Below are 57,671 nucleotides of genomic sequence, written 5' to 3' on the forward strand. Positions count from 1 at the left end.
AAAGAACGCTAATTTCAGTTAAAAATTAAAAATATGGATCAGAACAGTAAAAAAGTGTTGTCGACTGAACAAGGGGAGGAATTACTTAAAACATTAAAAACACGTTTTGAGCAACACAAAAACCGCCATAAAAATATAGAATGGGCTAAAGTACTGGCAAAATTGAGTACTCATCCTGAAAAATTATGGTCCCTGAATGAAATGGAAATCAGTGGTGGTGAACCAGATGTAGTTGGCTATGATCAAAAAACCGAAGAATACATATTCTATGATTGCGCTCCGGAAAGTCCTAAAGGCAGAAGGAGTACCTGTTACGACTATGAGGCGCTGGAATCAAGGAAAGAACATAAACCTGCAAATAATGCAATAGATATGGCCAATGCCATGGGAATTGAAATTTTAACAGAAGAACAGTATCGGGAATTACAGCAACTTGGCGCTTTTGATTTGAAAACCTCCAGCTGGCTACAAACTCCTGCAGAAATCCGGGCGCATGGCGGTGCCATATTTGGAGATCGCCGCTACGACCATGTTTTTATGTACCACAATGGGGCACAATCATATTATGCCGCAAGAGCTTTCCGTGGTTCCTTAAGAGTTTAACAAGAACAAAGCGCATCATGAACCCAGAAGTAGATTTTTATTTTCATCAGGAAAAAAGATGGTCGGAAGAGCTGTTACAATTGAGAAGGATTGTGCTCGACTGCGGATTAACCAAGGAACTGAAATGGGGTAGCCCCTGCTATTGTCTTCAGGAAAAGAACATTGTACTGATCCATGTATTTAAAGAATACTGTGCGCTTTTGTTTTTCAAAGGCGCTTTATTAAATGATCCTCATGGCATTTTGATCCGGCAAAGCAAGAATGTACAGGCCGCCCGACAGATTCGCTTCAAAAATGCACTGGAAATCATAGAACAGCAGGCAATATTGAACACTTATATCTACGAAGCAATTGAAGTCGAAAAAGCTGGATTAAAAGTCGATTTAAAAAAAACGACAGAATTCCCGCTTGTGGATGAGTTTAAACGCAAACTCAACGAAATCCCAGCCTTAAAAATGGCTTTCGAAGCATTGACTCCAGGAAGACAACGCGGCTACCTCCTTTTTTTCGCTGCCCCTAAGCAAAGTACCACACGGGAGTCGAGGGTAGCAAAATGTATACCCGACATTCTGCAGGGTAAAGGATTAAAAGACTAAGGTCAAAATCCCACAAAAAAGAAGAAATCTCTTAAAAGAAACTACCCGATTTTCTTAGACCAAAAGTTGATCCGGATCAAAATCATACTTTAAACAGTTTAAAGTATGATTTTGTATTTTCCTTCTAAAAACCGCCTGTACTTGTTTCTTTCGCACATTTTGTTAAATTTGATTACACCAAAATATAGAATTTATGTATGAACTTACGGTAAGCCCAGGTCAGGTAAAAGAGACTTTAAGCAAACATATTTTAGCAGATGGTTATGACCTCACTTATGATATGCATAAAAGCCATGGATCTTATATTTATGATTCAAAATACAATCGGAATTTACTGGATTTCTTCACTTGTTTTGCTTCCGTTCCTTTAGGCTACAACCATCCTAAAATGCTCAATGATAAAGTATTTCTGGAAAACCTGCTGTTGGCTGCCATGGCCAATCCTTCCAACTCTGACGTTTATACACAACAATATGCACAATTTGTAGCTACATTTTCTAAGATTGGAATCCCCTCTTATCTTCCCCATGCTTTTTTCATTGCCGGTGGTGCTTTAGCTGTCGAGAATGCGATAAAAGTGGCGATGGACTGGAAAGTTCAAAAAAACTTTGCCAAGGGATATAAGGAGGAAAAAGGGTTTAAGGTCCTGCATTTTGAAAAAGCCTTTCATGGCAGGACAGGATATACACTCAGTTTAACCAATACCTTGCCTGACAAGACCAAATGGTTTGCAAAATTCGACTGGCCAAGGGTTTCCGTACCGACTGTCCGCTTTCCTTTACAGGGGGAGAATTTAAAGCAGGCAATCGCTACTGAAGCAGCCTCTATTGCTCAGATTAAACAGGCTTTTGCAGAAAACAAAGATGAGATCTGTGCAATTATTGTAGAGCCGATTCAATCGGAAGGTGGCGATAATCATTTACGGGAAGAGTTTTTAATTCAATTGAAAACCCTTGCTGATGAAAATGATGCCTTTTTGATTTATGATGAGGTCCAGACAGGTGTAGGCATGACTGGTAAATTCTGGTGTCATCAACATTATAGTGAGAAAGCACGTCCGGATATTCTTGCCTTTGGTAAAAAGATGCAGATATGTGGAATTCTGGTGGGTAATAAAGTAGATCAAATAGAAAACAACGTATTTCGTGTCCCTTCCAGAATCAATTCTACCTGGGGTGGAAATCTGGTAGACATGGTTCGCTCCACTCAGATACTACGGATCATTGAGGAAGATCAGCTTTGCGACAATGCCTCATCTCTAGGTCAATATTTGAAAGAAAACCTGGAACAATTTGCCCAAAAATATGATCAGATGAGTAATGTCAGAGGAAAAGGCTTACTTTGTGCTTTTGATTTCCCAACCAAGGAAATGCGCAATGCTTTCGTCCAGAAAGGAATGGAAAACAATGTGATGTTTTTAGGTTGTGGCAATCAGACCATCCGTTTCAGGCCAGCGCTATGTATAGAAAAAAAGCATATCGATGAAGGAATGGAGGTCATGAGTAAGATTTTACCAACTTTATAATGCGTAATAAAAAAGTTAATATTTTTCTGAGTGTATTGGTTCTGGTCTTAGTGGCCTGGATGATGAAAGGGACCTTTAGTCAGCCGGGAATAGAGCACCTGAAAGGGGAATTTATCGAGGTTGCCCATTACCGAAACGACAACAATACCGGCCCGATTCAACATGTGTTTGCGGTAACGGTAAAAGATACACTCTGGTCTGAGATGGAAACTTATGGAAAGTTCAAGCCTCATCACAAAGGAGGAAATACTAAGGTTTACTTTTTTAAGAAAGGAAGCGTAGTTCCAACTCAGTTAAGTCCGGGAAAGGTTAATTTTGATCCTTCTTATAATGAAAACTGTATTGCCCTTTACGAAAAGAGCGCAATGGGCAATACAAGTTTAACCAGATATCCTTTTAAATAGCAGTATTTTACAGCCAGTATCAATTACAATGCTTTTAGACAAATGCCGAAAAACCAGTGATGGCCCGGCCTACAATTAAAGTATTGATTTCTTTAGTGCCTTCATATGAATAAATGGCTTCGGCATCCGCTACGAAACGTGCCACATCATATTCCAGCAAAATCCCATTACCACCCATTACCTCTCTTGCCCTACTCACCACATCTCTGGTCCGCATAGAACAGAATACTTTCGCTAATGAAGCATGTTCATCGGTCAGGAGATTTTGATCCTGTAATTGCGACAGTCGAAAGCATAGCGTTTGCATAGCCGTCAGGTTAGACAACATCTCCACCAGATGATTTTGAATCAATTGAAAAGAAGCGATTGGCTTACCGAATTGCTTACGGGTACGTGTATAATGAAGAGCACTTTCATATGCGCCTCTGGCACATCCTACGGCCTGCCAGGCCACTCCTGCCCTTGTCATCTTTAATACCTTAGCGGTATCTTTAAAAGAATTTGCATTTTGCAAACGGTCTTCTTCCTCTACTTCACAATTGCTTAAGGTGATCAATCCATTTTGTACGATCCGTAGCGCCATTTTATCCATCATTTTCTCTACAGAAAAGCCCTTTGTTCCTTTTCTAACCAGGAAACCTTTGACTTCCTGATCGTCCAGATCCCTGGCCCAGATGATGGTGACATCAGAAAAAGGAGCATTACCGATCCATTTCTTTTGCCCGTTTAAAATCCATTTATTCCCCTGACGCTTTGCGGTGGTGGTTAAGCCTCCCGCTACCCCGGATCCTACTTCGGGCTCAGTCAATCCAAAAGCCCCGATCGTTTTCATTTGCTGCATGTCCGGCAACCATTGTTCTTTCTGTGCTTCAGAACCTAACAGATAAATGGAACCCATTGCCAGGCCGCTTTGTACGCCAAAAAAAGTCGACATAGAGGTATCTATCCTGGCCATTTCCATCGCCAGGATGCCTTCCATTAAATTTGATTTGTTAGGACAGCCATAACCCTTATAAGTTAAGCCACAGATATTGAGCTCGGCAATTCCAGGAATCAGTTCGAAAGGAAATTCCGCTTTCAACCAGTATTTATTGACCACTGGTTTTACTTCTCTCTCCAGGAACTCCCTTACCTTAAGTTGTAATGCACGATCTTCTTCCTTTAACGCTTCATCACCAAGATGGTAAAAATCGCCTTCTATTGGCGGTAGTTCCCGGTGTTTATGAGGTGTTCCCATCATTTTCATCAATCCCTGTAATTGCGTTTCGTCCAGATTTGATACCGAATCTACAATTTTAGTCAGATCGACTTTTTTAGAGAGTGCTTCCAGTTTCTGAAAATCTACACTTTTGAAAAGCGTGTAGGCATTTTTAAGGGAGGAAAAGATATTTGCCATATGCTACTGTTTCTATTAAAAACAGCGAAAAAGCAATTTTGTTAGATGTCCTTCCCCGGCAGGCGAAGGACATTGTATAAAACTATCTTAAATCGAAGAGGTTGTCTACGCCCAATAATTTGCGACAGGTAAAACCTTCTCCATAGGTAGCGCCAATAGATTTACCAAATTCCCGGGCACGGCCGATGACGCTATCGAAGAACTCTGGTGAAGAAATATAAGTTTCCTGCTCTTCGTGATCCGGATTAAAAAACTGCGTTTTAAACGCTTTAATAGAATCTATCTTGGTTTGAATGTAAGGTGTAATGTCTATAATGATATCAGGCTCGATATACCTATCCTGAATGTACTGCAGTATTAAGCGTGGCCTCCATGCTTCCTGTGCAATCCCCTCAATTTCTGTATGAATTTTAGGCAAACCTGATAAAAAACAGGCATCATTACTCAGATCGCCAGCACGTCCATGATCGGGATGTCTGTCGTGAAGCGCATTGGTTAATATAATTTCCGGCTGATATTTACGAATCATTCTGATGATGGCCAGGCGATGTTCTTCATCATTGCTGAAAAATCCATCTCTGAACCTGAGGTTTTCACGGGCATGAATCCCTAAGATCTTTGCAGAATCTGCAGCCTCTTCATCTCTGATTTCTGCAGAACCTCTAGTCCCCAGTTCTCCCCTGGTAAAATCAATTATCCCTACTTTTTTTCCTAAGGCAATGTGTTTTGCAATAGTCCCCGAACAACCTAATTCTGCATCATCCGGATGAACTGCCAGCACTAATATATCTAACTTCATAATGTTTAAAATTGCTGGATCTGATTAACCCAGTCGCTGTATCTTCTTCTTTACTTTGGTGGACATTGGTTTGGTAAAAGGAAAGAAATAATCCACCACTTCTCCCTTTTTATTGATCAAATATTTATGAAAGTTCCATCTTGGTGTAGATGACAAATGCCCATTCAATTTTTTATCTCCCAGAAATTTATATAAAGGATGGGCATGTTCGCCCCGGACCATCATTTTCTCAAATACAGGAAATTCTACCCCATAATTCAGTTCACAAAATTCCTGAATTCCTGCGCCTTCTAAAGGTTCCTGTCGGCCAAAATCATTGGAAGGAAAAGCCAGTACTTCAAAATCCTGCGCTTTCAGCTCCTCCCTTAACTCCTGTAATTCCTTGAGCTGAGGTGCAAAACCACAGGCAGAAGCAATATTTACAATTAATAAGTTTTTGTTTTTATAATCAGAAAGGTTCTTTTCTGTTCCATTGAGCAATTTTACCTTAAACTGGTGTATACTTTTTAGATGATCCGACATAATTTACTGGTAAAACCCGGAAGAATTAATAATCGCTTCGATATCCCTTTCTTCCGATGGGTTGTATTTACTTTTTAGGTTATGGCCAACTACTCTGGCGACTGACTGATATAAAAAGGCGGTCACCCCTCCTTTAGTTTCCTTTACAATTTCATAGGTGGTTCGCCCTACCTCACGATCGATCAACTTCGTTAAAATCTGTCCCTGAGAAATGGTCAGTTCTTTAATTTCCCTGTTGAACATGTCTTTAATCTCTTTATCGCATTGCTTCACCAGTTTCTTTTGCTCCTTTTTATCGGTCGCAAGCGCCAGATCTTTTTCCAGTTGCTCATATCTTCGCTTGGCGAAAAGTGCATAAGGCATCACCTTCATCACATTGTAACGCAAACGGTTATATGCAGCACGATCTTCAGGAGTTTTGAATATGCGGTAAGCATAAATCACCACTTCATTGAGTGGAATCCAGGGGATCATCTCCCCATTTTCATTGGTAGAAGCCACTCTGATGGTGTCGTTTTTCCCCAATGCAGGGTATTTCACGCTTACATTACCCATCTGCGCATGTGCAGAAGCAGCAGTAATCATGACAATTGACAGAAAAAACAACCTATAAAATTTCATAAATTTATACCAGGTTTTAAAGGCTAATTTAACATATTCATTGTATCAGATAATCTAAGATAAACTTTTCAAAAAGAAAGCTTATCATCCCGAGGTAAATAATACAAATGAAATGCCAAGGATCATTCCAGAAAATGCTGCGCTAAACGAATACAATTAACCTTAGCATAAACTTAAAATTGGATGAATTATTGTGTATCAGTATGGGATCTTTACAAAAAGCATATATTAACAAAAGTATAGGGGCAATAAACTAGTATTTGAGTAAAATTTTAGGTTCATTTGCCATTTGAACAGCGATCCACAACCGAATAAAATTACCGACCAACAATTTATAGATTGATGAAGAACACACTAGTGATTGATTTAGAAGCAGAGAAGCAAGAGATATTGAAGCGTTACCGTGCGCTTTTACGTGCCTGTAAGCCAACACTTCAGAGAGGAGATAAAAAGGAGATTAGAAAAGCATTTGATATGGCATTGGAAAGCCATAAAAACATGCGTAGAAAATCTGGTGAGCCTTATATTTACCATCCTATTGCTGTTGCACAGATCGCTGCAGAAGAAATCGGATTAGGAACCACTTCGATTGTATGTGCCTTATTACACGATGTAGTAGAAGATACAGACATCACATTAGAAGATATAGAACGTGAATTCGGCAAGAAAACGGCGAAGATCATTGACGGTCTGACTAAAATATCAGGTGTTTTTGATTACAACAGTTCCTTACAGGCAGAAAATTTCCGGAAAATGCTGCTCACATTGGCAGATGATGTACGGGTAATCCTGATCAAACTGGCCGATCGTTTACATAACATGCGAACGATGGATTTCATGCCCAGACACAAGCAATTGAAGATCGCTTCGGAAACCATTTATCTTTACGCACCACTTGCCCATCGTCTGGGATTATATGCCATTAAATCTGAGCTGGAAGATCTTTCTATGAAATATCTGGAGCCAGATACTTATAAATACATCGCCACACAACTGAATGAGAAAAAAGCCGAAAGGACTTTATTTATCAAAAGATTTGTGGAGCCTATCAATGAAATCCTGGCCGAACAGGGACTGACAGCCGATATCTATGGCCGTCCCAAATCAATCCATTCCATCTGGAATAAGATGAAAAGCAAGAACATTCCTTTTGAGGAGGTATATGATCTTTTTGCCATCAGGATTATTCTGGATAGTGCGCCGGAAAATGAAAAAGCAGATTGCTGGAAAGCTTACTCTATTGTAACCGATTTGTACCGCCCGAATCCGGATCGTTTACGGGATTGGGTTTCTTCTCCGAAAGGGAATGGCTATGAATCCCTGCACACTACAGTAATGGGGCCTAAAGGCCAATGGGTAGAGGTGCAGATTCGTACACAAAGGATGAATGAGATTGCAGAAAAAGGTTTTGCAGCACACTGGAAATATAAAGAATCGAGTAATGACAATGGTCTTGACCAATGGATCATGAAGGTAAGAGAGATGTTGAACAATCCGGAAGCGAATGCTTTAGACTTTCTGGACGACTTCAAAATGAATCTTTTCTCTGATGAGATTTTCATCTTTACTCCTAAAGGAGCCTTACTTCAATTGCCATTGGGCGCTACGGCATTAGATTTTGCCTTTGAAATCCATACGGATGTTGGTGCCAAATGTATTGGTGCAAAAGTAAACCATAAACTGGTTCCTTTATCTTATAAACTACAGAATGGAGATCAGGTAGAAATCATCACTTCCAGCAAACAGACGCCAAAAGAAGATTGGCTGAACATTGTGGTGACGGCTAAAGCCAAGTCGAAAATCAAATCCTCCTTAAAAGAGGAAAAAAGAAAAATAGCAGATCAGGGTAAGGAAACGCTGGAGCGTAAGTTAAAGTCATTAAAGATCACTTACAATACAGACAACCTGAACAAGCTGACTTATTTCTTCAAACTTCCTTCTACCCAGGAACTTTTCATCGCTGTTGCGAAAGGAAAGATCGAGTTGAAAGACCTGAAAGATTACCTGGCCAGTGAAAAGGAAATTGAAAACAGAGGTTCATCTGAGAAAAGCGACAATCAAAAGATAGAAGCTTTACTGAGCAGAGTCAAAGGACCGGAATCTGATATTCTTTTGATTGGTGAAGACCTGCAAAAAATAGACTATACCCTTGCCGCTTGTTGTAATCCAATTCCTGGCGATGACGTTTTTGGTTTTGTAACCGTAAATGAAGGAATCAAAATCCACCGCACCAATTGTCCGAATGCGGCACAATTAATGGCCAATTATGGGTATCGTGTGGTAAAAGCCAAGTGGAACCGTCAGCAGGAACTCACGTTCTTAACCGGATTGCATATTATCGGAATAGATGACGTAGGTTTGATCAATAATATCACCAAGGTAATTTCCGGAGATTTCAAGGTAAACATGCGTTCTATTACTGTCGACACAGATAATGGGATCTTTGATGGTTCAATTATGGTCTATGTAAATGATAAAGAACACTTAGACAACCTGATTAAAAATCTATTGGAAGTAAAAGGTGTGACGGCTGTTACCCGTTTTGATGCCTAAAAAAACGAATAAAACATACAGGTTTATATAAAAATTGGTACCTTTGAAAGGAGTTTAAAAACTATGTCTACAAACCACAACAGCGAGTTAGTAAGGAAAATATTCGAAGCTTACCTCGAAAATAAGAGTCTGAGAAAAACACCGGAACGTTTTGCCATCTTAGAAGAAATCTATTCCAGAGATGACCATTTCGATGTAGAGACCCTCTATATCCACATGAAAAACCAAAAATATCGTGTGAGCAGGGCTACTGTATACAACACTTTAGAGTTATTGGTTTCCTGTGATTTGGTCACTAAACATCAGTTTGGTAAGAACATGGCGCAGTTTGAGAAATCTTACGGCTATCACCAACATGACCATATCATTTGTATTGACTGCGGGAAAGTAGTAGAATTTTGCGATCCGCGCATTCATCAGATACAGAGCATGGTAGGTGAATTGCTAAAGTTTGAAATTAAACACCACTCTCTGAATCTTTATGGCGTTTGTTTCGATTGCACTGCAAAAAATGCAATGAACAATCAGAATAGCGAAATAAAACATGCAAGTTAACATATCCAATTTATAATATTTCAAATTTAAATAATGACGCAAGTAGACGTGCTTCTGGGCCTGCAATGGGGCGATGAAGGCAAGGGAAAAATTGTTGATGTATTAAGTCCGCAATATGATTTGATAGCTCGTTTTCAAGGCGGTCCGAATGCCGGACATACTTTAGAGTTTGATGGCAAAAAGTTTGTTTTAAATACCATTCCATCAGGTATTTTCAATGAAAAGACAATGAATCTTATTGGTAATGGTGTGGTTATTGACCCGATCATTCTAAAAAGAGAGTTAGATAACCTTAGAGCAGCCGGACATGATCCGATTGCAACAGGAAAATTAGTGATTGCCCGTAAAGCGCATCTGATTTTGCCAACGCACCAATTATTGGATGCGGCAAACGAGCAAAGAATGGGTAAGGACAAAATCGGTTCTACACTAAAAGGTATTGGTCCAACTTATATGGACAAAACTGGTCGTAATGGTTTAAGAATAGGTGATACTACTTTACCTGATTTCAAAGAACGTTACAACAAATTGGTAGCGAAACATAAAGAAATTCTTTCTCACTATGAATTCGAATACGATCTAACTGAAAAAGAAGCTGCATTCTTTGAAGCAATTGAGTTTATCAAAAGCATTCCTCATGTAGATAGCGAGCATTATGTAAATGGTTTCCTTAAAGCAGGAAAGAAAGTATTGGCAGAAGGTGCACAAGGAACATTATTGGACATCGACTTCGGTTCTTATCCATTTGTTACTTCATCAAACACGACAACTGCTGGTGCTTGTACTGGTTTAGGTATTGCACCAAACAAAATCGGCAATGTATATGGTATCTTCAAAGCATACTGTACACGTGTTGGTGGTGGTCCATTCCCTACGGAATTGGATGACGAAGTTGGTGAAAACCTACGTCAGGTGGGACATGAATTCGGTGCAACAACCGGCCGTGCCCGTCGTTGCGGATGGATTGATATCCCTGCATTAAAATATGCCATCATGTTAAATGGTGTAACTGAGCTGATCATGATGAAAGCAGATGTATTGGATGGTTTCGATACCATTTATGCATGTACACATTATGAGCACAATGGTGAAACTATTGACTATATGCCATACGACATCATTTCTGTAAAACCTACGCCAGTTTTAAAAGCGATCGAAGGTTGGAAAACTGATGTAACTAAAGTAAACCAGGTAGCAGATATTCCTGTAAAACTTTCGGCTTACATTTCTTTCTTAGAGAAAGAACTGGAAGTACCGGTAAAATACCTTTCTGTTGGACCAGATAGAGTTCAAACCTTAGAATTGATCTAGTCATCATTCTGCTGAAATATACGAAAGGCGGCCATTGGCCGCCTTTTTTTATACCCTGTTTTCCCTTACCTTTGTAGCGAAATGAGCCATCTGGAATTATCGTTATTTAAAAGCAAGGCACTGCACTGGGCCAATACTTTTGACATCTGCTGCTGTTTAGACTCCAACAATTACACAGACCCTTACGGGAAGTTTGATTTTATTATTGCTGCTGGTGCCACACAGGTACTTTCCAGGGAAATCGGAGGAGCATTTGAGGCTCTGGAAGCTTTCTATGAACAACATAAAACCTGGATGTTCGGTCTTTTCAGTTATGACCTGAAGAATGAGCATGAACAACTGCAGTCCAATCATCCGGACCACCAGCAATTTCCTGCCTTGTTTTTCTTTATGCCCAAATACCTCATTGCCTGGAAAGATGGTCAGCCGGAGCTGATTCTTGGAGATCCAAAGGTCCTGCAAGAAATTGCAAACTTTGAAGTTCCCTTGCCAAAAGTCTATCCTGATGTGAATATTCAGGCTTCGATGGATAAGCGCGCTTATTTAGAGAAAATCAATCAACTGCATCAACACATCAACAGGGGCGACATTTACGAGATCACTTATTGCCAGGAGTTTTTTGCCGAACATGCAGAGATAGATCCACTCCATGTATTTGAACAACTCAATGCCCTTTCCCCTACTCCATTTGCAGGATATTTCAAGATCAAAGATCAGTATATCCTTTCTGCCAGTCCGGAAAGATTTCTTTGTAAGCGTGGCAATAAATTGATTTCTCAGCCCATAAAAGGGACCGCTAAACGCAGCAAGGATCCCCTGGCTGATGAACAGATCAAACAGGCTTTAAGTGAGAATATAAAGGAACAGGCGGAAAATGTAATGATTGTAGACCTTGTACGTAATGATCTGACCAAAAGTGCCTCAAAAGGAAGTGTGAAAGTAGAAGAGCTTTTTGGTATTTACAGCTTCCCGCAGGTACACCAAATGATTTCTACCATTAGTTGTGAGCTGGATCCTGAACTTCATTTTATTGGCGCCATAAAAAATACTTTCCCGATGGGTTCAATGACAGGTGCACCAAAAATCTCTGCGATGGAACTCATAGAAAAATATGAACTCAGTAAAAGAGGTGCTTATTCAGGCTCCTTCGGCTACATCAGTCCGGATGGGGAATTCGATTTCAATGTCATTATCCGAAGCATTCTATATCAGGAAAGTAAGCAATACTTGTCCTTTCAGGTGGGTGGAGCCATTACATATGCCGCCAATGCAAATGACGAGTATGAGGAATGCATGTTGAAAGCCTCTGCCATTATCCAGACACTGGGACATTAAGTTTCCCCCATAAAAAAGGCCATTACCTGAAGGTAACAGCCTTTTATTAAATATTCATTCGCTAATTACCTGATAGGTTTTCCCGTAGTAGAGTTAAAATACCTTTTAGCTTCCGGTAGAAGTCTTTGTATCTGAGCAATACGTGTCGCATCAGAAGGGTGAGTACTAAAAAACTCAGCTGGTTTCTGCGCTCCTGCACTTGCTGCAGCCATTCTTTGCCAGAAAGAAACGGCATTAGTAGGATCATAGCCGGCCATCGACATAAAAATGAGTCCCAACTGATCTGCTTCGAGCTCCTGTTTCCTTGAATTTGGTAACAATACAAAACCCTGCGCACCCAAACCATAAGCCTGGTTGATCATCGCTTGTGCCGTTTGAGACTTCCCAGCTGTAGCTGCACCAAGTAAACTACCACCAGCTTGCGCTAAAGTAGCCTGTGAAGCTCTTTCCGAAGAGTGTTGTGCAATCGCGTGTGCAATCTCATGCCCCATCACTGTAGCCAGTCCCGCATCATCTTTCGCAACTGGTAAAATTCCGCTGTAAACAGCCACTTTACCTCCAGGCATACACCAGGCATTTACTTCTTTACTATCAATCAGGTTAAACTCCCAGTTGAAGCCTTTAATCTGATCGGCATAACCATTGGCATTCATATATTGGGTCACGGCAGACTGAATCTTCTGCCCTACTCTTTTCACTCTTACTGCATCTGCATTGTTGAGCACCTTCGTTTTAGGATCCCTCAACAAAGAGGTATAGCTTTGAGCGGCCACATTCTGCATTTCACTTTCACTCACAATACTCAGCCTGCTACGTCCCGTTAATGGAACTGTAGAACAGGAAGAAATGGAAAGCATCGCCGCAGCAATGATCGTTAAATTTAAAGCTTTCATGAATTCTTTGTTTTTAGGTTGTTTTCTTTTTAAACAGGTAGACTTTGGATTCTTTGCCCATTAGTAGTCGCTCCAGATTCTTTTGATGGGTAACCAGAATAAGTACACAAACACACATTCCGTACAATACCTCCGACTTAATAGAAGAATGGAGAATGAATATGATACTCAATGGGAAGGTAAAACCTGCACATATAGAGCTTAGAGATACATATTTGGTGGTTAAAAGCACGACTACAAAAACAAGAACACAAAGCATCGCTGCCGGGAAGTTAACTGCCAAAATCATTCCAAAAAGTGTGGCAACGCCTTTACCTCCCCTAAAGCCCGCAAATATTGGGAACAAATGTCCCATTACAGCAGTTACACCCAGTGCAAGTTCATAATTGATAAATTGAGAGGAGTTTTGTGGCCCGGTAACGGATAGCCCAATAAAATAGGCAAGTTTGGTTGCCGTATATCCCTTGGCAATATCTATGGTCATTACTGCAAGTCCCGCACGTTTCCCTAATACCCTGAAAGTATTCGTTGCACCGGCGTTTCCACTACCATACTCCCTCACGTCGACACCGTAAAATGCTTGTCCGAGCCATACCGCAGTTGGTATAGACCCGAATAGATATGCTAAAATTACTGCTGATATAGAATAGACCGAAATCATTAACTACAATTATAGTAAAAAAACAGAATCAAATTCTGATGAATTAAGTTATTTAGCATGCTTTTAAACTCATGTCTAAACTTTTAACAGAGTGGGTTAAAGCGCCCATAGATATAAAATCTACCCCACAAGCTGCATATTCAGCTACATTTTCTTCAGTGATTCCACCCGAAGCTTCAGTTACAAATCTGCCATCGATCACTTTTACCGCTTCCCTTAAATCTGGAAAACTAAAATTATCCAGCATGATTCTGTCCACACCTCTGTTCATTAAAACATCATTTAACTCCGAAAGGTTTCTCACTTCAATCTCTATCTGTAAATCTTTATCCTGATCGGCTAAATATTGGTTAGCAGCTTGAATGGCATTGGCGATTCCACCTGCATAATCTACATGATTATCCTTAATCAGGATCATATCATATAAACCGATGCGGTGATTTACTCCTCCCCCAATTACAACTGCCCATTTTTCCAGATACCTTAATCCAGGTGTGGTTTTACGGGTATCTAAAAGCTTGGTCGGATAGGCCGATAACAGGCCTACAATGTGGTTGGTTTTTGTAGCAATACCACTCATTCTTTGCATACAGTTTAACACCAGTCGCTCAGCGAGTAAAATAGAATGTGTACTTCCTGAAACGGTCAGTGCAATATCTCCATATTTCACTGCTGCTCCATCCTGAATGTTCACTATCACTTCTAATTGATTGTCTATATAGTTGAAAATCGCTACTGCAAGCTCTACTCCTGCAATAATTCCGTCCTCTTTAATGAGCAGTTTTGCCTTGCCTTGTGCATTTGCCGGGATGGTAGAAAGTGAAGTATGATCCCCATCACCTAAATCTTCGGCAACAGCGCTTTTTATGAATTGATCTATGATTTGCTTATCCAAAACTTAAAATTAAACCCAAAAATAGCATTTTTACTATTATTTATCCGGCTCTATTCTCAATTCCGTAATAAAAAAAGTATTATTTGATTTTTTCATTGTGATCGAAACACGGAATTTTCCATTCCTGGTCTGCAAAGAAAGGATACCGAACCGGAAGTTCGGATTGGCATTAATCGTATGGGTAACCGATGATTTTATAGGAGGATACTTTGTAAAAAAGTTCCTTAAAATTTGCTCAGCTTGTGCTTTAGAGTATACATCTTCTTCATCAATCATGATGAGCTCTACGGAAGAAGAAAAATTTTGGGCTACATCTTTTGCATTGCCAGCTTTAAAATAGCCTGAAAGATTGTCTATAATATCTCTTTCAATAGCAATAGCAGAAGAAAAATAGGTAAACAGAATCGTAAAAAAAAGTAAGGGCTTCATATTCTCTATATGGCTAAAGATCAATCTTACATAAACTATGCCATTATTGACCGTACCAACGAAAACAAAGATACTACAGTTGAATTACAATTAGGCTCAAAAAACACATACAATACGCTTATATTTGTTAGATTGATAGACAATCATACGATAAATACTAAATTAATTCAGATGAATCATAAAAAATTAGTTCTACTTATTCTTGACGGCTGGGGCTACGGAAAGCAAGACAGTTCCGATGCCGCTTATGCTGCAAACACTCCATTCTTTGACTCTTTATTGAAAAATTATCCAAATTCCAAATTAGAAGCTTCAGGTGTGGCGGTAGGTTTACCGGCCGGACAAATGGGGAATTCGGAAGTTGGACACATGAATTTAGGTGCGGGAAGAGTTGTTTATCAGGAATTAGGCAGGATTAATAAAGCAATTGAAGACAGGACACTTCACCAAAACCCGGTGTTGCTGGATGCTTTTAACTATGCAAAACAAAATCATAAGGCGGTTCATTTCATCGGATTGGTTTCTGATGGAGGGGTACACGCCCATATCAATCATTTGAAAGCTTTATGTGATGCTGCAGCTGAGCAAAACCTGGACGATGTATTTGTACATGCTTTCCTGGATGGAAGAGATACGGATCCAAATTCAGGACTGGGCTTTATCAAAGAACTCGAGCAGCACCTGGAAGGCTCTGCAGGTAAAATTGCCAGCTTAGTTGGCCGTTATTATGCAATGGATAGGGATTCACGTTGGGAAAGGGTAAAACTTGCCTATGATGTGATGACTAAAGGTATTGGACAGGCAAGCACTGATGCGGTTAGCGCAATTGAGCAATCTTATGCCGAAGGCATCACAGATGAGTTTACCAAACCAATTGTGCTGACGCAGCCTGATGGCAAACCGGTAGCCACCATACAACCGGGTGATGTTGTGATCTGTTTCAATTACAGAACCGACAGAGGTAGAGAAATTACTGCGGCATTGACGCAGAATGACTATCCTGATTTCGGCATGCATAAATTACCATTGTATTATGTGACAATGACAACTTATGATGAGAACTTCGAAAATGTAAAGGTAGTTTTCACTAAAGATGATCTTACTGAAACCCTGGGCGAAGTCTTAGAGAAAAACCATAAGCACCAAATCCGCATTGCGGAAACGGAAAAATACCCTCATGTAACTTTCTTTTTCTCCGGTGGAAGGGAACTAGAATTTCAGAATGAAAAAAGGATACTTATTCCATCTCCAAAAGTAGCAACTTATGATCTGCAACCGGAGATGAGTGCTGCAGGAATTACAGAAGCAATTTCAAAAGAACTCGAATCCGGATGGCCAGACTTCGTTTGTCTGAATTTTGCCAATCCGGATATGGTAGGTCATACCGGGGTTTTTGATGCAGTAGTAAAAGCAGTAGAGACTGCCGACCAATGCGCTGAGCAGGTTGTAAAAAAGGGAATAGAGAATGGTTATTCTTTCATCATTCTGGCAGACCACGGGAATTCTGAATACATGCGTAACGAAGACGGATCAGTGAATACTGCCCATACCACTAACCTTGTTCCCTGCATTTTAATTGATAATGATTATAAAACCATCGCTGATGGAAAACTTGGCGACATCGCCCCTACAATCTTAAAGATTATGGGTATTGAAAAACCAGCGATCATGACCGGTAATTGCCTGGTATAATGAGAAACCGTTTTTTATTATGTGCTATTCTTTTGTTGTGTTTTGGCTGTACTGAACCGCCTAAGACACAACAAAAGGAGGCACATCCTTACTTTGACCTGAAAGGTTATTTTACCAGAGAAGTGACAAGGTTAAGTCGCGAGAAACCCATGGTACATAAAACCGTACTGGTGAACGACGCTACAGAAAGTAAAGATCTGCAAATCGCCAACTGGCAAAAGGAACTGAGTATCTTTTCTGACGCAGACCTGAATAAGTCGGCCTGGAAAGGATTATTCCAGGTTAAAAAAACAGATACAATGGAACTTTACAGCTCCAGTAATGAGAAAGTTCCAGTAAAAGAAATGAAAGTCATCAAAAAGAAAGGCAAAGTTTACGGTCTCCAGATGGTGATTCGAAATTCAAACGCCTTATATACTTCTTCCGATACCTTAAGTTATTTTCCTGACAGCTTATATGAGGTAAAGAAGAACCAGCACATCAGGTTACTTGCTGAGAAAAACTACCGGATTACCGGAAGATTCAAATAATCAGGCAGAATAATTTTCTCATTATTCCATTCCAGGTAAATCCAACAAAAAAATCCTGCTCCGGTATGTCTTCGGAGCAGGATTTTTTGTATCCATTCCATGCTAACATTGGCATGATAATAGGCTTATTTCTACTGTAAATATAAGGAGTTTAATGAGCAAAACGCCTGATAGAAGCAAGAGGGTATCTTTTATGCAATACAACTAAATGGTTTATATACAACCCGATAAGCATAGTGTCAGATTTCGGGAAATAAATTCCTCATTTAATGTATTCATATCAGCGGTATAAATTCAGTTTAGACATTGATCATTTGAAAAATGGCAACAATTCAGTCCTACTTGAAAAAATACAGGAGAACATTTTTATATGTAATCCCCGCTGATCATCATTTCACGCTTTTCAGGATCAGTTCCTGGAAGCTGGATTTATTTAGAGATACCATAATGTATTGTCTTCCATTGGGTATAGTTGGTATCCTTTTGTTCCTGATTAACGAAATCGTTAATGGAAAAGTTTTCTTTCCTGTATTTATGGTGGTTGTTATCATTTCTCTTATGGGTTTTGTAGTAAATAGAAAAATTAAATTGGATTATAGGATGGTGATCGTCGTGGCCTTACTGTATCTAATTGCCCTGCTTTACCTGCTTTTTGTAGGTTCGGATGGTCCAGGTGCCTTATACTTATTGATCATTACCTTTTTTACGGCAATGATATTTCCTACGAAGGCCACTTACATCCCTTTAGTGGTTAATATCATCATCTGCATTCTTATTGGCTTTTTTATTCAATTTAAACCTTTCCCCAATGCATTATCAGACACTTATGACCTGACTTTATGGATTGCCTATTCCTGGAATTTCATATTTGTTAGTTTCGTAAGTGTATTTATGATCAGTACCATCCTGAATGGTTTTGAAAAAACAAGGATTAAAGAGGCATCACTGGTTAAAAAGCTAGATGCTTCTGAACGTTACTACCGGAATATTTTTGATTCCAATCCGGTACCCATGTATATTTTTGAATTGAGTAGCGGTAATTTCCTAAAGGTAAATGATGCCGCAGTAAAGAAGTATGGTTACTCTCAGGAAGAATTTCTGTCGATGAATATCACGAAGATCAGGCCTGTTTCTGAAATCAGCAAGTTAATGGACATTTTCAGTACGATTAAGACCCGTGAATATTCAGGAATTCTTACCCACATGGATAAAAATGGGAAGCAGTTTCCGGTAGAGATAGATACCACCATTGTGAACCTGGACGGCCTGGATGCCAGACTGGTGCTGGCAACAGATGTTTCCAAGAGAATGGATTATGTGCGAATGATCGAAAAACAAAACCAGGATTTAAAAGAGATAGCCTGGATTCAAAGTCATAAGGTGAGAGCGCCATTAACCAATATCATGAGTTTAACGGAAATGATGTTACAGCATCCTCATGCAGATCAAATCGATCTACTTTATATGTTAAAAGAATCAACTACCCAATTGAATGAATCTATTGCTTCAATAGTACACCAGGCAGAAGACAATCAGGTACTGCCACCTGAGAGTGATTGACAAAGGATGTAGAACTTAAGTTAAAACCAGGCCCAATTAACAGAACGATAACCAATGAATAAATATAATCCAATGAAAAAATTTTATCTGATAGATGACGACACTATTTTCGTCTTTTTAACAAGAAAGACGTTACAGGTTGCCAATCTAAGTACCGACCTGACCGTCTTTGAAGATGGAAAAAAAGCATTATTAGATTTGGAATTAGCTGCCAATCAACCGGATTTATTACCTGATGTGATCTTTTTAGATTTGAACATGCCGGTATTGGATGGATGGGGATTTTTGGAAGAATATTCATTATTGGAGCCTAAACTGAGCAAGAAAATTGAAATATACATCGTTTCATCTTCGATTTCACCATCAGAACTGGAACGATCTCAAAATATCCCGGTGGTTACCGACTTCCTGACTAAACCTTTAAGCCGTTCTAAATTTGTTGAAATATTTGACGGTGCAGAAGTATAAAATAAAAATGCCTGCTATTGCGGTTACAATAGCAGGCATTTTCATTTTATAATTGAGAATTCCTTATTTTAGGCTAGTCACTTGCGCTTTCACATAATCGATTAAACCAATAATATCTTTACGTAAAGGTTGTACGACCAATACCTTTTGAAAATCAGCAATAGAATTATTGAATAAGGCAATCACGGCCGCTTTTTCTGCTGCTTTCTTCACTTTATAAGATTTATAGATGGCATAGTCTTTATAAGCCAGCCCTCTGTTTTGCATCAGCTGTATATCCTCTTCCCCATTGATCTCAATTGCTTTGGTAAAATCCTTAATTGCAGAAAGATAAAAATTATCTCTCATTTGACTAAGTGACTCTTTTGGATCGTTTGCAACATTTAGCCTTGCCTTACCTCTATAATAGTAGGCAGAATAATCAGAAGGTTTCAGCACGAGCAAACGACTATAAGTAGCGATGGAGTTTTCGAAATCTCCGCATTGAAAATAAGAATATCCCAGCATTTTCAACACATTTGCATTGTTTGGAGTTTTAGCATCGGCCTTCTCTAATTGTCCAACGGCACCTTTAAAATCCCCCTTCATCATGGCTTGAATGCCTAATTTATCGTAACCGCTGTTTTGTGCGAAAGCAACCTGGGCAGAAGCAGAAATGACAAATAATAATAAGATGGTTTGCTTGAAATAGTTCATTAAGTTGTATTTAAAAAAATTAAATATATTTAGATTTCATCCCTAACTACTGCATAAATTTCAGCGTTCTGGAATTTAAAGATATCCGAAGGCAACTATCATACCAGTTACAAATATCTCTCTTAAACGCTAAATAAATGAAAATATGATAAGCCGACGAATTATTCTGATTTTTTTTATAAAAAGGTCAGACAATTGCGCATATTGTTTTCAGTAAGCATCCATTATTACTGACTTTTTAACAGGGAAAAGGAGCGCAACATTTTTTGGCACAGGAGTTGAAATTATAGATAATACAATGTAATTAATAATTTCGTAGACGGCATACTGTCAGGTTGTCGTTTTTATTTTAGAAAGACTTAATAAATGAGTAAACAAGATCATTTTGATTTTAGCAATGCACTACCCATTATAAATGAAGATACAGAGTTTTTCCCGCTGATGTCTCAACAGGACGAAGACGAGATGAACAATGAAGAAACCCCGGAAGTATTGGCGATCCTCCCATTGAGGAATACTGTGCTTTTTCCAGGAGTGGTGATTCCAATTACTGTTGGGAGGGATAAATCTATTAAGCTCATTAAGGAAGCTTATAAAGGTGACCGTATTATTGGTGTCGTTTCCCAGCGGGATGTTTCTATAGAAGATCCTACTTTCGAACAACTGAATAGTGTTGGAACGGTGGCACAAATCATCAAGATGCTGCAAATGCCGGACGGAAACACCACTGTGATTATCCAGGGAAAACAACGTTTCCGTCTGATTGAAGAAGTTCAATCGGAGCCATATATTAAAGTAACGATCAGTAAGTTCGAGGAGAGCAAGCACAAAAGTGATAAGGAATTTAAAGCGATGGTCGCTTCTATCAAGGAGATGTCTTCGCAAATCATTCAGTTGTCGCCAAACATCCCTAGTGAAGCTGGAATTGCTTTAAAAAACATAGAAAGCACTTCTTTCCTCATCAATTTCATCTCTTCAAATATGAATGCAGATGTTGCTGATAAGCAGAAAATGCTGGAAATGGGTAACCTGCGTGAACGTGCGCAGATGGTAATGGAACTATTGACACTGGAACTTCAAATGCTGGAGTTGAAAAACCAGATTCAGTCTAAAGTTCGTACCGATCTGGATAAACAACAGAGAGATTATTTTCTGAATCAACAGTTAAAAACCATACAGGAAGAACTGGGTGGTTCTTCATCTGACCTTGAATACGAGGCTCTACAGTTACGCGCAAAAAAGAAAAAATGGGCTCAACCCATCAAAGAACACTTTAATAAGGAACTGGATAAACTGGGGAGAATGAATCCTGCAGCACCGGATTATTCTATACAGATCAATTACTTGGAACTTTTATTAGACCTTCCATGGAATGATTTCACCAAAGATAATTTTGACCTGAAACGTGCACAACGTGTGCTGGACAAAGACCACTTTGGTTTAGAAAAGGTAAAGCAACGTATCATAGAATACCTGGCGGTATTGAAGCTAAAACGCGACATGAAAGCCCCTATTCTTTGTTTGGTAGGTCCCCCGGGAGTTGGTAAAACCTCTCTGGGAAAATCCATTGCGAAAGCATTGAACCGTAAATATGTGCGTATGGCATTAGGTGGCGTCAGAGATGAGGCTGAAATCCGTGGTCATAGAAAAACCTATATTGGTGCAATGCCAGGCCGGATTATTCAATCGATTAAAAAAGCTGGTGCCGCAAACCCTGTGTTTGTACTGGATGAAATTGATAAAGTAGGTGCTGATTTTAGAGGTGATCCTTCTTCTGCTCTATTGGAAGTGTTGGATCCTGAGCAAAACAGTGCTTTCAACGACCATTATGTAGAGGCGGATTATGACCTTTCCAATGTGTTGTTTATCGCTACTGCCAATTCATTGAGTACCATACAGCCCGCTTTACTGGATCGTATGGAAATCATTGAAGTAAATGGTTATACGATTGAAGAGAAAATTGAGATTGCGAAAAAATACCTCTTGCCTAAGCAAAAAGAGCAACATGGGATCAATACAAAGGACATCGCCCTAAAAAATAGTCTGATTGAAAAAGTAATTGAAGATTATACAAGGGAATCTGGTGTTCGTGGTCTGGAGAAAAAGATAGGTTCATTGGTACGTGGTGTGGCCACAAAAATCGCCATGGAAGAAACCTATGAACCAAACCTGAGCAATGAAGATGTAGAACGCATTCTTGGTGCTCCAATTTATGATAAGGATCTATATGAGGGCAATGAAGTTGCCGGAGTAGTTACAGGTTTGGCTTGGACACAAGTTGGTGGAGATATTTTATTCATTGAGGCTAGTTTAAGCCCTGGCAAAGGAAAATTAACCTTAACCGGAAATCTAGGCGAAGTGATGAAAGAATCGGCAGTAATTGCTTTAGCGTATTTACGCTCACATGCGGCTGTTTTCGGAATTGACTATGATTTGTTCGACCGATTTGATATCCATGTGCATGTGCCTGCTGGTGCCACACCAAAAGATGGCCCATCTGCAGGAATCACTATGCTGACCGCTTTAACCTCTGCATTTACCCAACGTAAAGTAAAATCTAATCTGGCCATGACCGGAGAGATTACCTTACGTGGAAAAGTACTGCCTGTTGGGGGTATCAAGGAAAAAATCCTTGCGGCAAAACGTGCTAATATTAAAGACGTCATTCTATGTAAATCGAATAGAAAGGATATTTTAGAAATCAAGGAAAGCTATATTAAAGATTTAAATTTCCACTATGTATCGGAAATGAAGGAAGTAATTGAGCTGGCCTTAATGAAAGAAAAAGTAAAGGACCCACAGGATTTGAGTGTTAAAATCAAGCCGGCTGCAAACTAAGTTATTTTTTTGCCTATTATTGCAGCCCTAATATACTTTAATGAAAAGATTAACACTCATTTTAACATTGCTTTTAGTAGCAATGTTTGGCAGCAGTCTTTTGGCACAGGAAAACAATACAACAGCAGCTGATACTTCCAGGGCACAGAATGTATTTATTGAACTGGGTGGTCAGGGCTTAACGTTCACAGCAAACTACGATTCCAGATTCTCCAAAAAAAGAGATGGATTAGGTGGCCGCGCTGGTATTGGTTACCTTTCTATAAATGATGAAAGGGTAACCAGTATTCCTTTTTCCCTGAATTACCTGTTGGGAAAAAACGGGAAATACTTTGAACTCGGACTAGGAACAACTCTATTCTATAGTACAGGCTTTAAAAAAGTTTTTTCTATGGATAATAAAAAGAAAGAATACGAAGCTGAAGTGGTTGGTACAATGAGTTTTTTCTATCGTGTACAACCAGAAGACAGCGGTTTCGCTTTCAGAATTGGTTTGAGTCCGGTATTTGGCAAAGACTATTTCATTCCTTATTATGGGGGATTAAGCCTTGGTTATACATTTTAAACATAAAAAATACGATATTCAACTCCGGCAAATTTGCCGGAGTTTTTTTTAGAAGAATAATAATGAAAGTAATCAGCAAAGTACTGCTCCCTATCGTTTTGATCTATTTATTACCAGCGAATCCGGCTTTAGCGCAGGACTTCAAAAATGAGTTTGGCTTTAAAAGCGACAACGACTCTTATCTTTTGCAGGGCTCAGACCGTTATTATACCAATGGATTGTTTATTAATTTCCGCCATGCATTAAATCAGAGTAGTCTACCAGAAAAGCTGGAAAAGAAAACTTATGAGATTACCCTAGGTCAGAAGATGTACAATCCTTATTCTGGTGATGCACCTGATCCTACAAAACAAGATCGTCCATTTGCTGGCTATTTATATGCAGAAGCGGGATTGAATTGGTTTTATAAAAATGAAAGTATCTTAAAAACCAGTGTTCAGCTAGGCGTAACAGGCCCGGCATCATTGGCAGAAAAAGGTCAGGAGCTCTTACACAATACCGTCGGCTTTTACAAACTTCAAGGTTGGGATTACCAAATTAAGGAAGAAATGCAGGTTAATCTATCTGCACAATACACCAGACTCCTACACCGTTTTGAAGATCAGGCAGCAGACTTCTCTTTTGAAGGTTATGCCAATCTTGGAACTACCTTTAGTGCTGCAGGTGCAGGTATTTTATTCAGGGCAGGTCGGATTAACCAACTATTCAATACTGCCTATACCAATTCAGTAATCGGAAACCAGTCGAAAACAAAGAATTTAGTGAAGAGTGAATTATTCTTTTATGCGAAACCACAACTTAATTATGTGGCCTATGATGCGACCATTCAAGGGAGTATGTTTAACAACAACAGTCCGGTTACTTTTGGCGTAAAGCCCATCGTTTTTGCACAACAATTAGGATTTAATTACAGTAGTAGGCGTTTTACTTTTGATTTTGGAATGATTTTCAAAACAAAGGAAGTAAAAAGTACGGCTAAAGCACATCAGTACGGCAGTATTAGCATGTTCTACCGATTCAATTAATGAGGGGGGGGGCAATTAGTCCAGGGCAGGACGTTTCCGCAAGCTCTTCTTAGTGGAAACGTTCTGTTTGTCCTGTAACCTTTTCCTGATCACCGATTTCGGTGTCTTCGTTGGTTTTCTTGTTTTTTGAATGTGAAGGGCCGATTTCAGTAGGGCGATTAACTTTAGTATCGTACGCTCCTTGTTCATCAGCTGGCTCCTGTCTTCTTGGGAAACAATGTGTAAATTTCCCTCCTGATCCAGACGGTGGGCTAATCTTTCCATTAACAGCGCCTGCTCGGCTTCAGTTAAGAAAGCTGCCGAAGCGATATGTAAAATCAACTCTACTTTACTGGATACCTTGTTTACATTCTGGCCACCTTTCCCCCCACTTCTTGAGGTTTTAAAGGTGACGACTTTAAGGATATCGTCTTTATTGGGTACCATAGCCGTAAAAGTAGTCAAAGAAATCAGCCCTCTAAAAAAAATTGGACTAACAAATCACTAAAACATTAACTTTGCGGGATATGAGGAAAAATCTGGTTGTAGCTATTGATGGCTACTCATCATGTGGAAAAAGTACATTAGCGAAAGCATTAGCCAAGAAACTAGGTTTCATTTATATTGATAGTGGGGCGATGTATCGGGCAGTAACGCTATATTTCATCCGCAATCATGTCGATATTAATGATCCTGAGGCAGTAAAAGATGCTTTACAACATATAGAATTAAACTTCCATTCAAGAGATTACGAATCCCACATCACCTTAAACGCTGAAGAAGTATCGGAAGAAATCAGAAAAATGCCAGTTTCTGAAGCAGTAAGTGCTGTATCAGCAAATAAGTTCGTACGAAAAGATATGGTGAAGCAGCAGCAACGTATGGGTAAATCCAAGAATATTGTAATGGATGGTCGTGATATTGGCACCACGGTATTCCCTGATGCACAAATCAAATTTTTCATGACTGCTGATCCAAAGATCAGGGCAGAGCGTCGTTTTAAAGAAATGCAAAGCAAAGGTGATACCAGCACTAGTCTGGAAGATGTATTTGAAAACCTGGCACATAGAGATTATGCCGATACTACGAGAGCTGAAAGTCCTTTGACCCGTGCTGATGATGCGGTGATTTTAGACAATACCGAAATTACCCCGGAGGAACAACTTGAATTTGCCCTAAAGCAGGTAAAACTTCATTTCCCAGAAGAACCTGGTGCTAATGTGCATCAGTAAAATTTACTACAAAAATCTAATTGCTGTATGCTATATACAGTAATTTTCAATTATAACAGAAGGGCCAATGGCCCTTTTTTTTGTCAATTATCAGTTACAAAACCTTCCTTAACTTAAACATTACAATTCTGTGTTTTAACTCATCTACCAGATTAATACTTTTGTTTAACAAAATTGTCAAACTTAAAAGTATATGTCAACTCGCGACACAGGTACAGAACAATTAATCAAAGATACAGCCAAGCACCTGTTCTTTGCAGAAGGTAAATTACATGCCACCACACAGGAAATTGCCGATGCTGCAGGAGTAAACCGCACACTCGTAAATTACTATTTTCGCTCCCGGGACATCCTGTTTGATCAGGTATTCACAGAAGCACAAACTGCTTTTATCAGCACATTAGATGAGGTTTTTGAGTCTAATATGCCTTTTAAAGAAAAGATCAGAAACCTGATTTCAGTCTTCATCGATGAAACCGCGCTTTACCCCTATCGTCAGCTTTTCATTATCACAGAAATGAATAGAAATGTGATTCTGAATGAAAAGAAATCGAGGGCAAAAACGGTAAAGATTTTTATGGAGGAGATCCAGAAAGAAATGGACAATGGCCAGGTAAAAAAAATGGATCCTAAGCAATTCATGTTAAACATTTTTTCTCTAATGGCACATCCCTTTCTTACAGCCCCCTTACATAAGGCACTATTTGGCATGAATGATGAAGAGTACGCGACTTTGATGGAAGATCGAAAACAACTGATCTTCGAAACTATTTTTCCTTAAATATCCATTATATATTATTTCTTCTTAAACACAAAACACGAACAATACCCATAAAAATGAGATACACAATTCAATCACTATTATTGCTTCCGGCATTAATGATTTTAAGTTCATGCGGAAATAGCGGATCAAAGCAAGCTGGCCCTGGAGCCGGACCTGCACAGATCAAAGAATACAAAGTACTGGAGTTGCAGCCACGAAATGCAACCTTAAACACCGATTATCCTGCAAGTATCCAGGGCCAGCAGAATATAGAAATCAGACCAAGAGTAGATGGATATGTGGAGAAGATTTTTGTGGATGAAGGTTCAGTGGTTAGAAAAGGACAACCACTGTTTAAAATCAATGCACCTCAATATGAGCAGGAAGTAAGAACTGCGACAGCGAGTATCAAGAGTGCAGAAGCTGAAGTGAGTGCGGCCAACATGGCGGTAAATAAAGTAAAGCCATTGGTAGAAAAAGATATTGTGAGTAAATACGAATTGGAATCTGCACAATATACTTACCAGGCAAAAGTTGCAGCATTGGCACAAGCGAAAGCAGCTTTGTCAAATGCGAAAACGAACCTAGGTTATACTACAGTAACCAGTCCGGTTGACGGTGTTGTAGGTGCCATTCCTTTCCGTCTGGGAAGTTTAGTGAGTGGTAACAATGCGGAACCGCTAACTACCGTATCAAGTACAGGAAATGTATATGCCTATTTTGCATTCAATGAAAAGCTATTGCTTCATTTCTTTAAAGACGATAAAGGAATGACCCTTGCTCAAAAACTGGCTAAACTTCCTGAAGTTTCCTTAATCTTATCTGATGGCAGTTTGTACGATCATAAAGGCCGTATTCAAACCATCACCGGACAAATTAATACCACTACAGGTTCTGCGAATGTCCGTGCTAGTTTTCCTAATCCAAAAGGTCTGATCCGCAGCGGTAGCAGTGCTACTGTAAGAATTCCGGATCCCGTTAAAGATGCCATCCTAATTCCTCAAAGTGCCACATTTGAACTACAGGACAAACGTTTTGCCGTTGTTGTAGATAAAGATGGTAAAACAAAAAGTACAGCAATTTCGGTCATGAAAAATACTGCAGGAACTTACTTTGTAGTAGAAGAAGGTCTGAAGGCTGGCGATAAAATCGTACTCGAAGGCGTTGCAACATTAAAAGACGATACTCAGATAAAAGTAAACCCGGTAAGCGAAGCAGTTGTTTACGCAGATTTAAAATAAGATCCATATATGTTTAAGATATTCATACAGCGCCCGGTGCTTTCTACAGTGATCTCTGTGATCATTGTGATCCTGGGACTACTAGGGCTGCTCGCGCTGCCCATTTCACAATACCCAGACATTGCCCCTCCTACTGTGCAGGTATCTGCAGCATATACAGGAGCCAATGCCGATGTGGTACTTAAAAGCGTCATCATACCATTAGAGGAGCAAATCAACGGGGTGGAAAACATGACTTACATGACTTCCACAGCAACAAATGATGGTTCAGCAAGTATTAACATTTTCTTTAAAGTAGGAACGGACCCCGATTTAGCTGCAGTAAACGTGCAGAACAGGGTTTCCAGAGCCACCAGTCTATTGCCACAAGAGGTAACACAGGCGGGGGTTACTGTAACTAAGAGTCAGAGTAGTAACTTGTTGATTTTCTCACTTTATAGTGATAATCCAGCCTACGATCAGACTTTCCTACAGAATTATGCAAAGATTAACCTGGTTCCAGCCATTCAAAGGGTAACCGGTGTGGGTAATGCGATGATTTTCGGATCTAAAGATTACTCGATGCGTATTTGGTTGAAACCAGATATGATGGCACAATACAGCCTGATTCCTGCAGATATTTCGGCAGCATTGGCTGAGCAGAACATTGAAGCCGCGCCAGGTAAATTTGGAGAAAATGGCGAAGAGGCTTTTCAATATGTGATCAAATACAAAGGACGGTTAACTAAAGCGACTGAGTTTGAAAACATCGTGGTTAAATCAGCAGGTAATGGACAATTGTTACGTCTAAAAGATGTAGCCAGAGTAGAACTAGGCTCCTTAAGTTATAGCTCAAACATTACCACCAATGGAAAACCATCTGTAGGTGTGGCGATTAGTCAGACTCCAGGATCAAATGCGAGAGATGTAATTAATGAATCGAAGAAAATCATTGACAAGGCCGCTAAAGACTTCCCTAAAGGCGTAAATTATGTCTACCTGGTGGATGTGAATGAAAACCTGGATGCTTCAATTGAGAAAGTAGTACATACCCTTATTGAAGCCTTTATCCTTGTATTCATTGTGGTATTTATCTTCTTACAGGACTTCCGTTCTACCTTAATTCCTGCGATAGCAGTACCTGTGGCAATTGTAGGTACCTTCTTTTTCCTAAACCTATTTGGCTTTACGATTAACTTATTAACCCTATTTGCCCTTGTCCTCGCCATTGGTATTGTGGTGGATGATGCGATTGTGGTAGTGGAGGCCGTCCATGCCAAACTAGACCATGGTTATAAATCGGCAAGAAAAGCGACCATTGATGCCATGAGTGAGATCTCTGGGGCGATCATTTCGATTACCCTGGTGATGGCGGCTGTATTTATTCCGGTAACCTTTATTACAGGTTCTACTGGGGTATTCTACAAACAATTTGGGATTACCCTTGCGGTAGCGATTATCTTATCTGCAGTAAACGCCTTGACCTTGAGTCCGGCATTGTGTGCTTTATTACTAAAACCACATGCAGACGACCATAAGCATCAAAGCTTTTTGCAACGCTTCTATACTGCTTTCAACGTTTCATTTGATAATGTCACCAACAAATACAAGAAATCAATACAATTCCTTTCTATAAAAAAATGGATTGTATTGGCGGCCATCGTTTTATTTACTGGCGGCCTGGTCTTCATGATGAAAACCACACCATCTTCATTTGTTCCTGCAGAGGATCAGGGAACTATTTTTGCCAACATCAGTTTACCGCCATCGGCATCTATGGAACGTTCCACGATCATCGCGAAGCAGGTAGATAGTATGGCACATACCATTCCGGAAGTAAAAAACACTTTACGAATTGTGGGGCAAAACTTTACTGCTGGTCAGGGTAGTGCATACAGTATGGTAATTCTGAAACTGAAAACATGGAGCGATCGTGACCGTGGTATTCAGGAAATAATAGGCGAACTTTTTGCAAAAACAGCAGGGATCAGAGATGCAAGTATCTTCTTTATCTCTCCTCCTACCATTCAGGGTTTTGGTCAGAGTGGTGGATTTGAATTCCAGGTGCAGGATAAAGGTGGACATACCGTTCAGGAATTGTTTAAGGTAAACTCTGATTTCCTTGCCAACCTATCTAAACGTCCGGAGATTCAATATGCGACTACTTCATTTAACCCGAACTTCCCGCAATATATGCTGGATGTAAATTTGGAGAAATGTAAAGAAGCCGGAATTACAGTCAACTCAGTACTGAACACTTTACAAGGTTATTATGGTGGTCTGTATGCATCAAACTTTAACCAGTTTGGTAAACAATACCGCGTTATGATACAGGCAGATGCCAATTACCGTAAAAATCCGGAAGGACTAAACAAAGTATTTGTTAGGAATAACAAAGGCGAAATGGCGCCAATTACAGAATTCATTACCATGAAGAGGGTATATGGTCCGGAGTCTATTTCCAGATTCAACCTTTTCAGCTCTATCTCAGTTACCGGTGCGCCAAATATGGGATACAGTTCTGGAGATGCGATCAAAGCAATTCAGGAAGTAGCAGCAGAATCATTGCCTGCAGGTTATGGTTATGATTTCTCAGGTCTAACCCGTGAAGAGCTAGCTTCTGGAAGCCAGACTGTGTTTATCTTCATTTTATGTCTGATATTCGTTTACTTCCTTTTGAGTGCACAATATGAAAGTTATATCCTTCCATTTGCTGTAATTCTATCGATTCCATTTGGTTTGGCAGGTGCTTACTTATTCTCAATTGTATTTGGATTAAACAGTAATATTTACCTGCAAATCTCACTCATCATGCTCATTGGTTTATTGGCCAAGAACGGTATTTTGATTGTGGAGTTTGCCTTAGAAAGAAGACGTCAGGGCCTCGATATCGTACAATCTGCCATTCAAGGTGCGGTAGCCCGTTTCAGACCTATCCTCATGACTTCATTCGCCTTCATCTTTGGATTGGTTCCATTGATGTTCTCTACGGGTGCAGGTGCGGTAGGTAATAAATCTATTGGTACGGGTGCTGTGGGTGGTATGCTTATCGGAACCATATTAGGAGTATTTGTGATTCCGGTATTGTTCATTATTTTCCAGACGTTACAGGAAAAAATCAGTGGTCCTTTACATTTAAAGACTTACGACGACGATGACGAAGATGCTATCGATCCGAGTAAAGCTAAAAAAGCACCACAGCATTAATCATTTATTTAAGAGCAACAATGACTTTATCCTATAAAAAACAGATGTTTACCCTTGCATTAGCGGCTACCGTTTTTGCCTCTTGCAGGGTGACTAAACCTTACGAAAGTCCGAAGTTAAAAACGATGGGATTGTTTCGTGAGCAAACGTCAACAGATACACTTTCCATGGCAAATACGCCATGGCAAAGTATCTTTGCTGACCCTCAATTATCAGGCTTGATCCAGGAAGGACTGGAACAGAATCTGAATTTAAAAAATGCCGTTGAGAAGATCGTTCAGTCGAAAGCAACCTTACAACAAAGTAAGGCTGCATTCTTTCCTACGCTGACCGCTGATGTCAATGCATCAAGAAATAAACAGTCGCAAGCAGGACTTAACTTTCCTCCGGGCATCAACATCAACACGCTAACCAACTCTTTTAAAGCGCAATTGAGTACCAGTTGGGAAGCTGACATCTGGGGTAAACTGAGCAGTACAAAGAGAGCTGCTTTAGCGGCTTACTTTCAGACCGATGCAGCAAAAAGAGCAGTTCAAACGCAATTGATTGCAGATATTGCCAACAACTATTATACGCTACTCGCACTAGACAGTCAGCTGGAAATTACCCAACAAACTTTAAAAAGCAGAATTACTGGTGTAGAAACCATGAAAGCTTTAAAAGAAGGAGCGGTAGTTAATGGTGCAGCAGTAGTGCAAAGTGAAGCCAGCAGGTATGCTACTGAAGTCACGATTCCTGATTTGAAAAAAACGATCAGAGAAACAGAAAATGCCTTAAACATCCTATTGTCAAGAGCTCCGGGACCAATCAGTCGTGGTAAACTGAGTGCTCAAAACCCTACCAGCGATTTAAAAATTGGTGTTCCAACGCAATTGCTTGAAAACAGACCAGACGTACAAAGTGCTGAATTTGCTTTCAGGAGTGCATTTGAGAACACAAATCTTGCGCGTACTTATTTCTATCCTTCTTTCACCATTACTGCTACAGGTGGATTGTCGAGTCTCGATCTAAAAGACTTCTTCGATAAATCTATATTTTATAATTTGGTAGGTGGTTTAACGCAACCAATCTTTAACAAAGGATTGAATAAAGCCAGGTTAATCACTGCAAAATCCGCTCAGGAGCAAGCAATGAATAGCTTCCAGCAAACGCTATTGGTAGCGGGTAAGGAAGTGTCGGATGCACTTTACAGTTACCAGACTGCGGTTGAAAAAGAAGATGCACGAGCAAAACAGATTGCGGCTTTACAAAAATCAGTAGATTATACTCAGGAATTGCTAAGATTCAGTTCTGCAACAAACTATACAGATGTATTGACTTCAGAGCAAAGTTTACTTGCTGCGCAACTGAGTGGTGTAAATGACAGGTTACAAAAATTACAATCTGTTGTGAACCTATACAGAGCATTAGGTGGTGGCTGGAAATAACTCCCGCAACTACATGCTTTTATAAGCATCAATTGATGAAAGCAAAATAAATGCCCCCAGAATATGGGGGCATTTATAATATAGGGGGAATTTAAATAAGCTGTTGAAGATTTAACCAGGCTGCCCCTGATTTAATCGTCTTCAGCATGCAGGGTATTTTTATGTGCTTCCGGATCATATGAGGCTTGTAATTCTGCCAGTCTTTTCTTGCCATAAGCCAGTCTGGTAATCAATACAAACAACACCGGTACTATAAATAATGCAAATATTGTAGCGGAAAGCATCCCCGCAGCTACTGTCCAGCCAATCGTTTGTCTGGAAACTGCACCTGCACCAGTAGAGATCATCAAGGGAATTACCCCGAGGATGAAGGCCAGGGAAGTCATAATAATTGGTCTGAGCCTCAACCTCACCGCTTCTATCGTTGCTGCAATCAGTTCCATTCCCCAGTCTACCCTTTCTTTAGCAAACTCCACAATCAAAATGGCATTCTTGGCAGATAAACCAATGAGGGTAATTAAACCCACCTGAGCGTATATATTGTTATCCAGTTTAGGAAGGAAAGTCAATGCCAGAATGGCGCCAAACAAACCCAATGGTACCGAAAGTAAAATAGAGAAAGGCACCGACCAGCTTTCATATAAGGCTGCAAGTAATAAAAACACAAAGACAATGATCAAAGTAAAAATGAGCGTTGTACTGTTACCTGCTTCTGTTTCTTCCAGACTCAGTCCGGAGAAGTCATAGGCATAACTGGAAGGTAAAGTCTGAGCGGCCACCTCCTGCAATGCCTTTAAGGCATCTCCAGAGCTTCTACCCGGTTTAGCGGCCCCACCAATCTCAACAGAACGGAAAAGGTTATAGTGATTGATGATAGATGGATTCTCAATCACCTGATAAGAAACTAATGTACTCAGCGGAACGGAAAGTCCTTTCGCATTCATCACCCTCAGGTGCTTCAGGTCTTCAATATTTTTCCGGTAGCTGGTATCTGCCTGACTCACCACCCTAAAATTTCTTCCATATTTGGTGAAATCATTGATATAACTACTGCCCAAATAAGTGGAGATGGTGCTATAAATCGCCCCAACAGAAACCCCCATCCTCTTCGCCTGGTCTCGATCCACTTTTACCTTATAATTCGGTGTTTTTGAGTTAAACAAAGTATAGGCCATCCCTATTTCCGGACGCTGATTAGCGGCAGCAAGGAATTTACCCACATTGGCCTCAAATTCCTTAATATCACCACTTTGTTTCTCCTGGATTTGGAGGGTAAAACCACCACTAATTCCCAGACCTGGAATTGCCGGTGGCGAAACCACCAGAATACTTCCATCCTTATCCCCGGCAAAAGATTTCGTTAAGCCAGCCATAATTGTGTTTACATCCTTTTTACGGACATCCCAGTTTTTGAGCTGTACGAAGAAAGTTCCTGCATTGGATTTAAAGGATCTGTTGAGGATATTGATTCCTCCAATAGAAGTAATATTCTCCACTTCCGGATTATTGTTACGGATACTATCTGTGATTCTTTTGATAAAAGCATCGGTTCGCGCTGTCGAGGCACCTTCGGGCAGAGTGGCACCAACTAAAAAGATTCCGGCATCCTCATTAGGAATAAATCCCGTAGGCTTTTTCATGAATAAAGTACCGGTTCCAATATAAAGACAGAGCAAAATAATCATCACCAATGGAATTGCCTTTAAGGCTTTTTTAACACCCATAGAATAATTATGACTCACTCTGGCAAACCATTGATTAAACTTAAAGAACAACTTATTTAAGCCTTTAGACTCTGCGGTTAAGTTCATTGGTTTCAAAAGAATAGAACAGAGTGCAGGTGTTAGTGTAAGTGCAACAAAAGCTGAGATCAATACCGAAACGGCAATGGTAATGGCAAATTGCTGGTACAATTTCCCAACCATTCCGGGAATAAATCCTACTGGAATAAATACTGCGGCCAGGATCAGCGCTATCGCGATTACGGGAGCAGTAATGTCACTCATCGCTCTTCTGGTAGCCTCGGGTGCCGATAAACCATCATGATCCATATAATGCTGGACCGCCTCCACTACCACAATCGCATCATCTACCACAATACCAATGGCAAGAACGAAACCAAACATGGTCAGGGTATTGATAGAGAAACCGAAGAAAGTGAAAAAGATAAAAGTACCGATAATAGACACGGGAATGGCCAGTACCGGAATCAATGTTGCCCTCCAGCTTTGCAGGAAGATAAACACCACTATGGTCACCAGTATCAATGCTTCGATCAAGGTATGAACCACCTCATTAATAGACACCTTCACTACAGTTACAGTTTCATAAGGTACGGTATAATCCAGGTCTTTAGGGAATGATTTTTTCAATTGCTCGAGTGCCTTATAGATACCGTCGGCGGCCTGTACTGCATTACCTCCAGGCGTCTGATTGATCATCATCATGGAAGCTACTTTTCCATTCACTTTAGAGTTAAGCGAATAACTGAAGGCCCCGAGTTCCACTCTGGCTACATCTTTCAGAAAGACAACTGAACCATCTGCTCCTGTTTTAACGACAATATTATTAAACTGATCCACCGTATTGAGGTCTCCATCCAGGATCACCGAAAATTCAAAAGTCTGATGGTCTGGTTGTGGAGGCGCACCTACACTCCCTCCTGGAACGCGGGTATTCTGTTCCTGTACCGCAGCCGAAACATTTGCCGGCGTAAGGCCATAATTAGCTAGTTTATTAGCATCCAGCCAGATACGCATACTAAATGGCTGACCAAATGCCTGCACATCTCCTACTCCCTGTACACGGAGTAAAGCGTCTTTTACATAAAGGTTGACATAATTGGAAATAAATTTATCATCATAAGTTCCATTCGGAGAGTACAAACCAACCACCATCAAAATATCATTATTTGCTTTCTTTGTGGTGACACCTAAGCGGTTAACCGCCTCTGGCAGGGAAGGTTCTGCAATTCCAACCCTATTCTGTACGTCTAGTGCTGCAATATCAATATTCGTTCCTACATCAAAGGTAACCGTGATAGAGGAGCGTCCGTCGGAAGTACTGTTTGAAGACAAATACTTCATTCCCGGAGTACCGTTAATCTGACTTTCTATTGGAGTAGTCACTGTTTGTTCCACGGTTTGTGCATCAGCCCCCGTATAAGTCCCTGAAACCGTAACCGTTGGAGGAGCAATACTTGGATACTGACTGATGGGTAGCGTAGTTATGACAATAGTTCCAATCAGTACAATGAGAATGGAAATTACGATGGCCGTGACCGGGCGTCTGATAAATACTTCTGAGATCATAAGCTTAAGATTCTTTTAAAATTTTACCACAGCACCAGGTCTTACATTTTGTGCACCATCTGAAACGATCAATTCTCCTGCCTTCAAGCCCTCTTTCACCACCACACTCTTATCGAATTGTTTACCCATTTGAATGATTCGCTGTTCGGCCTTATTGCTATCTGCTACCACATATACATTAAAGGAGCCCAACTGTTCAATGACCGCTTTATAAGGGATCACCAACTCATCACCCGTGGATTTATTTAATACTTTCATATTTACCGTCATCCCGGCAATTAATCTTCCAGCCTCATTAGGATAACCGATCCTCACCTTTATGGTTCCCGTAGCAGGATCTACTGCACGATCTATAGTGATAATTTTACCCTGACGCTGATATAAACTACCATCTTGCAGCTGTACCGTAAACACGGAATCTTTTATCGCTAGTGGATTGTTTTTTAGTTTCAGAAAATTGGGAATATCTCCCTGGTTTACAGTAATATCTACAGCAATAGGATTCCCGGTAGAAACCGTATTTAAAATCGTTGAGGAAGGTGTTACCAAAGCGCCTGGTTTCACTTGAGAAATACCTATTGTTCCGGTTAAAGGGGAAACAATTAAGGCATTCTGAAGGTCATTATTTGCCGAGGAAAGTGTTGCTTTTGCGGCAGCCACCTGCGATTCTGCATTGGCAAGATCTGTTAAAGCATAGTCCACACGTTGCTTGGCAATTGCGTCCTGCGCTGCGAGATTTTTATACCGTTCTGCATCTTTCTTAGCCTTATCCCGATTGGCCTGAGCCACTGCCACATTGGCTTTTGCCGAATTATAAGCTGCCAGATATTTTGTACGATCAATTTCATAGAGCTTCTGCCCTTTTTGTACCTTCTGACCATCTTTCACATAAATTGCGGTGATAAAACCACCTACCTGTGCGCGGATTTCCACTTCATCCAATGCCACTACTACCCCTGGATAAGTATCCACTGTGGTGACTGGCTGTGCAACTACCTTATAGACCGATACCGGTGTTGCGGGAGGCGGTCCTGCCTGCTGCTGTGCAGCTTTATTTCCATTACCGCATGACGCTAAAGAAATGGAGCCCAAAATAACAATGCCTAGTTTTACGTGATTAATCGTCTTCATTTGAGTACTTATTGGTTTACGGTAATTGTGCCTAATGCTTGTTGTACATCTAATCTGGAAGACAGAAGACTGTACAGCGTATTTAAATAATTGAGCTGAGCGGTACGCAAATCTGTTTCCGAAGTCATCAGATCCAGATAAGTCTTTATCCCTTCATCGTATTGCAATTTTATAGTTTGATAAACCTGCTGGGAAATTGCCACATTGGCTCCTGCCGTTTTCCAATCGTTCAGAGTGGCCTTATAAGTGGCCATTGCAGCTTCATACTGCGTCTTAATCTGATTTTTAATATTGACCAGATCCAGGTCTATTCTTTGCTCCTGTAATTGCGACTTTTTAAGCTCCTGAATTCTTTTTGTACCCTGAAAAATAGGCATGTTTAATCTCAAGCCAAACAAGGAGCTTGGATAATTCTTATTATAAAGATCAGCGAAATTGTTGTTAAGGTAGTTCCAGTTGTAGTTAATAAAACCAGAGATATTGGGTAGAAATGACCATTTATTATAACTGGTATTGAGGTGTTGCAATTGCTTTTGCGTTTGTAACAAGCGGTACTCCACCCTATTTTCATAAGTCTCTCTTTGGTTGGTATCAAGCAGGATTTCATTTTCCATCTTTACCGCATCAAAATTCAGACTAATATCTGTATTGCCAGCATAACCGATCAATTCTTTCAGGTAAGCGTATTTATATTTGATCAATTCCTCTGCCCGTTTTTTATCGGCTTTTGAATTACTTAAACTGATTTGCGCACGCTGATAATCTGTTTTGTCGACCAGACCATTTTCATATTGTGCCTTTGCATCTTTGAATTGTTTCTCTAACCTTGCGATGTTTTCATTGATGATTTTTAGCTGTTCATTACTACTGAGGACATCAAAATAAGCCTTACTGACACCAACTACAGTGTTGATCTTTGTATTTTCTGTATTCTGCTGATATTGTTGCCTGTAATATTTCGAAGCTTTGGAAGCCTGTATTAATCCTGCATCCAGAAACTTCTGATCTGCCTGTAAGGTAAATGCTGAGGTGTTTTTTGTACCCAGTACCAAGGTCTGACTCTGCCCTCCAGTGGTCAGCACACTAACCTGCTGCTTAAGATTATAGTTGTAATTGGCAGAACCCGTGATTTGAGGAAACCAACCTGAAAGTGCAGATTTGATATCCCGCTCACCAATTTCTTCATCGATTAACGATTGTTGTACTCCGGGTTTATTGACCAGGGCATAAGCGATCACTTCCTGTAGTGTGGCATTTCTCAATTCTTTAGTCTGCTGTTCCGTTTGTCCAAAAGCAACTGAACACCAGGTAACCGGGAAGATCAGGAGAAACGTTAAGATCGATTTTTGTTGTTTCATAAGGTAAGAAAATGAAGTATTTATAGAATCATCATCGTTTATTATTCCTTTCTATTAAAATGAATACCAGTCTTCCTTATGCACCTGTTCCTCTTACCAATACTCATCATTTATTTATTAACCAGATGATGGGTGGTACTTAATCGCTATTGTAGCTGTATTTTTCATAAAACCTTAGTTATTTATTGCTTATTTTAATGAGGTTTATAATCTGACAACAACCTATGTATCAATATTGTTTCAGGATTACAAGAAATTAAAATATCCGCTAAAAACCCATAAATCGGCCATTTATAACTCAAAATTGAAAGTCTGGTAATCATTGTTTTTTTATGTAATATTGACTTTATGAATATCCTTATTGTGGAAGATGAAAAAAACCTGGCGCTCGAGATGGCAACATTTCTAGGTAAGGAAGGTTATACGATAGAACATGCCTGGAAGAAATCATCGGCAGCGGAAAAAATATTTGTCAACAATTACGACTTTATTCTCCTCGATCTTGGGCTTCCTGATGGAGATGGCCTTGAATTGCTCCATGAGTTTAAACAATTGAAAAACCGGGAAGACGCGCTGATCATCCTGACTGCGAGAGGCGATGTGGAAGACCGTATTAAGGGATTGGAATCCGGAGCGGATGATTACCTGCCCAAACCTTTTTCCCTGACCGAACTATTGGCCAGAATGCATGCCATCATCAGGAGAAAACACAAATTGGAAATGAATGAACTGAATATTCATGGTTTTATTCTGGACATTAAAAATCATAAGCTTAGTTTCGGCGGACAAAAGATCAACCTGACGGGGAAGGAATTTGAAATCTTTAATTACCTGGTATTAAATAAAAACAGAGTCATTTCAAGAATCAACCTGACAGAGCATGTTTGGGGTGATATTCTGGAAATCAATTCTGACTCTAATTTTGTGGATGTCCACGTAAAGAATTTAAGAAAGAAGCTTTCTGTCCACGGCCAGATCGACTGGTTTGAAACGGTAAGGAGCATTGGTTATCGGATTAATTCGACAACATAAAGATGAAACTGCAACTCAAACTTGCTTTATACAATACGCTGACCAAGGTGGCCATCATCACCCTGATGGGGATTTTAATTCTGGTTTCGATCAACCGGATTTCGGTAAATCATATGCACCAGCGGTTAATTCAAAAAAAGAACAAGCTGGTCACCAACCTTTCCAGCACCAGGATCAATGACTTACTGACCCAACAAAAGACCTTCACAGATTATAACCTACTTAAGGAAGAATACATCATCCTAAAAGAGGTTAAAAGCAACCATCAGCAAAAATTAAAACAACATTTTAGTCAGGAGACACGTGAAATTGAAGGCAGCCAGGAGGAGTACCAGATCCTAAGTGCGGAGTTCAACTATCAGGGAAAAACATACCTCCTGGAACTTGGCGAAACCATGTCTACAGTCGGGCAACTGGAACATACCATTTCCGTATTTACCTTTTATATCCTGCTTGCCGCAGTCATTCTAACACTCTTAAGTGATCTTGCTTTTAGTAAATTCCTGCTAGGCCCATTTTATCAGATTATTGACCAGAAACTCAACAAGGTAAATGATCCGATTAGTTTCAATTATGAACCTGTAAAAACCTCTACAGAAGATTTCAGGATCCTGGATCAAAGTATCAGTACTTTAATGAATAAGATCACAGATCTATTCCTGTCAGAAAAAGAATTCATCGCTAATGTTTCTCATGAGTTACTCACTCCAATTTCTATTTTAAACACCAGACTGGAAAACCTGTTGAATGATGAGACCTTAAGTGTGGAAGGAGAAAATAAAATCTTTGCCTGTTTAAAAACACTCAATCGCCTCAAATCAATTATCAATAGTTTGTTACTCATCTCAAAAGTGGAGAACAATCAATATAAAAAGCCAGATACGATTGTCCTGAAAGAAATGATTCATGAGGTTTATGAAGAAATGGAGCATCGTCTGGCCATGATGAACCTCAGCTTTACCATCAATTTATCTGAGGATTACATTTTTAAGGGGAACCGTTCCTTATTCCATACCTTATTAATGAATATTGTTAACAATGCCATCAAATACAATATTCCCTCCGGAGCTGTCATGATTTACGATACTTTTATCAGCAGTAAATATGCATTAGTGATTGCTGATACCGGTATGGGAATGGAAGTAAACCAGGTTGCTCATGCTTTTCAGCGTTTTGAAAAATTTCAGTCGGAGAAGGAAGACAGCTATGGATTAGGACTTTCTATTGTGAAGAGCATTGCGGCCTTCCACGGATTAGAGCTGGAAATTGAATCAGAAATCGGCAAAGGAACGCATGTCTTCATTATTTTTTAATAAAAATAATGAGCCTTCATCTATCTTCATAAAATCTTCATGTTTGATCAGCAACTTTGATCTAACAAATCACATAAAACAATTAAAAACATGAAAAGAACAATTTTAGCGCTTGCATTAGTTGCAACAACTTTCGGCGCATTCGCACAAACTCCTGCTGCAACTGCAAAACCAGCTCAAAAAGGACACCATGCAAAAGCAGTAGCTCATAAAACTGAAGCTACTAAAACTGCAGTAGTAAATACTCCTAAGCCAGCTGCCAAACCAGCAATGAAACAAAAATAAGTCTTAGCCACCTCGTTAAGAACTATAGCCTAAAAGGGATATTCAGACCAGAATATCCCTTTTTTTTGTATTTTGGCTTCAACCACACACAAATCTGAACCAAATTATGAAAAAAATCTTCCTTGTTCCCTTCGCTTGTGCAGCCATTTTTTTTGGCTGTAGTACAACAAAGAAACAAGCTTCCCACACTCAATTGAAACCGAATAAAAATGGTTTTATCTCTTTATTCAATCAAAAAGACATCAATGATTGGTTTGTAAAAATCGCCCATCATGAAGTCGGAGAAAATTATGGCAACACTTTCCGTGTGGAAGATGGCATGGTCAAAGTAAGATACGACCAGTATGGCGACTTTAATGATCAGTTTGGCCATTTGTATTACAAGGTTCCTTACTCCTATTACCATTTGGTAGTAGAATACCGTTTTGTAGGTGAATTACAGAAAGGAGCCCCTGATTATACCTTAAGAAATAGCGGAGTGATGTTCCATTCCCAGGATCCGAGAACCATGCCTAAAGAACAAGACTGGCCAATTTCAGTAGAAATGCAGTTTTTAGGAGGCTTAGGTGACGGAAAGCCAAGACCTACAGGAAATATGTGTTCGCCAGGGACGAATGTGGTTTATAAAGGAAAAATTGCTGCTTCTCATTGTCTCAACTCCTCTTCAAAAACTTACCATGGCGATCAATGGGTTCGTGCAGAACTGGTCGTATTAGGTGATTCACTGATTACACACATCATCAATGGTGATACCGTACTTCAATATTCTAAGCCACAAATTGGCGGTGGAACCGCGAATGGATATGATCCTAAAATCAAAATAGACGGAAAATTACTGAGCAGTGGTTTTATTGCTTTACAAAGTGAAGGTCAGCCTATTGACTTCAGAAAAGTAGAACTGAAAGACCTATCGCATCTAAAAGAAAAAACCAGGCGAAAATAAAACCTGGTTTTTCTTGAATTATTTGTTCCTACAGCTATTGTAGATGTCCATTTTTACTTCTACATTTGCCGCACCAAAAAAAATTGGAATGCATCCATAGCTCAGCTGGATAGAGCAACGGTTTTCTAAACCGTAGGTCATAGGTTCGAATCCTATTGGGTGTACAAGGGATTTATCTCTTAAATTAAGGCGACGTTGCTCCAGACGTCGTCTTTTTTTGTTTAAAAGTATTCTGCTAAATATGGAGTCCGGCAATGTTGTCTCAATGTTTTCAATGCCCTGTCTTTTAACTGCCTGATGCGTTCCTTACTCAGGCTAAAAACTTCCACCATATCATCTAAGGTCAATGCGGTATGGTTATCTAATCCAAAAAACAAGGTAATGATCCATTTTTCCCGTTCCGGAAGCACACCTAATGTGCGTTGCAAGTCCTCAGTCAATGATTCTGTCATCATTTGAGCATCTGTATCCGGCACATTTCTATTCTCCAGACTGTCGAGCAGACTAAAACCACTTTCCTCATTGGCCGTTGTGTCTAATGAAAAAGACAAAGGTGCACTTGATAAGTAATCAGAAACTTTATCTTCCGAAAGTTCAGTGGCCTCTGAAAGTTCCTCATAAGTAGGCAATCTTTCTAGCTGTTGCTCCAGCAAATCTGAAGCTTTATTGATTTTAATGATCCCCAATACCTGGTTTCCAGGGAGGCGGATCATTCTCTTTTGATCAGCCAATGCCTGCATGATGCTCTGACGAATCCACCATACGGCGAAAGAGATAAATTTAAAACCTTTGGTATCGTCAAATCGCTCAGCGGCTTTGATCAATCCCAGGTTTCCTTCACTGATCAGATCTGCCAATTGCAAACCTCTGTTTTGATATTTTTTGGCAACAGAAACGACAAAGCGTAAATTGGTTTTCACCAGTTTATCCAAGGCTGCTTTATCTCCTTTTCTTATTCTTCTGGCCAGATTTAACTCTTCCTCTACGTTTACCAGATCGATTCTTCCGATATCGGTCAGGTATTTATCAATAGATTCGGAATCCCGATTGGTAATGGATGGTGCAATCTTTAACTGTCTCATACCGTAACTTCATTTTCTATGGATACTTTTTGATTTGAATGTTTTGCTTCAAAAGCCTGCATGCATTTCACCAGTGCTTCCACACTTGATAGCGGCAAGGCATTATATAAAGAGACTCTGAAACCGCCTGCTGAAGGGTATCCTTTAATACCAACCATTCCTTTTGAAGCTGCAAAATCTAAAAATGCGCTTTCCAGTTCCAGGTCTATTGTTTTAAAAGTCACATTCATTCTGGACCTATCGGCAGTACTGGAAAGACCATAAAACAAAGAATTTCTATCAATTTCCTGGTATAGCAAGTCTGCTTTAGCAATATTTTCACTTTCCTGTTTCGGGATGCCCCCCTTTTCTTTTAACCACCTTAAATTCAACATGGCTACATAAATAGAGAATACCGGAGGGGTATTGAACATGGAGTTATGATCTTTAAAGATCCGGTAGTCAGACATAGAAGCTATATCTCCCTGAACTTTTTCCAGAAGGCTGTTTTTGATAACCACCAGGGTCATTCCTGCCGGGCCCATATTTTTTTGTGCACCTGCATAGATCAGGTCAAAATCACTCACATCAATACTTCTGCTAAAAATATCAGAAGACATATCACAGATAACGGGAACGGAAGTAACAGGTACCTCGAACATTTCTGTTCCTTCTATCGTATTATTTGAACAATAATGAAAGTAAGCCGCATCTTCAGGGATTTGATAACCTACAGGCACATAGTAATAGTTTTTATCTTTTGAAGAAGCTACAATATCTACTGCTCCATAAAACAAAGCTTCTTTAATGGCTTTCAAAGAAAAGAATCCACTATCCAGATAAGCTGCTTTTTTACCCTGATGCAGAAAATTCATGGCCAGCATAGAAAACTGAGTACTGGCGCCACCTTGCAGGAACAAGACGCTATAATCTGCCGGAACGCCCAATAAAGTTCTCACTAAATCCTGTGTTTCATTGATGACAGCTTCGAACTCTGGCGTCCGGTGGGAGATCTCTAAAATACTGAGGCCAATGCCATTAAAATCCCTGACAGCATCAGCGGCCTGATCTAAAACTGAAGCTGGTAAGATACATGGCCCTGCACCGAAATTATGTTTGATCATTGTTTATAGGTTATGGTTGATAGCTCCAAAGTTCGGAAGGTCAAAACGGATATCTCATTTTCCATTTACATTCAGCAAATTTTTCTGTTTTGGGCATTTTACACCATACAATTTTCGGTGCTTAATTCTGGCGTAGCAGAATTGCAAAATATAATTTCCCTACTTTCCTATTTTTTAAGGGGTTAAGGTAAGTTATACACTATCCTTCAGCTGAAAGGCTGGAAATGTTTCATAAAAAATAAATAATACTATATTTGAGGGATAATACTTTATAAAACATCTACACTAAGCTAGAAATCTATTTGCTGAAAAATGTCGAAACTAGATCCTACACATCTTGGAATTTTGCGCCTGCTACAGGAAGACGCCAGAATGACGCATAAAGAACTGGCCAGAAGGTTAAGAAAAAGTGTTTCTCCGATCTTTGAGCGGGTAAAATGGCTGGAACAAAACGGCTATATTAAAGGGTATACCGCCTTGGTAGACCTGCAAAAAAGCAGCAACAGCATAATTTCTTTTACCCATATCCAAATGAATGACCATTCTGAAGAAGCCTTAAGCGCTTTTCAAAAAGAAGTGGTACAATTCGATGATGTAAGAGAGTGTTATTACATTACCGGCAACTTCGATTTCATCCTCAAAATTGTTTCTCCGGACATGAAAGGCTATAATGATTTCTTACGAGGCCAATTGTCTAAATTACCCAATGTAGGTAGCGTACAGAGCTTCCTGGTCTTATCAGAAGAAAAAAGGGATACCAGTTATAAGATTTAGTGTTTTTTTTTAATGAATATGCAGTACATTGGCTATAGAATTCCTATAGACCTATTTCTTGTCGGATGACTGACAGGGACCTGTTGAAGCTTTGATGCTGATATCAGCCTAAGATACCCCCTTTCCATCCCTTATAGACCCCTACAAAAGCCCTAGCAAATAGCAATTCTACCTCAGTACTGATTAGTGCTTACAGTAAGTCTAAACCTATTGATTATGAGAGATATTTTATTAATTTGCAGCTATAAAACTTAAATAAAATGGTACAGGTAGCTTTATTACTCCCCAATAAATATCGTTTACTCAGTGTAGCCGCGATATTGGATGTGTTTGATACCGTAAATCATCATTATAAAGAAACTGGCATCGAACCTCTGTTTCAAATTAACTTAGTTCGTAATACCACACTGGCCACAGAAGGTAATCTATTTGAAAAATACCAGGCGCTGAGCTTATCTGAATCCGGGCAACAAAACCTCATCCTCATTCCGGCATTCGATCATCCGGATCTGAACGCGGCCATTCATCAAAATCTGGAGTTTCTCCCCTGGTTACAGCAACAATATAAAAAGGGTGCTGAACTGGCAAGTTTTTGTACGGGTGCCTTTCTATTGGCAGCAACCGGGCTACTCAATGGCAAAAGAGCAACCACACATGTCAATGCCAGCAATGCCTTTTCTAGTTGCTTCCCAGATGTTTATTTTGAACCTGAGAAGGTGGTTACCGTAGATGAAAGGATTTACACCAGTGGTGGCGCAACAAGTAGTTTTCATTTGATGCTCATGTTGATCCACAATTACTGTAGCCGGGACACTGCAATACATATCGCCAAAGTATTTTCAATTGATATGAATCGTGAACAGCAGCGTTATTTTGGGAGCTTTCATCCGGTCAGGGATCACGGAGATGAGCTGGTTGCAAAAACACAACTCTGCATTGAAAACTCATTTAAAGAAGCCGTAACCATTGAAGATATCCTACAACATATCCCTTCCAGCAGGAGGAATATTGTTCGCCGATTTAAGCAGGCTACAGGAAATACACTGATTGAGTATTTACAAAAAACCAGAATTGAGGCGGCTAAAAAGCTTTTAGAGCAAACCAACCTCAGTATTCTGGAAGTAATGTTAGATTCCGGCTATAATGATCTGAAAACATTCCGACAGCTTTTCAAGAAAAACTCCGGAATGACACCTAAAGATTATCGGGATAAATTTAAGCCGAAAGTCGCATAGCAGGAGTTTGTTTTACCTTTTTCTTTCTTTTCTTTTTTAATTTATTTAGCCAGATCAGGGTCCCGGTAATTGGCAGACTGGTGGCAATCAGACAAGCAAAGAAATAGATAATTTTGGTAAACAATCCATATACATCACCCAAATGCAGGGCTTTGATGGAACCTGAAATGCGTTCATTTAAAGGCTTCTCGCTAAATACCTCTGTTTTAAGCACAGTTCCCGTATACTGATCTAAAAGTATTTTATCCCCTGCAGCAGGTGCAAAAAAACCTACTTTATTCTTCATAATGGTAATGGCTGAAGCAGAATCTTTTGGTAAGCTGATGCTATAATCGCCCTGGTACGGTAATGCAGCATCCGCGTTTTTAAGATAATCTCCCAGATTGAGAGGAGCGGCACCGGCGATTACTGTAGAAGCGGGGTCTTTAGGTGGCTCAAATCCTTCTGGTTGATAAGTACCTAAAGATTTCCTTAGGGCTTCTCTATACCAGGGGAAGGACCATTGCGGACCAGTAATTCCCATCAGGAACAGAAATATACAGGCATAAAAACCTAAACTATTATGTAAATCATGGTTTGTTCGTTTCCAGCTACCAGACCATTTGATTTTTAATCCTTGTTTCCAGGATTTAATCCTCTGTGGGAACCAGATCACCATTCCGGTAATCACCCCCAGGGTAAATAATATAGTAGCTGCACCACTAATATAACTCCCTAATTTTCTATTTTCCAGTTCTCCAAAAATCGGCTTTTCAATTTTATCTAAAAGCAACCATCTATGCAGACTAAACATCGTTTTCATGAGGGAAGCTGTAGCACCTTTTACTTCAGAGATATTTCCAATAACCTCTCCCGTGTATTGGTTTACGGCAAAAGCAGAAGGACGCTTTCCTTCTTCAGGTTTGCCGCCTTTGCCATCTTTTCCTTTTCCGTCTTTTCCTTTGCCCTCTTTTCGCTCTCCTCCTTTACCTTCATTTCCAGCGCTTCCTTTATCTTTTCCTGTTTCAGCCTTTCCTTCTTTTAAGTCAGCTGATTCGGATTGAGCTTTTTCTGGCGTATTGCCAGCAATTTGTGCGGTTCCCACAGTTGCCACTGCGATGGCCTGTTCTTTATTCCCTATAGCTTCATTCGTAGCCTTACCTTCTTTTTTATCTTTTCCGGCTTCTTTTATCCTCACCATGAACTGATAAGTTCTATTTGGATCAGCAGGGATTTTTACGGAGACAACTTTCCCACCAGTGCTTTCCTTCACTTTTTTGATCAATGATTCGATCGGCATTGGATTCGCCCCTGCCGGAGCATTTACTTTATACAATTCAGGATTGGCCATCTCCTTCAATTCTGTATTAAACACGTATAATGTACCGCTTAAACAAACCAGGATCACGATGATCCCGCTTGCTAATCCGAGCCATAAATGGATATCATTAAAAAATTTACGTGTTTTTTGCCAGGCGCTTTTAGGTGTTGTTGGTTTCATTAAGGCTATTTTTTACAAATATAAAACAAATCCGCAATTATTTAGACTAAGTCTTAATACTTACGGATTTGTGCTTAAAAATTAATTTACAATACGCTTTAGCGGACTTATTTATTCCACCAGATTTTTCCTACGGTCACTTCATCATTCCCTTGTTTCCCGCTTTCAGTCGCATTGGTTTGGCGTTCTGATTCCGGATACATTAATCTTAATGGCCTTGCTTCTGGTGCAGGAGCCAATAATGAATTCGGAATATTAGGGAAGCCCAATCTTCTATAATCACTCCAGGCTTCCAAACTACTGATGCTGTTCAGGGCTAACCATTTTTGCTCAATAATTCTTTTTAAACGCTGATCAGCAGGGGCTGAACTTAATTTCACCGCAGGCTGGTCATTGTAAGCTCCAAAAGTTGTTGCACTTACCTCCATATATTTGAAGGATTCTGCAATTCCCTGCTCATAGAAAGTTTGATCAGATCCTGAAATCCAGCCTCTATTGGCAGCTTCTGCCTGTAAGAACAAACTTTCAAAAGATCCCATTAAGATAGAGGCCTGATCAAAGCTTTTAAACAAACCGGTTGCTTTTCCATCATTTTCATTTGGGCCTTTAAAGGCAGAGGTTTTCTTTGCAGCATATTGATCATCCACAACAGGATTTCCAAAAAGTACACCTTTAAAAGTACCGTTGATGCTGGTATATAAACTTGCTAAACGAGGATCATTCAAATTACTGTATTTATCAATCAGGTATTGAGTTGGGCGCAAATCCACATGATTGGTAGCCGAAGCATTTACCCCTCTGTAATTGGTTTCCCAGAAAGGATTCATTTTTCCTTTAGAATTGATATAACCAGGTTTGGTGGCCACATGCTGACCTAAACCTAAAAATCCACTTCCTTCCTGAGTGATTTTAGCCATTTCAGCCGTGATGTAAGCTCCGTTATTTGCTTCCGACTGGCGAATTAATGCTCTTAATTTTAACGTATTTCCAAATTTAGCCCATAATTGTTTGTCGCCGCTAAAGATGATGTCTGCTTTACCCGGACTTTGGTCCGCCGCAGCAGCTTTAATATCCTTCATCCCATCAGTAATCAGTGCAATAGACTTTTCATAAACGGTCTTTCCATCTTCATATTTTGGTTGCAAATACTGGGTTCTGTTTAAGGCTTCATCAAATGGGACATTGTTATAAATATCTACCAGGTGCAGGAAATGCCATCCTTGCATGATCTTCGCTATACCGGAATAAAAAGGAGAATTCTCTTTTTGTGCCTGCTCCTTGATCAATTGATAATATAACAAGGTGTTATAAGTGCCCTCCCAGATTTGGATCCCATCTCTGGTTCCCCGGATGGCTACCCCATTGTAGGTTTTTTCTTTAAAAAACTTATTGGTTGCTTCAGAGGTTGTGCCCCAGTAACCTGCCCAAAAAGCAGCCAATTGATTGATTTGTACCGTTTCCTGATTTACGGTACTGATCATCGCACCCGGCAAGCGGGCACTTAAAATCAGGTATTGTTCTGTTGGACCATTCGGATTGTCGTTCACATCCAGGAATTTTTCGCAGGAAGTCAGACTGAATAAGCTGGCTGCGAAAACGAATATTTTTATACTTTTCTTCATTATATATTATTCTTCAAAGTGTATATCTTAAATAAATTAGAACGTAACGTTCAGGTTAAAACCAAAAGTTCTGGTTGGAGGAATTTGTCTGAAACTCAGGTAACCATCCGTTTGATTGTATAATGATTCAGGATCTCCATAAGTATTGCTTTTATGTCTGATGATGAATAAATTGGTTCCTACCAGGCCAAAACTCGCTTCACGAATTACATTTTGTTTGGCCAGCAATGCTTTCGGCAAGGTGTAGCTGATGTTCAATTCTCTTAGCTTGAAGAAGTCCGACTTAGCTGCTGTATTTCTCTGGACTTTTCCTTGTGCATCCCAAAATGCTTTATCTCCTTTAGATAACACAGTGGTGTTTTCTACGTATACGGGATTTGCGGCAGTACCGGTGTTGATCACAGAATTAGGGAAAATAAAAGGCTGACGACCATAAGCTGCAGTAGCCGGATGTGTGCCTGCGGTATACATTCTTGGGACCACTTCAGAATACAACCATCCACCTAAACGGGCATCAAACTGAGCGCCAATACTGATGCCTTTAAAGCTAACCATTGTGCTTAAGCCCATTTGATAAGGAGGGACCATCGTACCTAGCGGCGCACTGTCGGCTATCGTAGTGGTATTTCCTTTAGCATCCACAATTACTCTTCCTTGCGCGTCTCTTTGGTAATCACTCACTTTCAACAATGGATAAGTTTGTCCAACTACCGCATAAGCCTGTCTGAACATTCTGAATTCTTCCTGTCCACCGAAAATAGTTTTCACCTTATTATTAATATGTGTGAAGTTAAAACCAAGGTTCCATCTGAAACTATCTTTACGAATCACATCACCACTTAAGCTAAGCTCAATGATTTTGTTGGTCAATCGCCCTGCGTTAACAATGGTACTGTTGTAACCAGTAGCGCTGGAGATTGGGGCATCAAAAATTTGTCCATCAGAATCTGAATAAACATAAGCTGCTTCTAAGTTTAAGCGATCGTTAAAGAAGCCCAACTGTGCACCTACTTCGTAAGAAGTAACAAATTCTGGTTCTATATGAGGGTTAGGACTGATTAGATTGGGTGTAAATCCTACTAATCCACCAAAAGGGAAGCCATTGATCTGGGAATAAGCATTATTTAAGCTATAAGGGTCCAGGGTTACGTTACCTGTTCTGTTGTAGGAGGCAAATACCTTACCAAAGGAAAGTACCTTATTATCTTTTAAAGCTTTGATGCCTTCTGTAAATACAAAGGAAGTGCTTACTCCAGGATAGAAATAAGAGCGGTTTTCTTTGCTCAATACCGACACCATATCGTTTCTTCCGGTTAAGGTTAAGAACAAATAGTTATTGTATCCGGCCGTAAACTCAGCATAAGTACCCAATGCCCTGTATTTAGTAATGGTAGCAGCACCATCCAATTCACCTGCGCGGCTACCAGGGTTGAATAAATCCGGGAACAACAGGTTAGCACTTCCAACCGAGATCAGTTTGGAATCATCCATGCGGATGTTTTGTCCAACCAATAATCTGGTGGTAAATTTTCCGAAATCCTTTTTGAAATTTAAGATTAAATCACTGTTTACCCTACGGAAGTTGTTAGTACCGTCATTTACGGACCCATTCACATTTCTGTTTCCTGAAGGGGAAGCTAATTTATTTGTTGTGGCTCTAGTTTCATCTGAAGTACTGTACAATCCAATGCGATAAATTGCATTAAACCATGGTGTAAATTCATAATCCAGTTCAATCTTACCATTAACAGTTTGCTGGTTTGAAGTATTTCTATTGTTATCCATTAAGAAAAATGGATTCTTTGCAGCAGTAGCGTCGGTGTAATAGTTAAGTGGATTTGCTGCTGAAAGAGGATCTCTCCAGTTTTTCATCGCATTCAGGTCAAGGTTTGCGGGTTGCACATAAGTACTATACCATGGTCCATCTGGAGTGGTATTTCTATTTGCTGCAATATAATTGACATTATAAGAAGTGTTTAATTTTCCGAAAGTACGGGAACCATTAAACCTGGCTCCTGTTCTGGAGCTTTTATCACCCGGAATCACTCCTTTGATATTTACATTCTGAACGGAGAAATAGTAAGTAGATTTTTCATCTCCACCGGAAAAAGAAAGATCGTTCTGTAAAGTTCTACCGGTTTGGAACATATCCAGGCGGTTGTCTTTTGAAGGTGCAGCATATAATGCGGTTGGCTGTACACCATTTGGTAATTTTAGGCCCAGGTCTTTAATGCTTCCATCAAATGCTGGTCCCCATGATTCATATTCAGTTGGAGAATATACACCGTTTTGCCCTTGTCCGAATTGTCTTTGTGCAGGTGGCAACAGGTAAACATCTGAAAAGGTAGTGGTATTGGAATAATTCACTGTTCCTTTACCTCTTGTTCCTTTTTTAGTGGTAATCATTAAAGCACCATTTACACCTTCTGAGCCATATAATGCAGCTGCATTTGCACCCTTTAGCACCGTAATAGTTTCAATATCATTCGGGTTTAACCGGCCAATATCCGGAACTGGTACCCCATCTACTACATATATAGGATTGTTTTTGGCATCATTAAAAGAACGTGAACCACGCAACCTGATTTGTACCAATTGATCGGTCTTACCTGTTGTGGCATCGTTCATATTGATCCTCAATCCGGCAACTTTACTGGCCAGTCCTTGTAAAGGATTGACGACTTTACCCTGATTGAGGCTTTCATTGCTGATCAGTTGTGCTGAGGTTCCCAATTCTCTTGCCTGACGTTTGATGCCCAGAGCACCCGTTACCTCAACTTCCGACAGCTGATGTATCGAGTCATCCAAATAGGCATTTAAAGTATTTTTGTCGGCAGTTACTTTCAATTCTACAGTGATATAACCGGTATACGAGAAGGACAGTAAATCACCTGTTTCTGCATTAATGGTATATTTACCAGTAGCATCGGTACTCACCACTTCGTTCGTGGCCTTACGAATGACAGTTGCGCCTGGAAGGGTTACTCCAGTCTTTTGATCTATCACTTTCCCACTGATCATCCTCACTTGCGCAAAGAGACTTGTCGAGATCATTAACAAGAAAATAATTAGGGTAGCTTTTTTGTTCATGTAAATATTATTTTGAGATTCTATTAAGATTTAATCTTAATAACTTTAACTTCGCCGCAAAGATATCAGTAGCCGATGACGCAAAAGGGAGAACAGATGACGCCAAAAGGAGAAATAAAAGACCGTACATTTTACGGATCTAAGGAACTTACTATTGACTATTCTAAAAGAAAAGCTGGCTTAAGTACGAATAATGGACTTGATTTAAATTTAGCCTCAGCGCATCATACAGGTTATCAAATGATTTTTGTGCTTAAGGGGAAGTTATCACTTGATGCATATGGCTTGTCACTGTTGGAAAGTCAGCAGTACAACTTAGTCTGGTCTGCCAGCAATACCAATTTTCACCAGGATTTTCTGGATGAATCAAATGAGATTGTCTCAGTAGGAATTAGTGCTGGTTTTTTATCCAGGTATTTACCGGAAGATCATCCGGCAGCGATTCACCTGCAATCCCATGCTTTTTCTGAAATGAAGTCTTCATCGGGCGCTTTCCATACCACTCCAGCAGTCACTTTATTTTCTGAGCAGCATTTACACATCACCCCTGAAATCAATGCCATTTTAAATGGGATTGAAAACTCTACCCATACCGGTTTTTGCGAACGGTTGTTTCTGGAATCCAAGGTCATTGAATTACTAGCCATCAAGATTTCACAACTGGAATTGTTGCAACAGCAACCTATCCCCCGTTTAAAACAGGAAGAACTGGACAAAATGCAGGAAGCACGGGAAATTCTGATACAGCACATTGACCGTCCATTTTCATTGAGAACTTTAGCTCATATGGTAGGCACCAATGAGTTCAACCTCAAGAAACAATTTAAAGCGGTCTACGGGAATACCGTATATGGATATCTGAACGAATATAAAATGGAACAGGCTAAAGCCATGCTACTTCAAGGCGATTCCCGGGTTTCAGAAGTATCCGAAAAAATGGGTTATAAGCATGCGACACATTTCACCAGTGCCTTTAAAAAATACTTCGGCTACCTGCCCAATAAGATTAAGATGTTCTTCCTGTTTTTTGATCCGGAAATCTGTCTGGTTTTATTCACTACATAGTATAAAACAAAGATTTTCTGTCCAATCTGTTCTAAATCAACAACATTTATCAAGAAATTCTTTTCTTTAAATTATTTTATTTATACCTTTGCAGTCCCTCACGGGAAAAGGAGATTAAATTTTAATGGCTAAAAAACAAGTAGCAGAAAAAGAACTAGAGGCTAAAAAAGCCGAATTACAAGGTGCAGACGCTCGTCTCACTGAGAAAGAAACCATTGAATCAGAAGCTGATTCAGTGTCGATCGAACAGATCAAATCAGCATTAGCAACACCAGATCAAGATTTTGATTGGGATGCAGATGATAAAGTTTTCGGAAAATACTCTGATGAAGACCGTAAAAAGTTTGAAGACATGTATACCGATACTTTCAATCAAATCAACCAAGGTGAAATCATTAGCGGTATTGTTGTGTCTATCAACAACAAAGACGTAGTATTAAACGTAGGATTTAAATCTGACGGTTTAGTATCTACTTCAGAGTTCCGTGATACACCTGATTTGAAAATTGGTGATACCGTTGACGTATTCGTGGAAGCTCCTGAAGACGCAAACGGTCAGTTAATTTTATCTCGTAAAAGAGCTAAAACCCAAAGATCATGGGAGTCTATCAATGAGGCTCTTGACAATGACAGAATCATCAACGGATTTGTTAAAAGCCGTACTAAAGGTGGTCTTATCGTTGACATCATGGGTGTTGAAGCTTTCTTACCTGGTTCACAAATTGACATCAAACCTATCCGCGATTACGATGTATACGTGGGTAAAACAATGGAATTCAAAGTTGTTAAGATCAACCATGAGTTTAAAAACGTAGTAGTTTCTCATAAAATCTTAATCGAAGACGATTTAGAAAGCCAAAAAGTTGAAATCGTATCTAAACTTGAAAAAGGACAGGTATTAGAAGGAACTGTTAAAAACATTACTGACTTCGGTGTATTCATCGATTTAGGTGGTGTTGATGGTTTACTTCACATCACTGATATTTCTTGGGGCCGCATAGAGCATCCAAAAGAAGTATTGAGCTTAGATGAGAAAATCAACGTTGTAGTTCTTGACTTTGATGATGAGAAAAAACGTATTGCATTAGGTTTAAAACAATTGACTCCACACCCTTGGGAATCTCTAGATACTAACTTAGCTGTTGGTTCTAAAGTTAAAGGTAAAATTGTTACTGTTGCTGATTACGGTGCTTTCTTAGAAATCATTCCTGGTGTTGAAGGTTTAATCCACGTATCAGAAATGTCTTGGTCACAAAACCTACGCAGCCCACAAGAATTCTTGAAAGTTGGCGATGAAATCGAAGCTGAAGTATTAACTTTAGACAGAGACGAACGCAAAATGAGCTTAGGTATTAAGCAATTAACTCAAGATCCTTGGCAAAATGTTGCTGAAAGATATCCAATCGGAAGCAAACATACTGCTGTAGTTAAAAACATGACTAACTTCGGTGTATTCGTAGAAATTGAAGAAGGTATTGATGGTTTAATCCATATCTCTGATCTTTCTTGGTCTAAAAAAGTTAACCACCCTAACGAATTCACTAAAGTAGGTGATACATTAGACGTAGTTGTTCTTGAATTAGATGTGGAAAGCCGTAAATTAAGCTTAGGTCACAAACAACTAGAAGAAAACCCATGGGATACTTTTGAAACTATCTTCACGTTAGATTCAATTCACCAAGGTACTGTTGTTAAAGTAACTGATAAAGGTGCTGTTATTGCTTTACCATATGGTGTAGAAGGTTTCGTACCAACTAAACACATGGCTAAAGAAGACGGAACAACTATCAAAGCTGAAGAAACTAATGATTTCAAAATCATCGAGTTTAACAAAGATGCTAAACGTATCGTTGTTTCTCATGCCCGTATCTGGGAAGAGGCTAAAGCTGAAGCTGTTGCTGAAGAAAGAGCTACTAAGAAAAAAGAAGCTAAAGCTTCAAACACTGCAGTTAAGAAAGTTAAAGATTCAGTTGAGAAATCAACTCTTGGCGATCTAGGCGTACTTGCTCAATTAAAAGAGCAAATGGAAGGTGAAGAAAGCAAAAACAAAGCTAAATAATCTTTTAAGCTAATATATTAAAGGCATCCCAATCCGGGATGCCTTTTTTTTTGCTATTTTGCCAAGGTTAATCCCCTTTTAGTACCCCATTATATGAAGTTTTTTATTCCAATATTAGCCGTTTTACTTTGTCTTCAACTGAGTAGTTCTGCCCAATACCCCAATCCTTCAATCATCCCACAACCTCAGGAAATGAAAGTAGGAAAAGTAACAGATAATTTTACAATCGTCAACAACAGCACACTGGTCTTTATCAGTGATAGTAGTTTGAGGCCCTCCGCCGAGTTCTTCATTAACTTTATAAAAAAATACTATTATCTGGATTTAAAACTAACTACTATTGCAGATGCCAACAGAAGGAATGTGATCAATCTCTTCAGGGAAAATGCTGCAATTGAAAGTACGAATCCAGAAAAATACCATTTAGACGTTTTAAGTAAATCCATTAGCATCCGTTCTAATTCGGCAACTGGCGTATTTTATGGAATCCAAACCCTGATTCAACTCCTCCCTCCTTCCGCTAAACCAGTTCCATTGCAGATAAGAGCAGTCAACATTATCGACTATCCCCGCTTCGCTTATCGTGGAATGCACCTGGATGTGAGCAGGCATTTTTTCGATGTCAGCTTTGTTAAAAAATACATCGATTACCTCGCCATGCATAAACTGAATTATTTTCATTGGCATTTAACTGACGACCATGGCTGGCGCATAGAAATTAAAAAACATCCCCGCTTAACTACGGTTGGCGCCTGGAGAGATGGCTCTATTATCGGCCTGTACCCAGGAAAAGGAAATGACGGAATCAGTCATGGTGGATATTATACACAGGCGGAAGTAAAGGAAGTCATCAAATATGCTGCAGAACGCTATATCACCATCATTCCCGAAATTGAAATGCCCGGTCATAGTATGGCCGTACTCGCCGCTTATCCTGAATTGAGTACAACACCTAAACTCCCAAAAAAAGTAGCAGAAACCTGGGGTATCTTCAATAAATTCAACAATGTATTACTCCCATCTGAACAAACTTTCAGTTTTCTAGAGGAAGTGCTGACTGAAGTGATGGCCTTATTCCCCTCCCCTTATGTACATATCGGTGGAGATGAATGTTCGAAAATCTGGTGGAAACAATCTGCTTTTTCTCAACAACTGATTAAGGAAAAAGGATTAAAAGATGAAAATGGATTACAAAGTTATTTCATTCATCGAATTGAAAAGTTTGTGAATAGCAAAGGAAAAACCATAATTGGCTGGGATGAGATTTTAGATGGGGGCCTGGCTCCTAATGCAATTGTGATGAGCTGGCGAGGGGAAAAAGGTGGAATCGCCGCTGCAAAACAAAAACATAAGGTGATCATGACGCCAGAAAACTTCATGTATTTTAATCATTCGCAATTTCTGAAGGACGATTCTTTAACCGCTGCCAGATACTTGCCATTGGCAGATGTGTATAATTACGATCCTGTACCTCCAATACTGACTCCTGCTGAAGCAAAATACATCTGGGGTGCACAAGGTAACTTGTGGACAGAATACATCACGAATCCGGCTAAAGTCGACTATATGTTATTTCCAAGACTGGATGCTTTAAGTGAAGTTCTATGGAGTCCAAAATCAAAACGCAACTTTCCCAATTTTAAAGAAAGACTCCAGCAACAGCTCAAAAGATATGATATGATGCAGATCAAATACAGCAAAAGGTATTCATTATAAGAATTTAGAGACTAAGTCCGCATCCGGAACCATACAATGCTCTTGTTTACCCCAGATGCGGTACCTGTTTCTTGAAATCAGCCGATAGAAAAAATCCCTGATAAAAGGCGGAATGATGATTAAAGCATATAATAAAGGCCAGAAACCATTCAATTTTCTCAGTATACGTAATGCAGCAGTAGAGCGATAATAGGTTTTTCCCTGCTCATGCAGCATTATGGTATTTAGCTTTTCCTGATCCAGCACCTCCGAATTTAAATACTGTACAGTTTGTTCTTGCTCCGGATCTCCATTCAGCTCATTCCTTGATAAACTTTCTGTATTTTCCAGCTCAATATTTACGGTTTTTAACCACTCTTTTGCTGCATCACTCTGTAAAGCTGCAAAACGAAAATAATCGTACTTATCCCTTTTGATAATAAACTGTACAGTATGATTGCATAGATTACAAATCCCATCAAAAAATATCAGTCCGTGTTCTCTATTTTCATTCATTTGTCTGCTTTTCCTTTAAACTATCTCCATATTTAAACATTGTTGAGATACTGGAATTAGACAAAGATAAATTTTAAATACATGCCGGAATCTATAGTTTTATAAATAAGACACTTAAAGGATTTCAATAGTTAAAAGCCTTAATTTTCCTTCATTCCATTACAAAAATTCAGCTTTCAGCTTTACAGAGTTCGAACATTTTACTATATTTGACCAATCCTTTAGTCAATGCAAAAACGAACCCTGCTAGACGGTCAGAAATTCCAGATCACAATTA

The 57,671-nt window shown here is 39.7% G+C and carries 50 protein-coding genes and 1 tRNA gene (2 of these 51 cut by a window edge); 32 read left to right on the forward strand and 19 right to left on the reverse strand.

Annotated features, from left to right (window positions below):
• From R2Q94_RS17830 to R2Q94_RS17850, 5 genes are all read left to right on the forward strand, one after another.
• A protein-coding gene (locus tag R2Q94_RS17830; protein ID WP_316822830.1) for a DoxX family protein crosses the window boundary here: on the forward strand, window positions 1-29 show its 3' end. 355 nt of this gene lie to the left of the window's left edge; 29 of the gene's 384 nt are visible here — the last part of the coding sequence; its start codon lies off the left edge, out of view; the stop codon is at window positions 27-29.
• A gap of 4 nt (window positions 30-33) precedes the next feature.
• Window positions 34-603, forward strand: coding sequence for a DUF4256 domain-containing protein (locus R2Q94_RS17835; RefSeq protein WP_316822831.1), 570 nt, complete (start codon window positions 34-36; stop codon window positions 601-603).
• 17 nt (window positions 604-620) lie between these two features.
• Window positions 621-1,199 (forward strand): YdeI/OmpD-associated family protein, encoded by a 579-nt coding sequence (locus R2Q94_RS17840; protein ID WP_316822832.1) that lies wholly within the window; start codon window positions 621-623, stop codon window positions 1,197-1,199.
• A 193-nt stretch (window positions 1,200-1,392) separates the two neighbouring features.
• Window positions 1,393-2,724 (forward strand): L-lysine 6-transaminase, encoded by a 1,332-nt coding sequence (gene lat, locus R2Q94_RS17845; RefSeq protein WP_316822833.1) that lies wholly within the window; start codon window positions 1,393-1,395, stop codon window positions 2,722-2,724.
• A complete protein-coding gene (locus R2Q94_RS17850) occupies window positions 2,724-3,128 on the forward strand; it encodes a hypothetical protein (protein ID WP_316822834.1) in 405 nt (134 codons plus the stop codon). Before lat ends, R2Q94_RS17850 begins: the two co-directional genes overlap by 1 nt.
• 34 nt (window positions 3,129-3,162) lie before the next feature.
• On the opposite strand, the gene R2Q94_RS17855 is transcribed toward R2Q94_RS17850, so the two are convergent.
• The 4 genes from R2Q94_RS17855 to R2Q94_RS17870 form a co-directional block, all read right to left on the reverse strand.
• Window positions 3,163-4,524 (reverse strand): acyl-CoA dehydrogenase family protein, encoded by a 1,362-nt coding sequence (locus R2Q94_RS17855; RefSeq protein WP_316822835.1) that lies wholly within the window; start codon window positions 4,522-4,524, stop codon window positions 3,163-3,165.
• An 82-nt stretch (window positions 4,525-4,606) separates the two neighbouring features.
• Window positions 4,607-5,323, reverse strand: a complete 717-nt coding sequence (gene bshB1 / locus R2Q94_RS17860; protein ID WP_316822836.1) for a bacillithiol biosynthesis deacetylase BshB1 — start codon at window positions 5,321-5,323, stop codon at window positions 4,607-4,609.
• Window positions 5,324-5,347: 24 nt separating this feature from the next.
• Window positions 5,348-5,845, reverse strand: coding sequence for a glutathione peroxidase (locus R2Q94_RS17865; protein WP_316822837.1), 498 nt, complete (start codon window positions 5,843-5,845; stop codon window positions 5,348-5,350).
• A 3-nt stretch (window positions 5,846-5,848) separates the two neighbouring features.
• Window positions 5,849-6,466, reverse strand: a complete 618-nt coding sequence (locus R2Q94_RS17870) for a DUF4294 domain-containing protein (protein ID WP_316822838.1) — start codon at window positions 6,464-6,466, stop codon at window positions 5,849-5,851.
• Window positions 6,467-6,808: 342 nt separating this feature from the next.
• Between R2Q94_RS17870 and R2Q94_RS17875 the strand changes: the two genes are divergently transcribed.
• The 4 genes from R2Q94_RS17875 to R2Q94_RS17890 all read left to right on the forward strand — a co-directional run bounded on the left by R2Q94_RS17875 (window position 6,809) and on the right by R2Q94_RS17890 (window position 12,220).
• Complete coding sequence (locus tag R2Q94_RS17875; protein ID WP_316822839.1) at window positions 6,809-9,019, forward strand: bifunctional (p)ppGpp synthetase/guanosine-3',5'-bis(diphosphate) 3'-pyrophosphohydrolase; 2,211 nt, start codon at window positions 6,809-6,811, stop codon at window positions 9,017-9,019.
• 63 nt (window positions 9,020-9,082) lie between these two features.
• The gene (locus R2Q94_RS17880; RefSeq protein ID WP_182960211.1) at window positions 9,083-9,574 is read left to right on the forward strand and encodes a Fur family transcriptional regulator; all 492 of its coding nucleotides are present in this window, start codon (window positions 9,083-9,085) and stop codon (window positions 9,572-9,574) included.
• 33 nt (window positions 9,575-9,607) lie between these two features.
• Window positions 9,608-10,885, forward strand: coding sequence for an adenylosuccinate synthase (locus tag R2Q94_RS17885; RefSeq protein ID WP_316822840.1), 1,278 nt, complete (start codon window positions 9,608-9,610; stop codon window positions 10,883-10,885).
• Window positions 10,886-10,966: 81 nt separating this feature from the next.
• On the forward strand, window positions 10,967-12,220 hold the full coding sequence (locus tag R2Q94_RS17890; protein ID WP_316822841.1) for an anthranilate synthase component I family protein: 1,254 nt from the start codon (window positions 10,967-10,969) through the stop codon (window positions 12,218-12,220).
• Between the two features lie 65 nt (window positions 12,221-12,285).
• Here the strand turns inward: R2Q94_RS17890 and R2Q94_RS17895 are convergent, their stop codons facing one another.
• From R2Q94_RS17895 to R2Q94_RS17910, 4 genes are read right to left on the reverse strand one after another with little or no spacing between them, the layout of a single operon-like run.
• Window positions 12,286-13,113 carry a M48 family metallopeptidase gene (locus R2Q94_RS17895; RefSeq protein ID WP_316822842.1) on the reverse strand — a complete coding sequence of 276 codons (828 nt, stop codon included), beginning with the start codon at window positions 13,111-13,113 and terminating at the stop codon, window positions 12,286-12,288.
• A gap of 13 nt (window positions 13,114-13,126) precedes the next feature.
• Window positions 13,127-13,774, reverse strand: coding sequence for a glycerol-3-phosphate 1-O-acyltransferase PlsY (plsY, locus tag R2Q94_RS17900; protein ID WP_316822843.1), 648 nt, complete (start codon window positions 13,772-13,774; stop codon window positions 13,127-13,129).
• Between the two features lie 52 nt (window positions 13,775-13,826).
• Window positions 13,827-14,669, reverse strand: coding sequence for a carboxylating nicotinate-nucleotide diphosphorylase (gene nadC, locus R2Q94_RS17905; protein WP_316822844.1), 843 nt, complete (start codon window positions 14,667-14,669; stop codon window positions 13,827-13,829).
• Between the two features lie 36 nt (window positions 14,670-14,705).
• Entirely contained in the window at window positions 14,706-15,098 is a 393-nt protein-coding gene (locus tag R2Q94_RS17910) for a DUF4783 domain-containing protein (protein WP_316822845.1), read from the reverse strand.
• Between the two features lie 171 nt (window positions 15,099-15,269).
• Here R2Q94_RS17910 and gpmI point away from each other — a divergent pair, with 171 nt between their 5' ends.
• The 4 genes from gpmI to R2Q94_RS17930 all read left to right on the forward strand — a co-directional run bounded on the left by gpmI (window position 15,270) and on the right by R2Q94_RS17930 (window position 19,348).
• Window positions 15,270-16,790, forward strand: coding sequence for a 2,3-bisphosphoglycerate-independent phosphoglycerate mutase (gene gpmI, locus R2Q94_RS17915; RefSeq protein WP_316822846.1), 1,521 nt, complete (start codon window positions 15,270-15,272; stop codon window positions 16,788-16,790).
• Window positions 16,790-17,320: a hypothetical protein gene (locus R2Q94_RS17920; RefSeq protein ID WP_316822847.1), complete on the forward strand. Its 531-nt coding sequence runs from the start codon at window positions 16,790-16,792 to the stop codon at window positions 17,318-17,320. Before gpmI ends, R2Q94_RS17920 begins: the two co-directional genes overlap by 1 nt.
• Window positions 17,321-17,641: 321 nt before the next feature.
• Window positions 17,642-18,880 carry a PAS domain S-box protein gene (locus R2Q94_RS17925; protein WP_316822848.1) on the forward strand — a complete coding sequence of 413 codons (1,239 nt, stop codon included), beginning with the start codon at window positions 17,642-17,644 and terminating at the stop codon, window positions 18,878-18,880.
• Window positions 18,881-18,952: 72 nt separating this feature from the next.
• On the forward strand, window positions 18,953-19,348 hold the full coding sequence (locus tag R2Q94_RS17930; RefSeq protein ID WP_316822849.1) for a two-component system response regulator: 396 nt from the start codon (window positions 18,953-18,955) through the stop codon (window positions 19,346-19,348).
• Between the two features lie 63 nt (window positions 19,349-19,411).
• Here R2Q94_RS17930 and R2Q94_RS17935 read toward each other — a convergent pair whose 3' ends face one another.
• Window positions 19,412-20,044 (reverse strand): tetratricopeptide repeat protein, encoded by a 633-nt coding sequence (locus tag R2Q94_RS17935; protein WP_316822850.1) that lies wholly within the window; start codon window positions 20,042-20,044, stop codon window positions 19,412-19,414.
• 366 nt (window positions 20,045-20,410) lie between these two features.
• On the opposite strand from R2Q94_RS17935, the gene lon reads away from it, so the two are divergent.
• From lon to R2Q94_RS17950, 3 genes are all read left to right on the forward strand, one after another.
• Window positions 20,411-22,882 (forward strand): endopeptidase La, encoded by a 2,472-nt coding sequence (lon, locus tag R2Q94_RS17940; RefSeq protein WP_316822851.1) that lies wholly within the window; start codon window positions 20,411-20,413, stop codon window positions 22,880-22,882.
• Between the two features lie 40 nt (window positions 22,883-22,922).
• The gene (locus R2Q94_RS17945) at window positions 22,923-23,447 is read left to right on the forward strand and encodes a hypothetical protein (RefSeq protein ID WP_316822852.1); all 525 of its coding nucleotides are present in this window, start codon (window positions 22,923-22,925) and stop codon (window positions 23,445-23,447) included.
• Between the two features lie 62 nt (window positions 23,448-23,509).
• A complete protein-coding gene (locus R2Q94_RS17950) occupies window positions 23,510-24,472 on the forward strand; it encodes a lipid A deacylase LpxR family protein (RefSeq protein WP_316822853.1) in 963 nt (320 codons plus the stop codon).
• Between the two features lie 15 nt (window positions 24,473-24,487).
• Here the strand turns inward: R2Q94_RS17950 and arfB are convergent, their stop codons facing one another.
• Window positions 24,488-24,898, reverse strand: coding sequence for an alternative ribosome rescue aminoacyl-tRNA hydrolase ArfB (gene arfB / locus R2Q94_RS17955; protein ID WP_316822854.1), 411 nt, complete (start codon window positions 24,896-24,898; stop codon window positions 24,488-24,490).
• 80 nt (window positions 24,899-24,978) lie between these two features.
• Between arfB and cmk the strand changes: the two genes are divergently transcribed.
• The 5 genes from cmk (at window position 24,979) to R2Q94_RS17980 (ending at window position 32,300) form a co-directional block, all read left to right on the forward strand.
• Window positions 24,979-25,683, forward strand: a complete 705-nt coding sequence (cmk, locus tag R2Q94_RS17960) for a (d)CMP kinase (RefSeq protein ID WP_316822855.1) — start codon at window positions 24,979-24,981, stop codon at window positions 25,681-25,683.
• A gap of 193 nt (window positions 25,684-25,876) precedes the next feature.
• Window positions 25,877-26,464 (forward strand): TetR/AcrR family transcriptional regulator, encoded by a 588-nt coding sequence (locus R2Q94_RS17965; RefSeq protein WP_316822856.1) that lies wholly within the window; start codon window positions 25,877-25,879, stop codon window positions 26,462-26,464.
• Between the two features lie 56 nt (window positions 26,465-26,520).
• A complete protein-coding gene (locus R2Q94_RS17970) occupies window positions 26,521-27,687 on the forward strand; it encodes an efflux RND transporter periplasmic adaptor subunit (RefSeq protein ID WP_316822857.1) in 1,167 nt (388 codons plus the stop codon).
• Window positions 27,688-27,696: 9 nt separating this feature from the next.
• Window positions 27,697-30,873, forward strand: coding sequence for an efflux RND transporter permease subunit (locus R2Q94_RS17975; RefSeq protein WP_316822858.1), 3,177 nt, complete (start codon window positions 27,697-27,699; stop codon window positions 30,871-30,873).
• A 20-nt stretch (window positions 30,874-30,893) separates the two neighbouring features.
• A complete protein-coding gene (locus tag R2Q94_RS17980) occupies window positions 30,894-32,300 on the forward strand; it encodes an efflux transporter outer membrane subunit (protein ID WP_316822859.1) in 1,407 nt (468 codons plus the stop codon).
• Window positions 32,301-32,431: 131 nt separating this feature from the next.
• On the opposite strand, the gene R2Q94_RS17985 is transcribed toward R2Q94_RS17980, so the two are convergent.
• Genes R2Q94_RS17985 through R2Q94_RS17995 form a run of 3 tightly spaced genes read right to left on the reverse strand, consistent with a single transcriptional unit; the run spans window position 32,432 to window position 38,100 of the window.
• Window positions 32,432-35,611, reverse strand: coding sequence for a multidrug efflux RND transporter permease subunit (locus tag R2Q94_RS17985; protein ID WP_316822860.1), 3,180 nt, complete (start codon window positions 35,609-35,611; stop codon window positions 32,432-32,434).
• A gap of 15 nt (window positions 35,612-35,626) precedes the next feature.
• Complete coding sequence (locus tag R2Q94_RS17990) at window positions 35,627-36,742, reverse strand: efflux RND transporter periplasmic adaptor subunit (protein WP_316822861.1); 1,116 nt, start codon at window positions 36,740-36,742, stop codon at window positions 35,627-35,629.
• Window positions 36,743-36,750: 8 nt separating this feature from the next.
• Window positions 36,751-38,100 carry a TolC family protein gene (locus R2Q94_RS17995; protein WP_316822862.1) on the reverse strand — a complete coding sequence of 450 codons (1,350 nt, stop codon included), beginning with the start codon at window positions 38,098-38,100 and terminating at the stop codon, window positions 36,751-36,753.
• Window positions 38,101-38,448: 348 nt separating this feature from the next.
• Here R2Q94_RS17995 and R2Q94_RS18000 point away from each other — a divergent pair, with 348 nt between their 5' ends.
• From R2Q94_RS18000 to R2Q94_RS18020, 5 genes are all read left to right on the forward strand, one after another.
• Window positions 38,449-39,132, forward strand: coding sequence for a response regulator transcription factor (locus R2Q94_RS18000; protein WP_316822863.1), 684 nt, complete (start codon window positions 38,449-38,451; stop codon window positions 39,130-39,132).
• Between the two features lie 2 nt (window positions 39,133-39,134).
• Window positions 39,135-40,445: a HAMP domain-containing sensor histidine kinase gene (locus R2Q94_RS18005; protein ID WP_316822864.1), complete on the forward strand. Its 1,311-nt coding sequence runs from the start codon at window positions 39,135-39,137 to the stop codon at window positions 40,443-40,445.
• 90 nt (window positions 40,446-40,535) lie between these two features.
• Complete coding sequence (locus R2Q94_RS18010) at window positions 40,536-40,730, forward strand: hypothetical protein (RefSeq protein ID WP_316822865.1); 195 nt, start codon at window positions 40,536-40,538, stop codon at window positions 40,728-40,730.
• A 106-nt stretch (window positions 40,731-40,836) separates the two neighbouring features.
• Window positions 40,837-41,673 carry a DUF1080 domain-containing protein gene (locus R2Q94_RS18015; protein WP_316822866.1) on the forward strand — a complete coding sequence of 279 codons (837 nt, stop codon included), beginning with the start codon at window positions 40,837-40,839 and terminating at the stop codon, window positions 41,671-41,673.
• A 90-nt stretch (window positions 41,674-41,763) separates the two neighbouring features.
• A tRNA-Arg gene (locus tag R2Q94_RS18020) sits at window positions 41,764-41,837 on the forward strand.
• A gap of 57 nt (window positions 41,838-41,894) precedes the next feature.
• On the opposite strand, the gene R2Q94_RS18025 is transcribed toward R2Q94_RS18020, so the two are convergent.
• On the reverse strand, window positions 41,895-42,755 hold the full coding sequence (locus tag R2Q94_RS18025; RefSeq protein ID WP_316822867.1) for an RNA polymerase sigma factor RpoD/SigA: 861 nt from the start codon (window positions 42,753-42,755) through the stop codon (window positions 41,895-41,897).
• Complete coding sequence (gene serC / locus R2Q94_RS18030) at window positions 42,752-43,855, reverse strand: 3-phosphoserine/phosphohydroxythreonine transaminase (protein WP_316822888.1); 1,104 nt, start codon at window positions 43,853-43,855, stop codon at window positions 42,752-42,754. Before serC ends, R2Q94_RS18025 begins: the two co-directional genes overlap by 4 nt.
• 315 nt (window positions 43,856-44,170) lie before the next feature.
• Here serC and R2Q94_RS18035 point away from each other — a divergent pair, with 315 nt between their 5' ends.
• Window positions 44,171-44,632 carry an Lrp/AsnC family transcriptional regulator gene (locus tag R2Q94_RS18035; RefSeq protein ID WP_316822868.1) on the forward strand — a complete coding sequence of 154 codons (462 nt, stop codon included), beginning with the start codon at window positions 44,171-44,173 and terminating at the stop codon, window positions 44,630-44,632.
• A 260-nt stretch (window positions 44,633-44,892) separates the two neighbouring features.
• A complete protein-coding gene (locus R2Q94_RS18040) occupies window positions 44,893-45,867 on the forward strand; it encodes a GlxA family transcriptional regulator (protein ID WP_316822869.1) in 975 nt (324 codons plus the stop codon).
• Here R2Q94_RS18040 and R2Q94_RS18045 read toward each other — a convergent pair.
• The 3 genes from R2Q94_RS18045 to R2Q94_RS18055 all read right to left on the reverse strand — a co-directional run bounded on the left by R2Q94_RS18045 (window position 45,848) and on the right by R2Q94_RS18055 (window position 52,059).
• On the reverse strand, window positions 45,848-47,347 hold the full coding sequence (locus R2Q94_RS18045; RefSeq protein ID WP_316822870.1) for a PepSY-associated TM helix domain-containing protein: 1,500 nt from the start codon (window positions 47,345-47,347) through the stop codon (window positions 45,848-45,850). The genes R2Q94_RS18040 and R2Q94_RS18045 overlap by 20 nt on opposite strands.
• 107 nt (window positions 47,348-47,454) lie before the next feature.
• Window positions 47,455-48,969 (reverse strand): SusD/RagB family nutrient-binding outer membrane lipoprotein, encoded by a 1,515-nt coding sequence (locus tag R2Q94_RS18050; RefSeq protein WP_316822871.1) that lies wholly within the window; start codon window positions 48,967-48,969, stop codon window positions 47,455-47,457.
• Window positions 48,970-49,005: 36 nt separating this feature from the next.
• Entirely contained in the window at window positions 49,006-52,059 is a 3,054-nt protein-coding gene (locus tag R2Q94_RS18055) for a SusC/RagA family TonB-linked outer membrane protein (protein WP_316822872.1), read from the reverse strand.
• Between the two features lie 75 nt (window positions 52,060-52,134).
• Here R2Q94_RS18055 and R2Q94_RS18060 point away from each other — a divergent pair, with 75 nt between their 5' ends.
• The 3 genes from R2Q94_RS18060 (at window position 52,135) to R2Q94_RS18070 (ending at window position 56,899) form a co-directional block, all read left to right on the forward strand.
• A complete protein-coding gene (locus tag R2Q94_RS18060; protein WP_316822873.1) occupies window positions 52,135-53,124 on the forward strand; it encodes an AraC family transcriptional regulator in 990 nt (329 codons plus the stop codon).
• A gap of 124 nt (window positions 53,125-53,248) precedes the next feature.
• Window positions 53,249-55,183 (forward strand): 30S ribosomal protein S1, encoded by a 1,935-nt coding sequence (gene rpsA / locus R2Q94_RS18065; protein ID WP_316822874.1) that lies wholly within the window; start codon window positions 53,249-53,251, stop codon window positions 55,181-55,183.
• Between the two features lie 93 nt (window positions 55,184-55,276).
• Window positions 55,277-56,899, forward strand: a complete 1,623-nt coding sequence (locus R2Q94_RS18070) for a beta-N-acetylhexosaminidase (RefSeq protein WP_316822875.1) — start codon at window positions 55,277-55,279, stop codon at window positions 56,897-56,899.
• On the opposite strand, the gene R2Q94_RS18075 is transcribed toward R2Q94_RS18070, so the two are convergent.
• The gene (locus R2Q94_RS18075) at window positions 56,894-57,394 is read right to left on the reverse strand and encodes a DUF393 domain-containing protein (RefSeq protein ID WP_316822876.1); all 501 of its coding nucleotides are present in this window, start codon (window positions 57,392-57,394) and stop codon (window positions 56,894-56,896) included. The two genes, R2Q94_RS18070 and R2Q94_RS18075, sit on opposite strands and share 6 nt — an antisense overlap.
• A gap of 228 nt (window positions 57,395-57,622) precedes the next feature.
• On the opposite strand from R2Q94_RS18075, the gene pyrR reads away from it, so the two are divergent.
• Window positions 57,623-57,671: the start of a bifunctional pyr operon transcriptional regulator/uracil phosphoribosyltransferase PyrR gene (gene pyrR, locus R2Q94_RS18080; protein ID WP_316822877.1), read on the forward strand. 500 nt of this gene lie beyond the right edge of the window; the window shows 49 of its 549 coding nt (coding positions 1-49); it begins with the start codon at window positions 57,623-57,625; its stop codon lies beyond the right edge, outside the window.

Source organism: Pedobacter gandavensis, assembly GCF_032678465.1.
Lineage (GTDB): Bacteria > Bacteroidota > Bacteroidia > Sphingobacteriales > Sphingobacteriaceae > Pedobacter > Pedobacter gandavensis_B.

Excerpts from the sequence above, each read along its gene's own strand:
- R2Q94_RS17835 (WP_316822831.1), top strand. The coding sequence starts at position 34 with ATGGATCAGAACAGTAAAAAAGTGTTGTCGACTGAACAAGGGGAGGAA.
- R2Q94_RS17840 (WP_316822832.1), top strand. The coding sequence starts at position 621 with ATGAACCCAGAAGTAGATTTTTATTTTCATCAGGAAAAAAGATGGTCG.
- lat (WP_316822833.1), top strand. The coding sequence starts at position 1,393 with ATGTATGAACTTACGGTAAGCCCAGGTCAGGTAAAAGAGACTTTAAGC.
- R2Q94_RS17850 (WP_316822834.1), top strand. The coding sequence starts at position 2,724 with ATGCGTAATAAAAAAGTTAATATTTTTCTGAGTGTATTGGTTCTGGTC.
- R2Q94_RS17855 (WP_316822835.1), bottom strand. The coding sequence starts at position 4,524 with ATGGCAAATATCTTTTCCTCCCTTAAAAATGCCTACACGCTTTTCAAA.
- bshB1 (WP_316822836.1), bottom strand. The coding sequence starts at position 5,323 with ATGAAGTTAGATATATTAGTGCTGGCAGTTCATCCGGATGATGCAGAA.
- R2Q94_RS17865 (WP_316822837.1), bottom strand. The coding sequence starts at position 5,845 with ATGTCGGATCATCTAAAAAGTATACACCAGTTTAAGGTAAAATTGCTC.
- R2Q94_RS17870 (WP_316822838.1), bottom strand. The coding sequence starts at position 6,466 with ATGAAATTTTATAGGTTGTTTTTTCTGTCAATTGTCATGATTACTGCT.
- R2Q94_RS17875 (WP_316822839.1), top strand. The coding sequence starts at position 6,809 with ATGAAGAACACACTAGTGATTGATTTAGAAGCAGAGAAGCAAGAGATA.
- R2Q94_RS17880 (WP_182960211.1), top strand. The coding sequence starts at position 9,083 with ATGTCTACAAACCACAACAGCGAGTTAGTAAGGAAAATATTCGAAGCT.
- R2Q94_RS17885 (WP_316822840.1), top strand. The coding sequence starts at position 9,608 with ATGACGCAAGTAGACGTGCTTCTGGGCCTGCAATGGGGCGATGAAGGC.
- R2Q94_RS17890 (WP_316822841.1), top strand. The coding sequence starts at position 10,967 with ATGAGCCATCTGGAATTATCGTTATTTAAAAGCAAGGCACTGCACTGG.
- R2Q94_RS17895 (WP_316822842.1), bottom strand. The coding sequence starts at position 13,113 with ATGAAAGCTTTAAATTTAACGATCATTGCTGCGGCGATGCTTTCCATT.
- plsY (WP_316822843.1), bottom strand. The coding sequence starts at position 13,774 with ATGATTTCGGTCTATTCTATATCAGCAGTAATTTTAGCATATCTATTC.
- R2Q94_RS17910 (WP_316822845.1), bottom strand. The coding sequence starts at position 15,098 with ATGAAGCCCTTACTTTTTTTTACGATTCTGTTTACCTATTTTTCTTCT.
- gpmI (WP_316822846.1), top strand. The coding sequence starts at position 15,270 with ATGAATCATAAAAAATTAGTTCTACTTATTCTTGACGGCTGGGGCTAC.
- R2Q94_RS17920 (WP_316822847.1), top strand. The coding sequence starts at position 16,790 with ATGAGAAACCGTTTTTTATTATGTGCTATTCTTTTGTTGTGTTTTGGC.
- R2Q94_RS17925 (WP_316822848.1), top strand. The coding sequence starts at position 17,642 with ATGGCAACAATTCAGTCCTACTTGAAAAAATACAGGAGAACATTTTTA.
- R2Q94_RS17930 (WP_316822849.1), top strand. The coding sequence starts at position 18,953 with ATGAAAAAATTTTATCTGATAGATGACGACACTATTTTCGTCTTTTTA.
- R2Q94_RS17935 (WP_316822850.1), bottom strand. The coding sequence starts at position 20,044 with ATGAACTATTTCAAGCAAACCATCTTATTATTATTTGTCATTTCTGCT.
- lon (WP_316822851.1), top strand. The coding sequence starts at position 20,411 with ATGAGTAAACAAGATCATTTTGATTTTAGCAATGCACTACCCATTATA.
- R2Q94_RS17945 (WP_316822852.1), top strand. The coding sequence starts at position 22,923 with ATGAAAAGATTAACACTCATTTTAACATTGCTTTTAGTAGCAATGTTT.
- R2Q94_RS17950 (WP_316822853.1), top strand. The coding sequence starts at position 23,510 with ATGAAAGTAATCAGCAAAGTACTGCTCCCTATCGTTTTGATCTATTTA.
- arfB (WP_316822854.1), bottom strand. The coding sequence starts at position 24,898 with ATGGTACCCAATAAAGACGATATCCTTAAAGTCGTCACCTTTAAAACC.
- cmk (WP_316822855.1), top strand. The coding sequence starts at position 24,979 with ATGAGGAAAAATCTGGTTGTAGCTATTGATGGCTACTCATCATGTGGA.
- R2Q94_RS17965 (WP_316822856.1), top strand. The coding sequence starts at position 25,877 with ATGTCAACTCGCGACACAGGTACAGAACAATTAATCAAAGATACAGCC.
- R2Q94_RS17970 (WP_316822857.1), top strand. The coding sequence starts at position 26,521 with ATGAGATACACAATTCAATCACTATTATTGCTTCCGGCATTAATGATT.
- R2Q94_RS17975 (WP_316822858.1), top strand. The coding sequence starts at position 27,697 with ATGTTTAAGATATTCATACAGCGCCCGGTGCTTTCTACAGTGATCTCT.
- R2Q94_RS17980 (WP_316822859.1), top strand. The coding sequence starts at position 30,894 with ATGACTTTATCCTATAAAAAACAGATGTTTACCCTTGCATTAGCGGCT.
- R2Q94_RS17985 (WP_316822860.1), bottom strand. The coding sequence starts at position 35,611 with ATGATCTCAGAAGTATTTATCAGACGCCCGGTCACGGCCATCGTAATT.
- R2Q94_RS17990 (WP_316822861.1), bottom strand. The coding sequence starts at position 36,742 with ATGAAGACGATTAATCACGTAAAACTAGGCATTGTTATTTTGGGCTCC.
- R2Q94_RS17995 (WP_316822862.1), bottom strand. The coding sequence starts at position 38,100 with ATGAAACAACAAAAATCGATCTTAACGTTTCTCCTGATCTTCCCGGTT.
- R2Q94_RS18000 (WP_316822863.1), top strand. The coding sequence starts at position 38,449 with ATGAATATCCTTATTGTGGAAGATGAAAAAAACCTGGCGCTCGAGATG.
- R2Q94_RS18005 (WP_316822864.1), top strand. The coding sequence starts at position 39,135 with ATGAAACTGCAACTCAAACTTGCTTTATACAATACGCTGACCAAGGTG.
- R2Q94_RS18010 (WP_316822865.1), top strand. The coding sequence starts at position 40,536 with ATGAAAAGAACAATTTTAGCGCTTGCATTAGTTGCAACAACTTTCGGC.
- R2Q94_RS18015 (WP_316822866.1), top strand. The coding sequence starts at position 40,837 with ATGAAAAAAATCTTCCTTGTTCCCTTCGCTTGTGCAGCCATTTTTTTT.
- R2Q94_RS18025 (WP_316822867.1), bottom strand. The coding sequence starts at position 42,755 with ATGAGACAGTTAAAGATTGCACCATCCATTACCAATCGGGATTCCGAA.
- R2Q94_RS18035 (WP_316822868.1), top strand. The coding sequence starts at position 44,171 with ATGTCGAAACTAGATCCTACACATCTTGGAATTTTGCGCCTGCTACAG.
- R2Q94_RS18040 (WP_316822869.1), top strand. The coding sequence starts at position 44,893 with ATGGTACAGGTAGCTTTATTACTCCCCAATAAATATCGTTTACTCAGT.
- R2Q94_RS18045 (WP_316822870.1), bottom strand. The coding sequence starts at position 47,347 with ATGAAACCAACAACACCTAAAAGCGCCTGGCAAAAAACACGTAAATTT.
- R2Q94_RS18050 (WP_316822871.1), bottom strand. The coding sequence starts at position 48,969 with ATGAAGAAAAGTATAAAAATATTCGTTTTCGCAGCCAGCTTATTCAGT.
- R2Q94_RS18055 (WP_316822872.1), bottom strand. The coding sequence starts at position 52,059 with ATGAACAAAAAAGCTACCCTAATTATTTTCTTGTTAATGATCTCGACA.
- R2Q94_RS18060 (WP_316822873.1), top strand. The coding sequence starts at position 52,135 with ATGACGCAAAAGGGAGAACAGATGACGCCAAAAGGAGAAATAAAAGAC.
- rpsA (WP_316822874.1), top strand. The coding sequence starts at position 53,249 with ATGGCTAAAAAACAAGTAGCAGAAAAAGAACTAGAGGCTAAAAAAGCC.
- R2Q94_RS18070 (WP_316822875.1), top strand. The coding sequence starts at position 55,277 with ATGAAGTTTTTTATTCCAATATTAGCCGTTTTACTTTGTCTTCAACTG.
- R2Q94_RS18075 (WP_316822876.1), bottom strand. The coding sequence starts at position 57,394 with ATGAATGAAAATAGAGAACACGGACTGATATTTTTTGATGGGATTTGT.